Origin of the sequence: Citrobacter youngae, from assembly GCF_003818115.1 — a bacterium.
Classification (GTDB): domain Bacteria; phylum Pseudomonadota; class Gammaproteobacteria; order Enterobacterales; family Enterobacteriaceae; genus Citrobacter; species Citrobacter youngae.
Window position 1 is genome coordinate 1 of record NZ_RPOI01000014.1, and the last position, 57,671, is coordinate 57,671.

50 protein-coding genes (1 of these 50 running past the window's edge) are annotated in these 57,671 nt (G+C 51.3%); 12 read left to right on the top strand and 38 right to left on the bottom strand.

Annotation, left to right across the window (positions count from 1 at the left end; all coding sequences use genetic code 11):
• From EHN13_RS11400 to EHN13_RS11485, 18 genes are all read right to left on the bottom strand, one after another.
• Positions 1 to 554, bottom strand: a 554-nt coding sequence (locus EHN13_RS11400; protein WP_148085785.1) for a formylglycine-generating enzyme family protein, incomplete at its 3' end; no start/stop codon positions are given.
• Entirely contained in the window at positions 554 to 2,884 is a 2,331-nt protein-coding gene (locus EHN13_RS11405) for a hypothetical protein (RefSeq protein ID WP_124021407.1), read from the bottom strand. The genes EHN13_RS11400 and EHN13_RS11405, both read right to left, overlap by 1 nt.
• A 42-nt stretch (positions 2,885 to 2,926) precedes the next feature.
• On the bottom strand, positions 2,927 to 3,895 hold the full coding sequence (locus EHN13_RS11410) for a formylglycine-generating enzyme family protein (RefSeq protein ID WP_115642850.1): 969 nt from the start codon (positions 3,893 to 3,895) through the stop codon (positions 2,927 to 2,929).
• A gap of 11 nt (positions 3,896 to 3,906) precedes the next feature.
• Complete coding sequence (locus EHN13_RS11415; RefSeq protein WP_232034670.1) at positions 3,907 to 4,878, bottom strand: formylglycine-generating enzyme family protein; 972 nt, start codon at positions 4,876 to 4,878, stop codon at positions 3,907 to 3,909.
• An 11-nt stretch (positions 4,879 to 4,889) separates the two neighbouring features.
• On the bottom strand, positions 4,890 to 5,858 hold the full coding sequence (locus EHN13_RS11420) for a formylglycine-generating enzyme family protein (RefSeq protein WP_124021408.1): 969 nt from the start codon (positions 5,856 to 5,858) through the stop codon (positions 4,890 to 4,892).
• A 2-nt stretch (positions 5,859 to 5,860) separates the two neighbouring features.
• Positions 5,861 to 6,325 (bottom strand): hypothetical protein, encoded by a 465-nt coding sequence (locus tag EHN13_RS24335; protein WP_232034669.1) that lies wholly within the window; start codon positions 6,323 to 6,325, stop codon positions 5,861 to 5,863.
• Between the two features lie 100 nt (positions 6,326 to 6,425).
• Positions 6,426 to 8,063, bottom strand: coding sequence for an ATPase (locus EHN13_RS11425; protein ID WP_232034668.1), 1,638 nt, complete (start codon positions 8,061 to 8,063; stop codon positions 6,426 to 6,428).
• Positions 8,064 to 8,078: 15 nt separating this feature from the next.
• Positions 8,079 to 10,586 carry a type VI secretion system Vgr family protein gene (locus EHN13_RS11430; RefSeq protein WP_124021409.1) on the bottom strand — a complete coding sequence of 836 codons (2,508 nt, stop codon included), beginning with the start codon at positions 10,584 to 10,586 and terminating at the stop codon, positions 8,079 to 8,081.
• A gap of 295 nt (positions 10,587 to 10,881) precedes the next feature.
• Positions 10,882 to 11,529 carry a hypothetical protein gene (locus tag EHN13_RS11440; protein ID WP_124021410.1) on the bottom strand — a complete coding sequence of 216 codons (648 nt, stop codon included), beginning with the start codon at positions 11,527 to 11,529 and terminating at the stop codon, positions 10,882 to 10,884.
• Between the two features lie 76 nt (positions 11,530 to 11,605).
• Positions 11,606 to 14,230 (bottom strand): type VI secretion system ATPase TssH, encoded by a 2,625-nt coding sequence (tssH, locus tag EHN13_RS11445; RefSeq protein ID WP_124021411.1) that lies wholly within the window; start codon positions 14,228 to 14,230, stop codon positions 11,606 to 11,608.
• Positions 14,231 to 14,393: 163 nt separating this feature from the next.
• Entirely contained in the window at positions 14,394 to 14,885 is a 492-nt protein-coding gene (gene tssD / locus EHN13_RS11450) for a type VI secretion system tube protein TssD (RefSeq protein ID WP_003024437.1), read from the bottom strand.
• A 16-nt stretch (positions 14,886 to 14,901) separates the two neighbouring features.
• On the bottom strand, positions 14,902 to 16,566 hold the full coding sequence (locus EHN13_RS11455; protein WP_124021412.1) for an OmpA family protein: 1,665 nt from the start codon (positions 16,564 to 16,566) through the stop codon (positions 14,902 to 14,904).
• Between the two features lie 3 nt (positions 16,567 to 16,569).
• The gene (gene tssL, locus EHN13_RS11460; protein ID WP_048213209.1) at positions 16,570 to 17,211 is read right to left on the bottom strand and encodes a type VI secretion system protein TssL, short form; all 642 of its coding nucleotides are present in this window, start codon (positions 17,209 to 17,211) and stop codon (positions 16,570 to 16,572) included.
• 5 nt (positions 17,212 to 17,216) lie between these two features.
• A complete protein-coding gene (gene tssK / locus EHN13_RS11465) occupies positions 17,217 to 18,554 on the bottom strand; it encodes a type VI secretion system baseplate subunit TssK (RefSeq protein ID WP_124021413.1) in 1,338 nt (445 codons plus the stop codon).
• Between the two features lie 23 nt (positions 18,555 to 18,577).
• Positions 18,578 to 20,107 carry a type VI secretion system contractile sheath large subunit gene (gene tssC / locus EHN13_RS11470; RefSeq protein ID WP_003024445.1) on the bottom strand — a complete coding sequence of 510 codons (1,530 nt, stop codon included), beginning with the start codon at positions 20,105 to 20,107 and terminating at the stop codon, positions 18,578 to 18,580.
• A 65-nt stretch (positions 20,108 to 20,172) separates the two neighbouring features.
• Positions 20,173 to 20,670 carry a type VI secretion system contractile sheath small subunit gene (gene tssB / locus EHN13_RS11475; protein ID WP_003024448.1) on the bottom strand — a complete coding sequence of 166 codons (498 nt, stop codon included), beginning with the start codon at positions 20,668 to 20,670 and terminating at the stop codon, positions 20,173 to 20,175.
• A 466-nt stretch (positions 20,671 to 21,136) separates the two neighbouring features.
• Positions 21,137 to 22,999 carry a bifunctional glutathionylspermidine amidase/synthase gene (gss, locus tag EHN13_RS11480; protein ID WP_124021414.1) on the bottom strand — a complete coding sequence of 621 codons (1,863 nt, stop codon included), beginning with the start codon at positions 22,997 to 22,999 and terminating at the stop codon, positions 21,137 to 21,139.
• A 153-nt stretch (positions 23,000 to 23,152) separates the two neighbouring features.
• Complete coding sequence (locus EHN13_RS11485) at positions 23,153 to 25,441, bottom strand: FdhF/YdeP family oxidoreductase (protein ID WP_124021415.1); 2,289 nt, start codon at positions 25,439 to 25,441, stop codon at positions 23,153 to 23,155.
• A 217-nt stretch (positions 25,442 to 25,658) separates the two neighbouring features.
• Between EHN13_RS11485 and yghU the strand changes: the two genes are divergently transcribed.
• On the top strand, positions 25,659 to 26,525 hold the full coding sequence (gene yghU, locus EHN13_RS11490) for a glutathione-dependent disulfide-bond oxidoreductase (protein ID WP_048213215.1): 867 nt from the start codon (positions 25,659 to 25,661) through the stop codon (positions 26,523 to 26,525).
• A 95-nt stretch (positions 26,526 to 26,620) separates the two neighbouring features.
• Here the strand turns inward: yghU and hybG are convergent, their stop codons facing one another.
• The 11 genes from hybG to yghX all read right to left on the bottom strand — a co-directional run bounded on the left by hybG (position 26,621) and on the right by yghX (position 36,489).
• On the bottom strand, positions 26,621 to 26,869 hold the full coding sequence (gene hybG, locus EHN13_RS11495; protein ID WP_048213216.1) for a hydrogenase maturation factor HybG: 249 nt from the start codon (positions 26,867 to 26,869) through the stop codon (positions 26,621 to 26,623).
• 30 nt (positions 26,870 to 26,899) lie between these two features.
• Entirely contained in the window at positions 26,900 to 27,241 is a 342-nt protein-coding gene (hypA, locus tag EHN13_RS11500) for a hydrogenase maturation nickel metallochaperone HypA (protein WP_003828349.1), read from the bottom strand.
• Entirely contained in the window at positions 27,234 to 27,722 is a 489-nt protein-coding gene (hybE, locus tag EHN13_RS11505; protein ID WP_005123148.1) for a hydrogenase-2 assembly chaperone, read from the bottom strand. The genes hypA and hybE overlap by 8 nt, the downstream gene beginning before the upstream one ends.
• Positions 27,715 to 28,209: a HyaD/HybD family hydrogenase maturation endopeptidase gene (locus EHN13_RS11510; protein ID WP_061068591.1), complete on the bottom strand. Its 495-nt coding sequence runs from the start codon at positions 28,207 to 28,209 to the stop codon at positions 27,715 to 27,717. The genes hybE and EHN13_RS11510 overlap by 8 nt, the downstream gene beginning before the upstream one ends.
• Positions 28,209 to 29,912 (bottom strand): hydrogenase 2 large subunit, encoded by a 1,704-nt coding sequence (gene hybC, locus EHN13_RS11515; protein WP_003024476.1) that lies wholly within the window; start codon positions 29,910 to 29,912, stop codon positions 28,209 to 28,211. The genes EHN13_RS11510 and hybC overlap by 1 nt, the downstream gene beginning before the upstream one ends.
• Positions 29,909 to 31,087 (bottom strand): Ni/Fe-hydrogenase cytochrome b subunit, encoded by a 1,179-nt coding sequence (gene hybB / locus EHN13_RS11520; protein ID WP_124021416.1) that lies wholly within the window; start codon positions 31,085 to 31,087, stop codon positions 29,909 to 29,911. The genes hybC and hybB overlap by 4 nt, the downstream gene beginning before the upstream one ends.
• Entirely contained in the window at positions 31,077 to 32,063 is a 987-nt protein-coding gene (gene hybA / locus EHN13_RS11525) for a hydrogenase 2 operon protein HybA (RefSeq protein WP_124021417.1), read from the bottom strand. Before hybA ends, hybB begins: the two co-directional genes overlap by 11 nt.
• Before the next feature lie 2 nt (positions 32,064 to 32,065).
• Positions 32,066 to 33,184, bottom strand: a complete 1,119-nt coding sequence (gene hybO, locus EHN13_RS11530) for a hydrogenase 2 small subunit (RefSeq protein ID WP_016154493.1) — start codon at positions 33,182 to 33,184, stop codon at positions 32,066 to 32,068.
• Between the two features lie 188 nt (positions 33,185 to 33,372).
• Entirely contained in the window at positions 33,373 to 33,660 is a 288-nt protein-coding gene (locus EHN13_RS11535) for a DUF2623 family protein (protein WP_048213218.1), read from the bottom strand.
• Between the two features lie 85 nt (positions 33,661 to 33,745).
• A complete protein-coding gene (locus EHN13_RS11540) occupies positions 33,746 to 35,386 on the bottom strand; it encodes a methyl-accepting chemotaxis protein (protein WP_115642838.1) in 1,641 nt (546 codons plus the stop codon).
• 215 nt (positions 35,387 to 35,601) lie between these two features.
• Positions 35,602 to 36,489: a YghX family hydrolase gene (gene yghX / locus EHN13_RS11545; protein WP_124021418.1), complete on the bottom strand. Its 888-nt coding sequence runs from the start codon at positions 36,487 to 36,489 to the stop codon at positions 35,602 to 35,604.
• Positions 36,490 to 36,644: 155 nt separating this feature from the next.
• Between yghX and EHN13_RS11550 the strand changes: the two genes are divergently transcribed.
• Positions 36,645 to 37,685, top strand: a complete 1,041-nt coding sequence (locus tag EHN13_RS11550) for an aldo/keto reductase (protein ID WP_101742484.1) — start codon at positions 36,645 to 36,647, stop codon at positions 37,683 to 37,685.
• 77 nt (positions 37,686 to 37,762) lie between these two features.
• On the opposite strand, the gene EHN13_RS11555 is transcribed toward EHN13_RS11550, so the two are convergent.
• Entirely contained in the window at positions 37,763 to 38,266 is a 504-nt protein-coding gene (locus EHN13_RS11555) for an ESA_00282 family adhesion-associated protein (RefSeq protein WP_319026329.1), read from the bottom strand.
• Between the two features lie 103 nt (positions 38,267 to 38,369).
• Here EHN13_RS11555 and EHN13_RS11560 point away from each other — a divergent pair, with 103 nt between their 5' ends.
• Both EHN13_RS11560 and EHN13_RS11565 read left to right on the top strand, forming a co-directional pair.
• Entirely contained in the window at positions 38,370 to 38,774 is a 405-nt protein-coding gene (locus EHN13_RS11560; RefSeq protein WP_048213222.1) for a hypothetical protein, read from the top strand.
• A gap of 1 nt (position 38,775) precedes the next feature.
• Positions 38,776 to 39,183, top strand: coding sequence for a hypothetical protein (locus EHN13_RS11565; protein ID WP_048213223.1), 408 nt, complete (start codon positions 38,776 to 38,778; stop codon positions 39,181 to 39,183).
• Between the two features lie 75 nt (positions 39,184 to 39,258).
• Here the strand turns inward: EHN13_RS11565 and exbD are convergent, their stop codons facing one another.
• Positions 39,259 to 39,684 carry a TonB system transport protein ExbD gene (gene exbD / locus EHN13_RS11570; RefSeq protein WP_048213224.1) on the bottom strand — a complete coding sequence of 142 codons (426 nt, stop codon included), beginning with the start codon at positions 39,682 to 39,684 and terminating at the stop codon, positions 39,259 to 39,261.
• Between the two features lie 6 nt (positions 39,685 to 39,690).
• The gene (gene exbB / locus EHN13_RS11575) at positions 39,691 to 40,425 is read right to left on the bottom strand and encodes a tol-pal system-associated acyl-CoA thioesterase (protein ID WP_048213225.1); all 735 of its coding nucleotides are present in this window, start codon (positions 40,423 to 40,425) and stop codon (positions 39,691 to 39,693) included.
• A gap of 251 nt (positions 40,426 to 40,676) precedes the next feature.
• Between exbB and metC the strand changes: the two genes are divergently transcribed.
• Together metC and yghB are read left to right on the top strand one after the other, a co-directional pair.
• The gene (metC, locus tag EHN13_RS11580; protein ID WP_115601460.1) at positions 40,677 to 41,864 is read left to right on the top strand and encodes a cystathionine beta-lyase; all 1,188 of its coding nucleotides are present in this window, start codon (positions 40,677 to 40,679) and stop codon (positions 41,862 to 41,864) included.
• Positions 41,865 to 41,995: 131 nt separating this feature from the next.
• On the top strand, positions 41,996 to 42,655 hold the full coding sequence (gene yghB / locus EHN13_RS11585) for a DedA family general envelope maintenance protein YghB (RefSeq protein ID WP_048213227.1): 660 nt from the start codon (positions 41,996 to 41,998) through the stop codon (positions 42,653 to 42,655).
• Between the two features lie 69 nt (positions 42,656 to 42,724).
• Here the strand turns inward: yghB and EHN13_RS11590 are convergent, their stop codons facing one another.
• Positions 42,725 to 43,624 carry an AraC family transcriptional regulator gene (locus tag EHN13_RS11590; protein WP_048213228.1) on the bottom strand — a complete coding sequence of 300 codons (900 nt, stop codon included), beginning with the start codon at positions 43,622 to 43,624 and terminating at the stop codon, positions 42,725 to 42,727.
• Between the two features lie 193 nt (positions 43,625 to 43,817).
• Here EHN13_RS11590 and yqhD point away from each other — a divergent pair, with 193 nt between their 5' ends.
• From yqhD to EHN13_RS11610, 4 genes are all read left to right on the top strand, one after another.
• On the top strand, positions 43,818 to 44,981 hold the full coding sequence (gene yqhD, locus EHN13_RS11595) for an alcohol dehydrogenase (protein WP_048213229.1): 1,164 nt from the start codon (positions 43,818 to 43,820) through the stop codon (positions 44,979 to 44,981).
• Positions 44,982 to 45,085: 104 nt separating this feature from the next.
• The gene (gene dkgA / locus EHN13_RS11600; protein ID WP_048213230.1) at positions 45,086 to 45,913 is read left to right on the top strand and encodes a 2,5-didehydrogluconate reductase DkgA; all 828 of its coding nucleotides are present in this window, start codon (positions 45,086 to 45,088) and stop codon (positions 45,911 to 45,913) included.
• 188 nt (positions 45,914 to 46,101) lie between these two features.
• Positions 46,102 to 47,556: a DASS family sodium-coupled anion symporter gene (locus EHN13_RS11605; protein WP_048213231.1), complete on the top strand. Its 1,455-nt coding sequence runs from the start codon at positions 46,102 to 46,104 to the stop codon at positions 47,554 to 47,556.
• Positions 47,557 to 47,600: 44 nt separating this feature from the next.
• Complete coding sequence (locus EHN13_RS11610; protein WP_048213232.1) at positions 47,601 to 48,056, top strand: HIT family protein; 456 nt, start codon at positions 47,601 to 47,603, stop codon at positions 48,054 to 48,056.
• 94 nt (positions 48,057 to 48,150) lie between these two features.
• Here EHN13_RS11610 and EHN13_RS11615 read toward each other — a convergent pair whose 3' ends face one another.
• The 5 genes from EHN13_RS11615 to EHN13_RS11635 all read right to left on the bottom strand — a co-directional run bounded on the left by EHN13_RS11615 (position 48,151) and on the right by EHN13_RS11635 (position 55,702).
• A complete protein-coding gene (locus tag EHN13_RS11615; protein ID WP_115642835.1) occupies positions 48,151 to 50,322 on the bottom strand; it encodes a YgiQ family radical SAM protein in 2,172 nt (723 codons plus the stop codon).
• A 189-nt stretch (positions 50,323 to 50,511) separates the two neighbouring features.
• A complete protein-coding gene (gene ftsP / locus EHN13_RS11620) occupies positions 50,512 to 51,924 on the bottom strand; it encodes a cell division protein FtsP (protein ID WP_005123112.1) in 1,413 nt (470 codons plus the stop codon).
• Positions 51,925 to 51,995: 71 nt separating this feature from the next.
• Complete coding sequence (plsC, locus tag EHN13_RS11625; RefSeq protein WP_040233973.1) at positions 51,996 to 52,733, bottom strand: 1-acylglycerol-3-phosphate O-acyltransferase; 738 nt, start codon at positions 52,731 to 52,733, stop codon at positions 51,996 to 51,998.
• Between the two features lie 196 nt (positions 52,734 to 52,929).
• Positions 52,930 to 55,188 (bottom strand): DNA topoisomerase IV subunit A, encoded by a 2,259-nt coding sequence (gene parC / locus EHN13_RS11630; RefSeq protein WP_101742476.1) that lies wholly within the window; start codon positions 55,186 to 55,188, stop codon positions 52,930 to 52,932.
• A gap of 118 nt (positions 55,189 to 55,306) precedes the next feature.
• On the bottom strand, positions 55,307 to 55,702 hold the full coding sequence (locus EHN13_RS11635; protein ID WP_005123105.1) for a YgiW/YdeI family stress tolerance OB fold protein: 396 nt from the start codon (positions 55,700 to 55,702) through the stop codon (positions 55,307 to 55,309).
• Between the two features lie 152 nt (positions 55,703 to 55,854).
• Between EHN13_RS11635 and qseB the strand changes: the two genes are divergently transcribed.
• On the top strand, positions 55,855 to 56,514 hold the full coding sequence (gene qseB / locus EHN13_RS11640; protein ID WP_124021419.1) for a quorum sensing response regulator transcription factor QseB: 660 nt from the start codon (positions 55,855 to 55,857) through the stop codon (positions 56,512 to 56,514).
• Positions 56,511 to 57,671 carry the 5' portion of a quorum sensing histidine kinase QseC gene (gene qseC / locus EHN13_RS11645; RefSeq protein WP_101742474.1) on the top strand. The gene runs 189 nt beyond the window's last position, so the window shows 1,161 of its 1,350 coding nt (coding positions 1-1,161); it begins with the start codon at positions 56,511 to 56,513; its stop codon lies beyond the right edge, outside the window. The genes qseB and qseC overlap by 4 nt, the downstream gene beginning before the upstream one ends.

Consider the following 57,671-nt stretch of genomic DNA (forward strand, 5'->3'; position numbering starts at 1 on the left):
TCATCCTCACGCCAGTCGCCGTCATCCGTTGCCACCAGAATATACTGACCCCGGTCACGCGCCGCGTACTCCCACTGCGCTTCCGTCGGCAGGGAAAACGGCAGCCCCGTCTTCTTTTTCAGCCAGCGGCAGTAATTCTCGGCCTCAGTCCATGACACCACCGCCGGACTGTTATTAAAATGGGTCATGTCCGCCAGGATTTTATTCCGCCATTCTTTATCAAACTGCTGGGCAGGTAATCCCGCCATTTTCAGATAAAAAGCGTAATCCTCATGGGTCACCTTGAAACGACCGATGGAATAGCTGTTCAGCGTCACTTCATGCACGGGTTTGGTATCTTTTTCCGGTGAACAGCGCGCCCCCTCACCGTGCGTGCGGGAGCAAAAATCCCCCATCCAGAACGTGCCGCCCGGAATAAACACCAGATCGCCGGTGATGCGTTGCAGGTAGTGTGCTAATTCAGCGTTATCCTGCGCCGCAGGCTCCGGTTTATCGCAACCGCTCAGCAACAGCAACAACGCCAGGCTATATTTATAAATTCGTTTTTTTTCCATTAATCGTTACTCTCCCATTTTTGCTGATACTGAGGATCAACCGGCACAAAATGGCACAGTGACCTATAAAATGGATTATCATCACAATGTAATTTGTATTGTTTGCTGCAATTTGGCGAAAAAGAATAACCGTAGGTTGGTTTTTCCTTTAAACGCGACACCAGTTCATCGAAATCTCGCAACTCTAGTTTATCGATGATATTATCCAGCTCGTCATCACTATCAATGCCCGTCTGCAGGAATATCCGGATATTCTTTTGCGCCATTTTTACAATCGCGTCCTCATTACCGGGATACACCGTTCCCGTTGCAGTAATACGCGTCAACACCTTTTTCCACTCCCGTTTGGTTTGAATACTGGACAAAATAAACAATACCGCTTTTTTTCGTTCATGGTTGGTATCCGGGATAATACCATCACCCTGGTTATTGATATCAATACGATCGTAGGCGCCGTCTAAGGTCAGGAGATACAGGGTAGCACCTTTTGCCTCAGGCGAATAAAGATATACATTGCCAGGGTTGCTATTAATTTTAAGCGCAAATTTATTGCGCTTTGCCGACTGGTCTCTTGCCGTCATAATTTCTGTAAACGTTGATTTAATAAACCCAGAGAAATCTTTGAGAACATCATCAAAATCAGCCTTCATCTTATCATAATACTCTTTGTATTTTTTCTCCTTATCCATCAATAAAATATACCACAAGGCATTAAACGCCTCCTCCTCAATAATCACCCAGTGCTTATAGTCCATGCCATAGAGTTGATAGATAACCCATACGGCGAATTCCATAAACAGCTCGGGAGTAATCTCACCCTCCACAAGTCCCTTCGCGCCGGGGCCCAAACACAAACTGCCATGCATATGGAACCTGAATCTTCCTTTAACAAAACGAACCCTAAACTCACCGCTGGCCCCAGCGCCTAACTGAACCTCGCCACCGACTTTAAGCGAACCAAAATCCTGGAAATCACCTAAATGCTCTTCTTTCTTTTTATTCTTTTCTTTTTGATTTTGCAGTTGAATTAATTTATCCATTGCCGAGGCGTCAAGCATTAAGTCTGGTTCAAGACCTAATTTTTTTAACATGGCCGGGATTTCCGCCACCAGTGAAGTAAAGGGTTTCAGCCACTGTAATGTTCCACCTAAACTGGCGCCAACTTTAGCACCACCAAAGGCTTCCGCTTTTACTTCCAGTCCTTTTTTTGCTTTGCCTTTATTGCCCTTAACTTTTACGCCTTCTTTTCGTTCAACAAATGTTGAACTTTTGGTGCGATTCCCCATTAGCAACTGTTTTTGGTTGTATGTCACAAACTGCAGATTGGCTTCTATCTTGGCTGATGCGCCAACATACCCGGTCAATTTCCCTTCTATTTTTGCCCTCAGGACACCAATATTGGCTTCTTCCTTATCATTAATCATAAATTTAAGCGGCCAGCCGGTCCGGTCGGGAACAAAAAGTGTGGAGTTTACTTTTCCAGAGAAAACGGTTAATTCAGCTTGAGCCTCACCTTTTATTTTCACTTGTCCGGTATCAGGGTCCCAGCTATTAAGCGTGGAGGCATTCGCTGTCAAACGCATAAATTGAGCACCCGCAGAAACATCAATATATTCACCCGTGTGCTTATACTTTTTATCGTTCCATACCTCGGCCCATTCTGTTAATGTCTTCTCAAATTTGATGTTTGCACCGACAGTCATTGTGCGATCCATCATTTGTTTAATCTTCTCCTTGGCTGTTTTCAACTTCTCTGATAAAGATTTTATATCGATACCAATAATATTATTATCTTCATCTTTGGTGAAAATATTATCACCACTAAAATCATCCACGGAAATCACTGTGAATTTTGTTTCAAACTTCTTATAGTCTTCTTCTTTAACATATGAATAAAATCGACCAAAAGCTCGCTTCTTAATATCTTCAATGGGTATTAGCTCAACTATAGGTTTATACCCACTTTGTTCATTGAAATCCCCCAACTCCTGCTGTAGATTTTTAGTTGCCGTTTGTAGCTCACCTTCAGCCTTTGATATTTCATTTTCCAGTTCGGGCAACCTGTCCTTATTGGCAGTATCCTTTAACTGCACACCATATTTTTCAATAGCCTGAGAGTATTTATTTTTTGCAATATGTTGTTTATTTACCAGGTCGCTCAGTTTGCTCATAGCAACTTCAAACACGCTGGCATCCGCTTCATCAATAAAAATCAATTGTAATTTGTCAATCCTGAAATAGCATTGACAAGATTTGACAATCACAATTTTTACATTTGACTCAACCTTACTCGTTTGATGATCTGCTGCTGGCGTGTTTGAACCGCTCATAATCTTTTCCCTGATTATTCAGATGCATAAATTAATAAATTATCACTTCACCGGACTCGGGTGGTTCACTGCACAGCGCACGGCTTTGTCGCTTGGCCGGTATGATCTGCTTTCAGGGTCCGCTTTATAGCGCACCATGGTCAGCCCGCGCCCCGGCCCTGAGTAGTCCTGGCTGCGCAGCACCCGCGTGTAGTACCCGTCCGGGTCTTTAAATACCGGCTGCTCCGGGCCCTGCGGGTCTTTTACCGGCGAATGGCTGTAGTATTCCGGGTCATACCAGTCCTTCATCCATTCCCAGCCGTTTCCGGCCATGTCGTAAATCCCCAGCGGATTGGGGGGACGAAAATCACGTGGAAGCGGGGATAGCCACTTGAGGGTTGAGCCTGTCTTTTTGGCATACTCTTCAGTATCCAGCTCAGTGGCAATGTTGATGCCCTTGCGGTTTTCTATACGTATCGTGCCGTCATCGGTGGGCGCCACCACATATTTACCCCGGCTACGCGCCGCGTATTCCCACTGCGCCTCCGTCGGCAGCGAGAACGGCAGGCCCGTTACCCCTCCCAGCCACGCACAGTACCGCTCCGCTTCGTTCCAGTCCACGCGGGCTGGCGTATCCGGGATCCGTCTCCTGTCATTCCAGTCCCTCCCGCTCAAACGCCCCTTGACCTCCCGGCCCTTCAGGCCATTCCAGGCCAGATAAAACTGGTACTGCTGGTTGCTGGTTTTAAACTTACTCAGCGAATAGCTGCTTAACTCCACCCTGTGCAAAGGCTTGCTGTCTTTATGCCCGTCGTACTGCAGTTTTTCCACGCCATATTCTTCGCCAAAATCCCCCATCAGATATTCACCGCCTTCCACAAATACCTGCTCTGACTTTATCTGCGCCACAAACTCCTGCAGCCGGGCCTGGTCTTCCGCACTGTGCAGGGGTTTGACTGAGGCGGGGTTTTGATCGCAGCCAGCTGCTGCGACTATCGCAATGGCGCACAGCCACAACCTGTCGTTTTTCATTATCACAGACCTCACTTCACCGGACTCGGGTGGTTAACGGCGCAGCGCACGGTTTTGTCGGTTGGCAGATATGGTCTGCTTTCAGGGTCCGCTTTATAGCGCACCATGGTCAGTCCGCGCCCCGGCCCTGAGAAGTCCTGGCTGCGCAGCACCCGCGTGTAGTACCCGTCCGGGTCTTTGAATACCGGCTGCTCCGGGCCCTGCGGGTCTTTTACCGGCGAATGGCTGTAGTATTCCGGGTCATACCAGTCCTTCATCCACTCCCAGCCGTTTCCGGCCATGTCGTAAATCCCCAGCGGATTGGGGGGACGGAAATCACGTGGAAGCGGGGATAGCCACTTGAGGGTTGAGCCTGTCTTTTTGGCATACTCTTCAGTATCCAGCTCAGTGGCAATGTTGATGCCCTTGCGGTTTTCTATACGTATCGTGCCGTCATCGGTGGGCGCCACCACATATTTACCCCGGCTACGCGCCGCGTATTCCCACTGCGCCTCCGTCGGCAGCGAGAACGGCAGGCCCGTCACCTCTCCCAGCCACGCGCAGTACTGCTCCGCTTCGTGCCAGTCCACATGCGCAGGTGCATCCGGGGTTCGTCCTTTTTCTCTCCATCGTTTTAATAGTCGTTCATCCACTTTTCTCCCGGAGAGGCCATTCCAGGCCAGATAAAACTGGTACTGCTGGTTGCTGGCTTTGAACTTACTCAGCGAATAGCTGCTTAACTCCACCCTGTGCAAAGGCTTGCTGTCTTTACGCCCGTCGTATTGCAGCCTTTCCACACCATATTCTTCGCCAAAATCCCCCATCAGATATTCACCGCCTTCCACAAATACCTGCTCTGACTTTATCTGCGCCACAAATTCCTGCAGCCGGGCCTGGTCTTCCGCGCTGTGCATGGGTTTGACTGAGGCGGGGTTTTGATCGCAGCCAGCCATCGCGCTGACAGCCATCACAATGGCACACGGCCACAACCTGTCGTTTTTCATTATCACAGCCCTCATTTCACCGGACTCGGCTGGTTAACGGCGCAGCGCACGGTTTTGTCGGTTGGTGGATAACCTTTATTTCCCGGATCGGTTTTATAGCGCACCATGGTCAGCCCGAGCCCCGGCCCTGAATAGTTCTGGCTGCGCAGCACCCGCGTGTAGTACCCGTCCGGGTCTTTAAATACCGGCTGCTCCGGGCCCTGCGGGTCTTTTACCGGAGAATGGCTGTAGTATTCCGGGTCATACCAGTCCTTCATCCATTCCCAGCCGTTTCCGGCCATGTCGTAAATCCCCAGCGGATTGGGGGGACGGAAATCACGTGGAAGCGGGGATAGCCACTTGAGGGTTGAGCCTGTCTTTTTGGCATACTCTTCAGTATCCAGCTCAGTGGCAATGTTGATGCCCTTGCGGTTTTCTATACGTATCGTGCCGTCATCGGTGGGCGCCACCACATATTTACCCCGGCTACGCGCCGCGTATTCCCACTGCGCCTCCGTCGGCAGCGAGAACGGCAGGCCCGTCACCTCTCCCAGCCACGCGCAGTACTGCTCCGCTTCGTGCCAGTCCACATGCGCAGGTGCATCCGGGGTTCGTCCTTTTTCTCTCCATAGTTTTAATAGTCGTTCGTCCACTTTTCTTCCGGAGAGGCCATTCCAGGCCAGATAAAACTGGTACTGCTGGTTGCTGGCTTTGAACTTACTCAGCGAATAGCTGCTTAACTCCACCCGGTGCAAAGGCTTGCTGTCTTTATGCCCGTCGTACTGCAGTTTTTCCACGCCATACTCTTCGCCAAAATCCCCCATCAGGTATTCACCGCCTTCCACAAATACCTGCTCTGACTTTATCTGCGCCACAAATTCCTGCAGCCGGGCCTGGTCTTCCGCACTGTGCAAGGGTGTGACTGAGGCAGCTTTATGATCGCAGCCAGCCATCGCGCTGACAGCCAGACTCAGGAGTAATAACGGATATTTTATCTTCATGACTATTCCTCAGGATTTGCGCCAGACAGCGGTGAAAATGCTCCCATACGCGGATAAAAGGGGTTATCCGCCGTCGTTAAGCGATACGCAGTGGTATTGTTCATCGTCAGGGCATATCCCCAGGCAGGCGTCGTTCTTAATCTTTTATAGATAAGATCCATTTCACTGACTCTATCGAAACCTTCCTGGAGAAAACGCCTTACCGCGTTCATTGAATTTTGCGCCACCATATATTTTAAGGCAGCGTTACCCTCTGCCATGTCACTCCCACTGGCATTAAATCGGCTAAATATCTGGAACCACTCCCGCTGCGTCTGAATGGATTGCAACACAACAATAATCGCCTGCTTGCGCTCCTGATAAATATCGATGAGATAATCACCGCGATTATCAAAATCAACATGATCTGCGATGCCGTGGCGGGTAAGTAAGTAGAGTAATATTCCTTTGGCCTCAGGGGTACGCATCAGAAGTAAATCGGGGCTCTTAATAATATTTGCTGCTAACTGATTTCTTCTTTCAGACTCATCAAAGACGGATTCAATACTTTCTACCAGGCTAGTATATTTAACTTGTATTGTATCTAACGTTTCTTGTGAACCCTTTAGCTATTGACTCTTCCATATCCGAAAGCAACAAAACACTAACTTGGGTAAATGCTTCAAAAGCTTTCTGTGCCACTATTTCGAAAAAGGCGTAGTCTAATCCATACAGTTGATAAATGAGCCATTTTGAAAATTCATAAAATTTGTCAAAATCCACTTCTGCTTCAAAACTGCCTTTTGCCCCGAGTCCGACACAGAGGCTGGCGGCGATTTTGAAACAAAACTTACCGTTAACAAAGTCACACTGAAAAGTCCCCCCAATTCCGGCGCCAGCCATTCCTACCAGGCTTTCAGTAAAGGTACAAAAATCGGCGAACTCGTTAGCTTCTTTGGCATCGTCTCCGGTCTTGCCCTGGCGTACGGTAAGTTCCGGCGGCTGCAACCACTGTACTCCACCTGCGAGCTTTAGTTCTGCGCGCGCGCCGCCAAACGCTTCTGCGCTCACTTTGGCGCCATCTTCGTTTTCCTCTCTGGCCTTATGGAAGGTTGCACCGCTCACATGCCGTTCGCTAAATCTCGGTAGACGCCCGGCGCTGTTACCCATAATCATTTGCTTACCGCCATAGGTGGTAATCTGCAACTGCGCTTCTGCCTGGGCAGAGGCTCCCACAAAGCCAATCAGTGAGGTTTTCAGATAGACTCTGAGCATTCCCATTTTTAATGGTTCAGTTCGATTTTCAGGTTGAAATGTCAGGCTCCAGCCAATACGATCCGGAAGATAAAATGTCGTTTCAACAATGCCAGAAGCCAGAGAAAGCGTGGCCTTGAACTCACCTTTGATAGCCAACTCGCCGGTTGCTGGATCCCATTCCGCTGAAGCCGCCAAATTAGACGAGCAGCGCATAAACTGTGCGCCAGCTGAAAAATCGATAAACTGACCAATTTCTTTATGCGAAACCAGACTGTTATTCCAGCTATCTGCCCAGTCCGTTAACGTCTCATCTATTAGCTTTTTATCGATTGGATCAAAAAGATTTATGCCTTTATTTTCAAACTCCAGATCTTTAATTTGTTTTTTTAATTTAGAAACTGAAATCCCTGTTATATTACCATTTTCTCTTTTTAGGATATTATCCGCATCAGATTGTTTAAACTTTACTTTATGTCTGACTCCCGCCCCCAAATTATCAACATATCCTTTCTTTGCAAAAGAATAGCGTTTCTTTGCGCCAGCGCCACCATTTTTTCGAGAGATGGGGATGAGTTCAACAACATCCTCATAACCTGCCCCCTCAGACGAAAATTTTCCCATAATCTTTTGTAAAGCATCTCTTTTCTCACTCAAATCAGCTTCTTTATGAGTGACATTACTCCCTTTGTCAGTAAGAGCGGCACTTTCCTCTATTTTTGAATTTAAAACGCCAAATTCCTCAACAGCTTTAGAGTATTCCTCGTTAGCCTGATGAAATTCATCAACTGCCGTCATTATTTCACTGGCATGCTCATCAAGTACTTTTGCCGCATCAGTAGTTAAAAACAATAGCTCCTGCTCTCCGGTACAATAATAGATATCACATGATTCATGTGATATCTGTACGGTGTTATTTTCTTTTTTACTTAATTGATTCTCTGCTACGGGTAATATGGATGTATCGCTCATGATACCAACCTGGTTTTATTCAAAGAATAACTTCATAGTCTGAGGTTCAAGGCTGTAATGAGATTGGGTATATCCATTCTCATCAGTCACACCACGAATAGTTTCACCACTTTCAGTTTCAATACGATATTTAATGTACGGTTTAGGCTTACCATCCCCTTTATCAACGATCTGAAAAGAACCATTCATAGGGTATTTATATTGCGGGTCAGAAACAGTCATCGGCTTAAGCGCTTTTTCCAGGATACCTACTCCGCCCCACTGGATATCAGGACTTTTTAGCTTAAGACTCCCCGGTGCGCCAAGCTCGATGGATCCATCTTTGATTTTTATATACGCTCCGCCAGTGCTGGTAAGCGTAATTCCCTGTTGGGCGTTTAAAACAATGTCACCATTAACGCTATTAATATTCATCGTTTTATCTGACTGCAATCGCATGGCATCAGTTTGTGCCTGAATATCGACCATTCCTCTGGCGGCAAAAATTTTCATCCCCATTTTTTGGGCAAACAAACTGATTGCCTCGCCAGCGGCAACGGTCAGACGTTTAAACAACGTCAGATCTGCGTTCTCACCTGTCGTTACGGTTAGAGAATGACCCGCTGTTAGCTGAATATTTTTGGGTGTGGCCGCACCTATACCAGCAGGTGCATTCAGTAACAAACCCGCCCCTTTTAGTTGCGCCAGCGTTTTCGTCAGTTCTTGCTGCGAAGCAATATCAGCATCAAGTGAACCTGATACTTTGGCGCTGTTCGCTAAAGCTGTAACCAGCTCGAGTGCATTTTGCAACTCAGCTATTGCAGCACGCATATCCAGCATCTCTCCCTGAGCCTGCGGCTGGTTATAGGCACTAATTAAAACCCCTTTCCCGCCGCGTACCGCCACCCAGTCATCTGTGCGCAGCTCGGCTCCCTCGCCCCGCAGCGCACGCTGTGCATCCACATTATGCCCCAGGTTCAGCTGCGTCTTGCCGCCGTACTCGGTGCTGAGCTTGACGTGCTCCTCACCCCGTTTGTCTTCCATGCGCAGCTTGTTGTTCGCGGGTGTGCGAATGACGTTGCGGGTGTGGTTTGCCTCCGTCACGTGGTCCGGATGCCGGGAGTCGTGCAGCGCATGCGCGATATAGGGCCGGTCCGGGTCACCTTCATGGAACGCCACCGCCACTTCTGTGCCCTGTATCAGCGGGAAGTGAATCCCGTAGGTGTCGCCGCCGTAGGGTCTGGCCAGGCGCAGCAGCATGCTCTCATACCCCTGCTGTTTGCTGTCCTGGTCGGCATCGAACTTCACCCGGTACAGCCCCTCCGCCGTCTGATGCGCGTAGATATCCCCGCTCTTCGGGCTGCTGACCCGTGCCGTCAGCGTGCCGCTAACCTTCGGTCTTGCCTTCAGCGCCGGACGCCAGCACTGCGTCTCACTGTACGGCACCGCCGCCAGCGTCACCCTCAGCGCATCCTTCCTGCTGCCGCTGAACCCGGCCCGGATGACCACCACCGGCTGCTGCAGCACACCCGGCAGCGTCGACGGCACGCTGTTGTCGGTTATCGTCAACACCTGTCCCGGACGTAACCTCGCATCCGTGCTGAAACCCGTTATCAGCGTCTGCTCCGCCAGAAAACGCTCGTGGTCCAGTCGCGCCCAGAAGTTCCCGGTTTCCGCCGCCGGATCGAATGCATCCCCGGTTTCAAGATGGCGCGGTTTGTAGTGATACACCTCGCCATAGCGCATTTCCTCGCCTTCGCCGCCGGTGATATCCGCCCTCGCCGACTGCAGCACTTTCTGCGCTTCGCGGTGGTTATAGTCTTTTGTCGTCACTCCCGCCGGTGCCACCTGGTGCAGGATGTTCAGTCCCCAGACGGAGTCCGCCCCGCTGTCGCTCATTCCTGACGGGCTGTTCAGCGCCAGCCGTTTATCAAACTCATAGGCGCTCTGCTGGTCTGCAAAATGCACCACTTCCGTCCGGGTGTCCGGCTGCAGCGTGAAGAAGTAAAATATCCCCACTTCCGCCAGCAGACGCTCAATAAACGCCAGGTCGCTCTCCTGGTACTGATTTATCTGCTCACGCTTCGGATAACTCTGTGTCAGCGTGAATTCATACTCCCAGCCATGCAGGGCGTGCTCCTGCAGGATTTCACTCACCACTTCCGGGACCGATTTGTTTATGAAGAAGCGGTGCGTGCGGAACTGTTTATCCAGCAGGGAGAGATAAGGCTCAATGATGATTTCATGGCTGACCTGGTCGCGCGACCCCGTCAGACGCCGGAAATGGGTCACCACGCCGTGGACGAATTTCACGGGCAGGGCATGCAGTAATTCCCCGCCTTTCATGGTCAGCAAAGCCGGCTGGTTCAGGAACATACCGGCAGTCAGCTCTGAAGCGCTGCAGGTAAAACGGACTGAATAATGGTAACGGACGCTTAACTGCTCCAGCCCCTCAAAACGTTCCACATCCAGTTCATGCGGGCATGAAGAAACCGATAAACTGTAGCGGTTAAGCGTGGGCCCTGATGCTATTTCCATATTCATAGCGTTAACTCCGTTTAATAAACTATAATTACGCGTTTATAAACCATAATAAAAACTGAATAAAACAGTTTTCCATTAAATAAAAATCACAGATAATCATCCCAATTACTACGTACGTGAGGCCAGCCAAATTTCATCATAAAATACCCAAAAACAATCAATAAAAAACCTCCCGCGCCCCATAAATATCTAAATCCATCGTCAGAAATAAAGAGAAACCAAATAAAAAAGGCAATACCAAACATACATAAGATATTACCAGCCAGATATGAAAAATAATACATTAAATATCTGGCTATTTCTCTAAACTTCCCAATCCGTCCAGAAAACATTGGCAAACCTCATTAAAAAAAACTAAATTTGCATTGTGAAATTCAATTGCTTTTTCAAAAGGTGAAACAAGATCTTCTATCAGAAAATAAAGCAGATCCAGGTCCCCCATATCCTTCAATTTTTGATAATGACCTGGACTCCTTGCAGCCAGATAGCGAGATGTATAGATTGCTCTGGATACTTCCGCTCCCAGCGTAAGAAGCGAGCCTATAGCAGCACCTGAAAAAAATGCCGTGACTAGCCGATTAGAAATAACAGCCCCAATTTTAACGCCAGTTAGCTCTGAGAAAATCATCCTTCCAGCACTATTTCCAGCTATTTTTTCTGCTATTAAAGCAACATCCAGTCGAGAAGAAAAATCATCAATAAAGACTCCAACAACCTGACCTACCAGCTCCTTATTAAACCCCACCTTATTAATAAGTCTGGCAAACCTGTATTTGTCATCTTGATTCGCTCTGCGATGTTCTGTGTCCATAAAATCATAGGCCAAATACCCCATACTAACAGGAAATGATATAAGCCCTTTTACCAAAGCAGCAATAAATCCAGAATCATCAACATTAATAGCTTCGAGCATATCTTTTGCAAGATCTTTAGCACCATCCATATTTAGTCCTTTAGCGCAACGCATATCCCGATACAAAATAAAACCCAGCGCTAGTCTTTTCACTGGGTTTTATTTTTCACTTGCTATCAAATATCAGTTCAATTCCCTCTTCATCACGCCAACTTAAAGTAAGTTGCAGAGGTTTTTGCTGCCGGGAAAGATATGTTAACAACTGCTGACTGAGCACTGGCAAGATTTGTTGGTTCAGCAGACTGTCGATATTCCTCGCCCCCGTATCCGGTAGCAGGCAAGCGGCTGTCAGGGCGTCAGAAAGGCTATCGGATATCGTCGTGGTGATGCCGTAGTGGCGTAATAGACGCTGGCTGACCTGCTCCAGCTTCATCTGAACAATTGTGCGTAGCGCTGGTTCACTGAGCGGGTGATAGATGATGGTCTGGAAGCGTGCCAGCAGCGCCGGCTGGAAATGTTCGCGTAAAAGTGGACGCAGCAATTCATGCAGATCGGACTCTGTCGCTTCTGGCTGTTCTTCCAGCAGCTGCATTACGGAATCGCCGCCAAGATTGGAGGTCATCAAAATAACGGTATTGCGAAAATCAATTTCACGACCTTCGCCGTCACGCATGAAGCCACGGTCAAATACCTGGTAAAACAGGTTCATGACGTCGCGATGCGCTTTTTCGACTTCATCCAGCAGTACCACGCTATAGGGACGTTTTCGCACGGCTTCGGTCAGGATCCCTCCCTGACCATAACCCACGTATCCCGGAGGCGAGCCCTTGAGCTGGCTCACGGTGTGCGGCTCCTGATACTCAGACAGATTAATCGTGATCAGCGATTTTTCACCGCCAAACAGAATCTCGGCCAGCGCCAGCGCCGTCTCCGTTTTCCCGGTACCGCTTGGTCCGGTAAGCAGAAACACACCCTGCGGGCCGTTTTCCGGCGTAAGACCCGTTTTTGATGCGCGCAGTCGTTGCACGATGGCATTAAGCGCATAATCCTGCCCGACAACGCGTTTTCCCATCTGAGTTTCAAGCGTCAGCAAGTCTGCCTGGGAGTCCTTCATTAGTGAAGACAACGGTATACCGGTCCAGTCGGCAATCACCGTTGCGACAGTGCGCGCGTCTACATCCGGAAACAGTAAAGGATGACCCTGCTGAAGCACACTAAGCTGCTGCTGCAATTCAACCGTCTCCGCCTGACGGGAAATATCACGGCGGCTGGCCAGCAGTTGCTCAGTGAGCGCTAATTCCTGGCCATACTGGGTTTCGCGTTCATCCAGCTCGACAAGCAGACGATTTTCTTGCTGTTCAATGCTCGCCAGCCTTTCACCATGCTGACCATTTCCTAGCGCGAGATCTGCAAGCAACGCCTGCTTTTCGATTTCAAGTGCGGTGATCTCCGACCTCAAACGCGTCAGTGGTTCCGGAACGGTATCAAGGCTGATACGTACTCTTGCACCTGCGGTGTCCAACAGGTCGACGGCTTTGTCCGGCAACTGCCGCCCGGTAAGGTAGCGGCGAGAGAGCGTAACAGCGGTTTTAACCGCGTCGTCAGTGATGTGAACGCCATGGTGTTCCGCATAGCGTGATTTCAGACCGCGCAGCATCAAACAAGCAGTGTCATCATCTGGCTCATCCACTTTCACCATCTGAAAACGCCGCTCCAGCGCAGCATCACGCTCAAAATACTGTTTATATTCGCTCCATGTGGTCGCCGCGATGGTTCGTAGTTCACCTCTGGCCAAAGCGGGTTTTAGCAGGTTGGCTGCGTCAGCGCCTCCCGTCTGATTACCAGCCCCAATGATGGTATGTGCTTCATCAATAAAGAGCAGAACGGGGGTTGGCCATTGCTGAACGGCATCAATGATATTTTTTAAACGCTGTTCAAACTCTCCTTTCACCCCAGCCCCCGCTTGAAGCAGCCCAAGATCCAGCGTGCGTAACGTCACCGCTTTCAGGCTATCCGGCACGTTACCTTCCGCAATGCGCAGCGCCAGCCCCTCCACCAGAGCGGTCTTGCCGACGCCGGGTTCCCCGACCAGAATGGGATTGTTTTTTCGCCTACGGGACAGCACATCCACCATTTGACGAATTTCATTATCGCGACCAAATACCGGGTCGATATCGCCGGCACGCGCTTTCGCGGTGACGTCCTGCGTAAATTTATCGAGCACGCCTTGTAATGCTGACGACAACGTCGACTGAGCCAGGCCAGGACGCGATTCATCATCAGGAGAAACCTGCGCCAGAGCGGCTTCCTGCTGTCTTTCGGGACGTTCATCCGACTGGACATTTAATAGCGGCAGGAGTCGTTCCAGTTGAGTATGTCCGGCGCTCAGAAGAGGCCACAGGCCATCACACTTCAGTAGTGAAGGTTTGCCTACCAGTGCCATCAGCAGATGCACACCCCGTATCTGCGAATTTTCATCCGTTGCGGCGCATAGCCACGCTTGTTGCATTAAAGAAAGAAGCGCATCAGACAACTGTGGGCGGCTTTTCACGGAACGAGGCTGAACATCCAGATGCGCCAGCAGCGACTGCCAGAGATTGTCGATATCCCATTCATAGCGACGAGCGATGACGGTAATATCGCCCTCCCCCTGCTCAAGCAACTTCAGTAGCCAGTGTTCAGGCGTGATTTCTGCATGCGCGCGCGTCTGGCATAACGATGCAGCCGCTTCAAGCGCCTGAGCACAGTAGGGATTGAGACGACGTAATAACACTGCTGACTGGTGTTCCATTTGGTTCCTGACTCCCTGTATTCAGGCATGCTACCGCCCGTGGCCGTAATCCAATGCCCATAAGGTAATAAGTGACGTTGATACTCTCTGCTTAACCCCCCACTCCGGACGCTCAGCAGAGGGCATAAAAAAACGGATGAGGAAATCCTCATCCGTTAGTGCATTACGCGGTGGTACGCTCGTTCCAGGCGTCAGAATGGATAATGTTGCCATCCTTATACGTCCAGACGATTTTCTCGTAGCGCAGTTCTATCTGTTCCAGGTGGTTGTGCTTCTCTTTAGCCGGATCCTTGATGTCGTACATAACAGGATTTACTTTCACCACTTTCACGTTGTGCAGAGTGGTGTTGAAGTATTCCACTTCCTGACCCGCATCATTAATGCGATACCATTTGAACTCTGCCTGGCGCAGGGTCTGACCGGTCGTTACAGCCTTGTACAGATACGGGCTGGAGGCATCGATTTCCTTAGTGAAAAGGAATGGGGTATGGATGCGCGTCCCGGTCAACTTACCGGTGTTGTTATCGGTAGGGATGTACAGGTTATGTTCCTGAGCCACTACTTCGATACTGCCCACACGGTCTTTCACGTCAACAGAGCCTTTAATATCCGCACCGCCGTCATCTTTCAGCCAAAGGTAGACTGGAATTGCCATAACTCTTTCTCCATTTTTACTTCGCTAATGCGTCACCATCTTGCGGTGACGGTTCCCTCATGCCCGGCACCCGACAGGCATCAACCTGCGGAACCAGACTGATCTCTACACGGCGGTTGGCAGCCCGACCCTCCAGCGTATCGTTGGTTTTGTAGGGATGTGATTCACCGTAACCCTGAACGGCAAAGCAACTCTCTGCGACGTCACCGGTATCACGCATCCAGTCGCGAACAGATTCCGCACGTTTGAGAGAGAGCTGTTGATTAGATTTATCGTCACCCACATCATCGGTATGCCCGGCGATGACTATCAGCCAACCGGGTCTGGCTTTGATATTGACCAAAGCTCGAATGAGTACTTTTGTTGAACCCGCTTTTAGCGCCCATTTGCCCGTATCAAACAGCGACATGCTGTTGAGACGCACGGTTTGCGGGGAGATCGCTTTTGGTTTTTCAGGTGGCAACCAGTCGCTGATTGCGGCCTGCAAAGGTGGGATCAATCTCATCCCCTGGTACAATCCCATTGAAAGAGAAAGGGGTTCGCCGCGCTGATACCAGCGATCAAGCCGCTGCGCATCCCGACGAAGTTGATCCTGAGCCTGAATCTTTGGCTCGACAGGATTGCCGCTAAGATGGCGGTATAGTGTCAGATGATCGTTTGTGATCCTGATGAGATGCTGGTTATTGATAAAGCTGCATGCCATCGCCAGTCCAACAAAAATGCCGCATAGCAGACCACTTATACCCACAGTTCGTTGAAATGCTGTCAGCGCCCGGCGGCGGGATAAAAAAGGCAATGCTAAATCAGGAAAAGGCAGCAGTTCGGACGCGGCAGAAGCCGCAGGAGAAATCGTTGTTTGATCGGTGATATGCCGCTGCCACAGGTTATTTTCACAGGCCGCTAATGAGGTGAAACACACAACCCGTAAAGCAGAGAAAAGTGGCGGAGCATGGCGCTCGGCGTCGCCTTGTACCTTCTTCAGCCAACCCAGTAAAGTATCTAACCACACTGCATGTGTAAGATGAGAATGGCGAGCCGAGTGCTCTTGCGATGAGAAAGGAACAAAATCATCTAATCCTGTAGCCGACTGCACTTCAGTATCCTGAGGGGTGCGAATAAACCAACGCACAGTCTCATTGCACTGAGGAGAATTCAGCCAACAACACAGCCAAAACGGCGGTATACCTGATAACCAACGCCGACTCTGGGTCACCACCCGCCGCCAACTGAGCAGCATGTGCTTAAGCGCGTCTTCATCATTATGCCGTTCCGGGATCAATGCCAGCATCACGGAAACGCGCATAAGAAGCCCCGGACGCTGCACAGCTATCTGACGAACCAGAGCACTGTAATGCTCTGGGGATTGAACAGATAAATACCAGCCCTGTGAACTCTCGCAGGAATCGCCACGTCCGGCAAACAAGGGAGCAGTATCGCCACATACCAGCACAACAGGTCCACTGAAACTCTCTGGAGGGAGCGGAACGTCATGAGCAGAATGAGCAGACGTCAACCGACCATACTGGCGCCAGCCATAAACGATCCCTGGAATGGAAAACAGTAAAATAAAGACGGTAAGACCACTGCGAACACCTGCACTTAACGGACTGAATCCCCAGACCAGCAACAAAGCCAGCACGGTCGCCAGTACATAGTTCACGATCCCTCGCAACTGAGCCATGTCTTAACCCTGCCCAATAAGCTGAGCAATCTGCCCTTGTAAGACATGAGAAAATGTGAGCCATAAAGCACCCAACGCCAGTGCGCCGACAAGCCATGCCAGCCACCAGCGGCGCTTACCGCCAGAGAATCCGGAAGCCCGCATGATGACTGGCGCATCGTGCTTTAACTTAAAAGGCATTGCCTGAGTCGTCAGCGCTTCAAGAACATCTTCACGACGCTCGTCTCCTTGCTCACGATAACGCCCAACAAAACCGAGCGTGATTGCGCGATAAAAGCAGGTTAATACGGCGGTATCAGGAACGGGCTCGCGCAGTACGGTACGAATGCGCTCCCAAAGTTCTTCCCCGGCATTGGTGGTGTTGAAATAGCGAGCCTGTAAAGGTGTCGCAAGCCAGGTGATATAACCGCTATCCTGGCGGTTGCGGTTCAACACGCTTTCATCCAGTAATGCACATTGCGTATAGAGCATGTGCTCAACGCTGTGTTCGCTGTATCCCATGTCACGTAAGGCCTCACGTGCAGAATCAATCCATTGGCAGGCCCGGCGATAGAAAGCAGCCCCATCGTCGACTTCCGACCCATCGCGTAATTGGCTTACAGCAAGCCAGGTTGGCCAGAACACCTGATCAATATCCTTATTCATTTATTTCAATCCCTTAATACTGCAAATAGCTCAAGTTGAATCTCTCCCAACGTTCCCGGCACATAGAAAGCGCAATTACCGGCGTCCAGCATGGACTGGGCGGCTGGATGATTAATCTCAAGAGCAAAATATTGATTTTCCAGTCGCAGTGGGATGGCTGCGGGTACATGCGTCAGCGGTTTTAATGGAATGCCGCTAAGTGCCACATTGACGACATCCGACACATCAGCCCGACTCCCTGCTTTACACAGCTGTGGAAACTGCGTCAGGAGGACATGCGCTGGAAGAGCCGAACGAACGGACAGATAAAAATCAGCGCCTTCACGCAGTCGGGCATCCGACAGAGCGCCATACCAGAACTGTCGCTCCTGCGTCAGTTCAATCGCGACAACGCGAGATGGCAGGCTGGCTTCCAGTAGTTCCACCAGCAGTGCAAACAGTGGCGGGAATACCTGCTGCGGATTTGCGTGCTGGTATGGAGGTACAACGCTGACATCATTTTCTAATGAAAAGGTCAGCAGGCTGCCGGCTAACCGCGCCAACTCCCGCCACAAAAGCTCGGGGTGACGACCTGGGTTTTGCAGCATTTCTTTCAGAACAGGCTCCGAGCTATTAAGCGCATTCAGCAGCCAAAACAATGAAACGTCTGCTACCGCAAAATCCGCCATTCGTTCATTACTTTCACGGCGCAAGGCCATCAGACGGCGGCAACGGGCCTGGATACGGTGTACCAAATCACCGAGCGAATTGATTAATGAGGGGCTCGCTGAGAGTGAAAGCGAGGGTGGTAAAAAATCGTGCCCTAATTCCCATTGCCCCTGAGCATTACGAATAAGGCAAGCTACCGGACAGGTGAGATAAGCGCTGTTATCGTCGTGGGCATACCGGAGGGTAATAGCATGCCGCAGCACCGCCATATCAGTCTGCTCCTGGCCTGCGAGATCCTGCACTGGCAGCCATTCCTGCTGCCAGCGACACGGGCGGCTAACGCCGTTGCCTGATGAAAGGTTACCGCCATTAGCCGAAAGCAGCGGCAATGCCAGCACGATATCAACGCTGTTGTAACCAGTAAGGTGCGATAAATCACACGCCGGAGGCAGGTTATCTGAAATACCTGTATCCACTAACGTACCGTCAGGGAAGCGCACCACCAGATTAACGGGATTCAAACGGGAAACCGTTAGCGCACTTTCGTCAAACTCCGCGCTGATGACGCCCCACGGTGATGAAAGTGACATGTGAGCCACAACGTCAGCGACATAGGCATCCCAACGAGTCTGTTGCTGAAACTGCTGGGGAGCCAGAAAGGCCCCCTCGCTCCATAACGGACGATAGATCTTCATCGCACCTCCTGTGCGCTGCGTCGTTAAGATTTCGACTTAGGCATTTGTGAAACTAACGACAGACTGACGTCCATACCTTCAACCTGGAAATGCGGAATAGCGTACAGGCGCACGCGGAAGAAACCGGGGTTATCCTCAATATCCTCCACCACGACACGCCCATCACGCAGCGGGTGTGATGCCTGTAAATCATCGCCAGGATCGGTCATTTCGGTTACCAGACTGCGCAGCCAGTTGTTAAGTTCAAGCTCAAGCAGACGGCGATCTTTAGTCGTGCCAATGTTTTCTCGCTGCAGGATTTTCAGGTAGTGAGCGATACGAGAAAGCAGGAAGATATACGGCAGACGTGAGTTAATCCGACTGTTAGCCGTCGCTTCCGGAGTATCAAACTGTGCAGGTTTTTGAGCCGAGTTAGCAGAGAAGAAGCAGGCGTAATCACGATTCTTATAATAAGAAAGCGGAATAAAACCGAGGTTGGCGAATTCAAACTCGCGGGTTTCCGGAATCATTACCTCAGACGGGATTTTCACCTGATTACCTGTACCTAAATCGTACAAATGGATAGGCAAATCTTTAACCGCGCCGCCCGCCTGTGGCCCACGGATCTGGACGCACCAGCCATTCTTGATAAAACTTTTCACCATGTTCACAGCGAAAGAGAAAGAGGCACTGGTCCACAAATATTTTTCGTGATCCGGCCCCTTAACTTCTTCAACATAGTTAAAACTGCGTACCGGCACCGTATCTGGGCCATACGGCAGGCGACCCAGCACACGCGGCATAGTCAGCCCGATGTAGCGTGAATCATCGCTATCACGAAATGCTTTCCACTTGATGTATTCAGCACGTTCGAAATAATCATTGATGTCTTTTATGGCCGCGACTTCTTCCATATTTTCTTTCAGGAAGAATTTCGGCCCCACGGCACCAATAAACGGCATATGGCAAGCAGCCGACACGCCAGAAATATTGCGCAGCAGTGCAATATCCTGCGGACTGTTATCAAATTCGTACGCTGAAATCATTGCCGCAATGGGTTCGCCGCCTGGTTGATCATATTCTTCAATATAAACATGGCGGTATAACCCACTCTGGATAAGCTCCGGCGCGTCGTCAAAATCATCACGCAGCGCATCCTTGCTGATATCCATCATTTCTACACGGACATTTCGGCGAAAATCGATGCCGGTGATCATCGAATGCAAACCACGCCAGAGCGATTCTTGTTTTTGAAATTCAGCATGGTGCATAACTTCATTAACCTGGTCGCTAATTTGCTTATCCAGGCGAGCAATCTGCTCATCGAGCAGCGTTTTATCCAGACGTTCCAGGGGCTGCGCAGCATCCGCCAGACATGAGACCAGAACCTGAATCGCAGCGGTCACGCGTTCAGCCGGAGCGGCATCAGATAGCGCTTCATCGCTCTGCCACGCATCGACGTTTTTTAATGTCGAAACCGGGGCAAGATTAATTTTGTCAAAGAGGGATTGATAAACGCTACGTTCACTGGTCGTGGTGGTGGCGACTGAAGAGGTATGTTCCTGAACAGACATCAACATATTCCTTTTATGATCCTTTACTATTCCTGCCGATTTAGCGGAGGAAACCCTGTATAGCCTTAAATCTCTTCCGGCATCATCGTTGCCAGTTCATCACGCAATTCCTGACTCAAGTCCGGATCTTTAAGGATGATTTCCAGCTCGCGACGAAAAGCGGCGTTATCGAGTAAGTTAGATTTCAGGTCACGCAGTAAGTTACGCATAGCTAACAAAACGCGTAATTGTGGGATATTTCTTGCGACCTGTTCGGGTTCGAAATCGCGGATATTTTTAAAGGTAAGGTTAATATCGTCCTTTCTGTCATCACCAGCCAACGTATTTTTAACACTCAAATTAACTACTGGTGAGAACTTAGCTAACACATCATTAAAATTATTCTTATTAATATCAACCTTTTCGCGCTCCGATAATGGTCGTTGTTCTCTACCATTACTGAAATCCCCCACGGTCAAAAGTTTTAACGGCAATTCAACCTTTTTTTGCACGCCTCCGGTATGTAAATCTAACTTGATATTAACGCGTGCCGTCGGCACTTCATTCTGAAAACTGTCACCCATACGTCCCTCTCAGACCGGCGATTCCTGCCGATATTGTGCATTTCCTGACGGAGCATTTTCTAATCGCTCAACGTGTTTCTTACAACGTCATTTCTGTGGGCAGTCAATAATGACTGTTAATGACAATTAATGATTATAATTAGTACGCAGTCGGAATCCGATATATTCCACGGGAGAAAACATGATCGATATCACTAATCAGCCAAATAACACATTAGTGTTTATTATTTAAAATTAAAATCAATAAAATATTTATCTGATACAAGCGACGAAAATTAATCATTGGTGAATACATTCATTAAACGAATGCATTTAAGTTATAAGACATTAGCCTTAAAAATATTTAAGCCCATATATATACATCACGAAACTTATTTAAAGTTAATCAGCACCAATTTAACTATAAATAAAAAAGCCGGAGATATACTCCAGCTTTTCGTATTTCAATCAAGAACATGCCAAAAGATTACTCTTCCTTCACCACAATCAGCGGCTCGATATCGCTCTCTTTCTTAATCACCAGCGACTCATCGCCGCGCAGGCAGGTACCGCCGTAGTTACCGCCTACGGTGAAGGTACAAACCTGAATATATTTACCGGCAATGTTTGGCAGACACCAAAGCTGCTGATAAATGTTCTTCTGCTCGGCAAACTTACCGCTGGTTTTATCCAGCAGCTCTTCCTGATGACTCACCAGATCGATGTTGCTGCCACAACGTCCTGCAATAGGTTTCACCGCATAACCGGTTTGCGCCAGCTCATCATTAACAGTGAAATCGGTATCAAGCAGATAGCGGTGGTGCGGGAACAATTGCCACAGAATCGGCAAAATCGCTTTGTTGCCAGGGATCACCGTCCACAGAGGCTCGAAGACCAGCACTTCCGGGCGCAGCAACACGTCGATTAAACGCACTTCCTGATTCGTATGCCCGGTACGAATTGGTACCGCGGCGTACTCCGTTTCACTGACCTCTCGCACCTGCTCAATCGCGGTTTCCCACGCCCAGGTTTTCCAGACACAGTTCACCAGGCGACCGTCACCGTCAATCAGTTGACCAGCATCATCCCAACGTAGCTCATCGAGGCCACGCAGAATTTTGCTGTCAAACCCGGCCTGACGCAGCGCCTGCTGCATAAACTGCGCATGATAGTTTTCTTCGATATCCTTATCCTGCATGATGTGGACAAACGGACGTGCGCGGCTGTGCTTCCAGGCACCTGCCAGTTCGTTGATCAACCCTTCAGCCGGGTTGTGTCCCTGCCCTGTGTAGCCCCGCTCGGCCCATCTTTCGAGAATCAAGCCAGCTTCGGTATGGCACGAGGCGGAATCGGCGTTGTACTCATACACCTTCAGTCCACGTTCATCCATACAGAAATCCATACGACCCGTAATCATATGATGCCGACGACGCTGCCAGGAAAGGCGCAGGCGCGGCCAGAGGATTTTCGGGATATCGAACAGCGCCAGCAAGTTGTCGTCTTTCAGCACTTTGTCAGTCGCGTGCAGATACATCAGGTGCAGCTCGTTGGTGGCTTTGATCAGCTCCTGCTCGGCACTCTCGGTAATGGTGAAGTACTGATGCGGATCCTGATTAATCACATGCCCATTCGCCAGCACGTAGGCTTTTTGCAGCGGATCCTGTTCATCCAGCCATTTACCGTCAAACTGTCCGTTATCTTCCAGACGTGCGCCGCCAATTTTCAGCGAGTCATTGGCGATCTCCGGCTGCGGCAGGCTGTAACGGGTATCCTCGGTCTGGATCATCCAGCCAAGTATGGTGGTGTCGTCAAAGGTATCCCGCAGGGTGTAGCAACCGTTTTCAACCACCATCTCCAGTTCACGGGTCCACTGCTGTCCGGGAGGCAGCGGCGTATGGAGCACGTTCTGTTCGGCAATACGGATTTTGTTTTCCAGCAACTGGGTAACGACCGCCACATGCCCGGTATCTTTAAATTCGCCGCCTTTTTGCCAGATAAGCAACGCGCCTGCTACCGGTGCGCGGGGTGAACCATTGGGAAATGCCTGTAACGGCAGGATATTGTCATTTACCACTTCACGCAGGAAGCGTAAGGAGAAAATCTCCCAGGCCATGCCTACATCGGTGAAGACCACGCCATAGTTTAGGAAAAGAAAGCGGCGTGCGAACTCTACGCACTGCCATTTGTGGCCCATGTATTCGTCGTCGATATAGCTGCGAAATGCCGCATCATCGTCGTAGTCCCGTGGGTCAAGGGAGCTGTAATCTGAAGAGTAGATTGCTACGCCGCCTGGGGCGTAGCCCAATAATGTCCCGAATGGGGCATCCTGACTGGTCGTTCCTTTGCTCATGCACCTTACCTCAAAACAATACAGCCTGAGCAGGTTGGCGTGAATTTTTCGCTCTGGTTGCCTGCTCTGCGACACTAACCGGACAGAGGTCGACATCATCATACACCTCAACGCAGCTGCTGGCGCTCAGAGGCGAAAAATTCACAGCAGGAACTACGCTTTGGTCAGGGTGACCGGTACGCTTTTATAGGCCGGAGTCAAACTTTGTGTATCTACCGCGTCCAACGAGAGCAGGACATTCGCTTCAGGTAGATACGCGCCAATTGAGCCCGCCGCCATGTTGTAAATCACCACCGTTAAGCCGTACATGATGCGATCCGCGCAGGGCTGACCGTTGTCGTCCAGCGCCTGAACGTTGACCACATCACCCTGGCTCAGACCGCGGCTCATCGCTTCTTCGGCGCTTAAAAACACCACATCCCGACGACCGGTAATGCCGCGATAGCGATCGTTCAGACCATAAATCGTGGTGTTGTACTGATCGTGGCTACGTAGCGTCGCCAGAACCAGCGCATCAGCAGGCTGATTTTCCCGCTCTACCGCCCGCTGATGGCTGACGATAAAGTTGGCTTTGCCATTTACCGTTCGCCATTCACGGCGCGATGCAGGGGTATCCATACGAAATCCGCCCGGTTCAGCAATACGCGCGTTGTAATCGTGGAACGCCGGGATCACGGCTTCAATGGCGTCACGGATCAACGCGTAGTCCCCGGTTAACGCTTCCCAGTTGATCGGCGAAAGAGGCAACGTGGCGCGTGCTATGCCCGCCACAATCGCGGGCTCTGATTTTAGCCAGCGGGAGGCCGGTTTCAGTGCCCCGCAGGACGCGTGGACCATCGACATCGAGTCTTCGACGGTCACCGACTGAATGCCCGTCGCCTGCAGATCGCGCTCGGTTCTGCCCAGCGCGGGGAGCAGGTAGTTATGTTTTGCCAGCAGCAGGTGCGATCTGTTCAGTTTGGTCGCAACGTGAACCTGCAGATCCAGCTTTTTCATCGCCGCAAAAGTACGCTGCGGCTGTGGCATCGCCACCGCCAGATTGCCGCCCATGCAGATGAGCGCTTTTGCATCGCCCCGCTCGATGGCGCGAATACTTTCCACGCTGGAGCGGCCATGTTTGCGCGGTACACGGATAGAAAAATACGTCTCAAGGCGTTGCAGGAAATCTTCTGATGCTGCCTCGTTGATCCCCACCGAACGGTCACCCTGCACGTTAGAATGACCGCGCAACGGGCAGATCCCCGCCCCAGGCTTACCTATATTGCCTTTCAGCAGCAACAGGTTTACCAGTTGCTGGACGTTCTCAGTGCCGTTTTTATGTTGGGTGATGCCCAGACCATAACAAACAATCGTGGCGCGGGATTTACTGTAACTGTGCGCCAGATCTTCCATCTGACTGCGCGTCAGTCCCGAGTCCTGTTCCAGCTCCGCCCAGCTACGCTGGCGTAAGTCATCATACAGCGCGGCATATCCGGCGGTGTGCTCATCGATAAACGCATGATCGAGCGTTGGCTGCTGATCCAGTAAGATCCGCGCTTCATCCATTTCGATCAGCGCCTTCATGATGCCTTTAAGCAGCGAGGCGTCACCGCCCATTTTGACCTGGTAGTAGTCGTGGCTCAGCGCCGTCGCCTGGCCGGTGAACATCTCTTTCGGACTTTGCGGAAAACTAAAGCGCTCAAGCCCTCTTTCGGTCAGCGGATTGATGGAGATAATCTTAGCCCCGCGTCTGGCAACATCGCGCAGCGTGGTGAGCATACGTGGATGGTTAGTGCCAGGGTTATGCCCGATACAAATCACCAGATCGCAGTGGTCAAAATCATCGAGTTCAACGGTTCCTTTTCCAAGGCCAATGGCCGGCGTTAGCCCTGCGCTGGTCGGTCCGTGGCACATGTTTGAGCAATCAGGGAAGTTGCTGCTGCCATATTCGCGGGCAAACAACTGATACAGGAACGCCGCCTCATTTGACGTTCTGCCAGAAGTGTAAAACTCAACCTGCTGGGCTGAATCATAACTGCGCAGACGCTCGCCGATTTCCTGGAAGGCGATATCCCAATCCACCGCCTGCCAGGTATCGGACGCTGCATCGTATTTCATTGGATGCGTCAAACGACCGATATTTTCCAGTTCATAATCGCTGTAGTGCCAGAGCGTAGAAACCGGATGACGGCTGAAAAATTCCGGTGACGCTTTCTTGCTGGTTGTCTCCCAGGAGACCGCCTTAACGCCATTTTCGCACAGCTCCATCGGTGCCCGATGGCCAGGGTCCGGCCATGCACAGCCCGGACAGTCGAACCCTTTCACCTGGTTCATTTTAAACATCGCGATAATGTCGCGGGCGACAGCCTTTTGCGAAAACAACGAAGCAGTGACGGCTTTTACCGCGCCCCACCCACCCGCCGGGCCCTGATAACCGCTTACTCCTGGAACACCCTTTTTCATTATTACTGCTTATTCACCGCCAATTTTTGATGGTGAATACGGTAGCAATTTCCGTCCAACATTGATTTCCTCTTCATGGAGTACGGGCCAGGTACAATGAACGGGTTAGATTTATCTTCCCCTTTCAGCACAAAACGGCATAAAGTCCCAATCTGTTAAATTGAGTTCTACCTGGCTGCTACACTGCATCAAACAACCACTCAGAAGGCAGGTCACTATGTCAGACAATACCTATCAGCCCGCGAAAGTCTGGACGTGGGAAAAATCGAACGGCGGCGCATTCGCCAATATCAATCGCCCTGTTTCCGGCGCTACACACGAGAAAACGCTGCCAGTTGGCAAGCATCCGCTGCAGCTCTATTCGTTGGGTACGCCAAACGGGCAGAAAGTGACAATTATGCTGGAGGAGCTGCTGGCGCAGGGCGTGAAGGGCGCGGAATACGATGCCTGGATCATCCGCATCGGCGATGGCGATCAGTTTTCCAGCGGCTTTGTGGAGGTGAATCCGAACTCGAAGATCCCGGCGCTACGCGATCACTCGCAAAACCCACCGGTTCGCGTATTCGAATCTGGCGCAATCCTGCTCTATCTGGCGGAAAAGTATGGCTATTTTCTGCCGCAGGATTTACCAAAACGCACCGAAACGCTGAACTGGTTATTCTGGCTACAAGGCGCAGCCCCATTCCTCGGCGGTGGCTTTGGCCACTTCTACAACTATGCGCCAGTGAAGATTGAGTACGCGATCAACCGCTTCACCATGGAAGCCAAACGCTTACTCGACGTGTTGGATAAACAGTTAGCACAGCATCAGTTTGTCGCCGGAGATGAATACACCATTGCCGATATGGCGGTCTGGCCATGGTTTGGCAATGTGGTTCTGGGTAACGTGTACGACGCGGCAGAGTTCCTTGATGCAGCAAGCTACAAGCACGTGCAGCGCTGGGCAAAAGAGATTGCGGCACGTCCGGCAGTAAAGCGGGGCCGTATTGTAAATCGCACTAACGGACCGCTGAACGAGCAGCTTCATGAACGCCATGACGCCAGCGACTTCGATACCAATACTGAAGATAAGCGACAGGCTTAAAATGCCTGATGGCGACGCCGGGGCGTCTTATCAGGCCTACAAAGACGCCCTGGCGTAGGCCGGATAAGGCGTTTGCGCCGCCATCCGGCATAAAATCAAGCGCTGGTGACGTCATACTCCATGCGGCGAAGTGCATCCAATGTGAATTTAGCTTCATCTTCATCAATGATGCTCATGGCGAACCCTACGTGCACCAGCACCCATTGCCCGACCAGTTCGGCAGGCTCGCCTTCACATATCAGGGCAATATTGACATCACGCTTGATGCCGCACACTTCAACCTGCGCAAGCTGGTGAATATCTTCACCAACGGCCAGAACCTGACCAGGGACTCCAATACACATATCTGACTCCGCCCCATAGCAACCTATGGGCTATTCGACTTCAATACTTTTCACTTTCAGTGAATCGCCAGCATCTACCCGCAGACGATCGCCCTGACAGAGAGGACACTGCGCATCATGCTGGGTGATCTCTACGACCTGACTGCAATCCCAGCACCACGCCTGGGCGGGTTTGTAATCAATATGCAGCTCACAACCCTGGGCCAGCGTCCCCTGACAGACGATGTCGAAACTGAAACGCACGGCGCTCTCTTCAACGCAGGAGAGCGCCCCGATTTCCAGCCAAACGCCGGTTACACGTTTGACACCGTGCTGCTCTGCCTGCTGTTGAACAATCTCAACCGCGCTCTGACAAAGGGACAGCTCATGCATTTTCGCAGTTCCGACGACCCAGCAGCAGCGCGCGGCGGTTGAGCTGCGGCGCATTTGGATCGCTTACCGGCAGCGATAACAGCATTCGTGCGCAATCGTCAGTCAGGCGCACACCTTCTTGCGCAGACATGCTGTGCGAAAGCGGCGACATCAGCGAACAGGAGAGGTATTGCGATACACCCTCCAGTTCACCCACGGTAAAGGTCATTTCGCCATACGGCAGACGCAACCCGATTTTTTCGCTGACTTTACGCACCGGCCAGACCTGATCCGGCCCGGGGAAAATCAGCGCGCTGAGCATCCAGGGTGTGATAACACACCCCGTCCACTGTCCTTCAAACAGCGTAAAATCAGAGACATATACCGGCATATTCGGATGCAGGAAAGAAAGATCGTGCATCGAACGCCGGGCAACCTCTTCAAACGCGGCCTGAATTTGCTGCTTCGGGGCTGTCTGAAAGCCTAAGAACTCCTCAGACATGTGCCTTCTCCCGTGGAATAGCTTCAACGCCAGACTCGCGCAGCGCGGCAAGAACCTGCTCAAGCGCAGGTTCAATCATCGCTTCGACCGTTGGCGTTAGCCCGATATGCGGCTCCAGCGATTCCGGAATAACGCCGACTAACGTCAGCTTTTTCGGAAACTCGCCGGTGAAACGCAGGGCCGACAAAACGTCGGCCAGGCCAAGCTGGTGCGGTGAGATTTTGTTGGTAAACAGCGCCGGGATCTCTTCATCCCGCAGAACCATCATCGTTCCTGGCGTGTTTTTCTTCGACACAATGGCGTCAGCAATGATCAGATGATCTCTGTTCGCCATATCGCCGAGAAGCTCCATCCCAGCCGTACCACCGTCCAGAACATCAACAAAGTCTGGCAGGATGTACCGTTGCTCTAATGCCTCAACGATACGTACTCCGATGGCTTCGTCGGTCAGCAAAATATTGCCAACCCCTAAGACTAATATCCGCATTACAGAACCTTAACTGAGACCACTTCGTTCCCGTCAACGTCCACCACATGCACCGCACATGACATACAAGGGTCGAAGGAGTGAATGGTACGAACCACTTCCAGCGGTTTGTTTGGATCGGCAATCGGCGTTCCTACCAGCGAGCGCTCATACGGTCCCACTTCATCATTAAAGTTACGTGGGCCAGAGTTCCAGGTTGACGGAACAACCGCCTGGTAGTTGCTGATAATGCCATCTTTAATCACCATCCAGTGAGACAGCATACCGCGCGGCGCTTCGAGGAAACCGACACCTTTGAATTCGCCCGTTGCCGGGATATCCGGTTTCACGAAGGTGGTGTGGTCGCCTTTACCGATGTTCACGATCAGCGCGTTGTACTGATCCTGCAGAACGTTCTGCAGTTCACAGCAGTGAACGGTACGGCCAATAATACGACCCAGCGTAGAGTGCAGCTGCGACACTTCGATAGTTTTACCGGTCAGCTTGGTGTAAATCGCGATGATTTCATTCAGCTTGGCATGGGTAGACTCGCGTTTGGCCGCCAGTTTACACAGCATGTTAGCCAGCGGACCCACTTCAACCGTTTTCCCGTAGAAGGTCGGCGCTTTAACCCAGGAGTACTTGCCGTCATCTGACCAACCGGTGTAATCAGGAACCGTTGTGCCTTCCCACGGAGCCTGCGGCGCTTCGTCTTTGTACCACGCGTGTTTCGCACTCTCCTGAATCCCTTTGATCAGATACTCATCGGAGTGAGAGGTGATCGGACGATAGGTCGACAGATCTTCATTAGTAATGTAACCACCCGGGAACAGGAAGCTGCCGTTTTTACCGTCAGTCGGAAATTCCGGCGCACTCAGATAGTTAACCGCGCCCTGACCACGCTCCAGCCACTCAGGATAGAATGCAGCAATAACCGCGGTATCTACCTTGTAAACCTGCTCAACGAAGTCGCTCAGCTTATCAATGAAAGACTTGATGTACATCAGGCGTTCAAGGTTCAGCACGCCAAGACCGTCGAGGTTAATCGGGTTAGCAACCCCACCTACCGCCAGGTTCTGGATGTGCGGCGTTTTACCGCCCAACAGCGCCACAACGCGGTTGGCATCACGCTGGCATTCCAGCGCCTGCAGATAGTGAGCGACCGCAATCAGGTTCACTTCCGGCGGCAGCTGCATTGCCGGGTGACCCCAGCAACCGTTAGCAAAAATGCCTAACTGACCGCTGGCAACAAGATCTTTGATCTTGTTCTGAACCTTGGTGAACTCTTCTGCGCTGTTCAGGTGCCAGGAGGACACGCCGTTCAGCATGGCAGATGCTTTCGCTGGATCGGCTTTCAGCGCAGAAGTGATATCCACCCAGTCCAGCGCAGACAGCTGATAGAAGTGAACAATATGGTCATGCGTGGTGTGCGCGGCCAGAATGATGTTACGGATGTACTGTGCGTTTACCGGAACATCAATATTCAGCGCGCTTTCAGCTGCACGAACGGAAGAGATAGCGTGAGTCGTGGTGCAAACACCACAAATACGCTGCACAATCATCCAGGCATCGCGCGGATCGCGATTTTTCACGATCTCTTCCATGCCGCGCCACATGGTACCGGAAGCCCATGCTTTAGATACCACGCCATTTTCGATTTCGCAGTCGATGCGTAAATGACCCTCAATACGGGTTACCGGATCAATAGTAATTCTCTGGCTCATGCTTTGCTCGCCTCATGACGATTTTGATCGTTTTGTTTTAAAGGAGGAAGTATCGGCAGTAGACGAATGAGTACGATGTATGCACAAATCTCAATAGCCACAAAACCAATAGAAATCAACAGTTCTTCCCAGGTCGGGAAGTAGTGGTAGCCACCACCAGGATTGAATGCCACCAGCGAGTAGGACAGACGCCATGTCGCACAACCCAGCAATGCGCTCAGCGCAGACAGATACAGCATGCGCGAGTCATTGCGCAGCTTAGTGACGCGCAGCACCACCAGCGGGAAGACCATCAGCACGACTTCAATCCAGAACATCACGGAGTAAAGATCGCCTGCAAACGCATACGACAGCTTGTCGCGGTAGATCAACTCGCCAAAGCGCAGGACCACGAAAATCGCCAGCAGCACGCTGATGGTATTCGTCAGCTTAATGAACAGACTTTTCTCGTCCGGACCGTTACCTTTCAGACCCGCTTGTACCAGTGAGCCTTCAAAAATGACGATCGAGAAGCCCATTATAAAGGCGGTTAATACCGAGAAAAGCGGCAACATTTCATAAGCTTGCCAGAGCGGATGTACTTTATAGCCCGCAGAAATCATCAATGAACCCATTGAAGACTGGTGCATGGTCGGCAGCAGCGCGCCGAGGGCAATAATAAAGAACATCACTTTATTCAAACGCTTGAGAGAAACTTTCCACCCCAGACGTTCAAACAGAGCTGGCGCAAATTCCAGCGCCATGATGCCGATATAGATGGTCATACAGACCGCCGTTTCGAACAGTACCGAGTTCACGTTGAAGTGACCCGGAATGTAGAAGTACGGCAGGTTCCAGTAACGACCGACGTCAATGGTGATCGACAAACCACCCAGCGAGTAACCAAACAGGCTTGCCAGCAACGCCGGACGTACCAGTGGATGGTATTGTCCTCTGTTGAAAACATACACCGCCCACGCCAGCGCCCAACCGCCGCACGCAAAGCCAGTACCAATCAACAGGTCAAACGCGATCCATACGCCCCACGGGAAACCGCCGTTCAGATCGGAGACTGAACCCAATCCTAAGACCAGACGTTTCACGATCAGGAGCATACACAGGACGATAAGCGGCCCAAAAATAATGACCGGTTTGCTGATTATTTTTCCGCCCAGCGGTTTAGGATCATGACTCATGATCGTCTCCTCCATCGTGATGGTCGTTTTTCGTGTTACGACGAACCAGCACGGTTAAGCCCGCCAGCGCAGCCAGGGGTAAAATCATGCCCTTGTACAGGGAATGTTGAACATGTTCGGAACGCGCACCGGTTGAAAGATCATCCAGTTTTGGCAGATCCAAATCCTCGTAAGGAACACCCGTCAGCACCATAACCTGCGTACCACCGCCTTCCTTTTCACCGTACAGGTGCGGATAGTACTTCGGTATCGTATGCAAATAAGTATCACCAGCGTTCACTGTCTGACGCGGATAGTGGTATTCGCTGCCAGGCTTCAGTGCGAGACGTTTTTTCGCCTCAGCCATCAGCTCTTCACGGGTACCAAAAATCACTGCACCGGCAGGACACACTTCAACACATCCCGGCAAACCGCCTTTGTCCAGACGTTCAACGCCTTTCTGGTTACACAGTTCACATTTATGAAGCGCACCAAACGGGTTGTTGTAGTCGTATTTAGGGACGTTGTACGGACAGGCGACCATGCAGTAACGGCAGCCGGTACAGACATCTTTGTCATAGTGGACGATGCCGGTTTTCGGGTCTTTCTTCAGCGCGGAGACCGGGCAAACGGAGACGCAGTTTGGATCGACACAGTGCATGCACTGTTTCTTAATGTATGCGTAACCATTTTCTTCCTGGTCTTTGTTAACGCCTGTTCCGCTACGCCACACCTGGATGATGTTGTTGGTGTACGGTGACAATTTGTCGTTGTTCGACCAGGTTTGCTCGCCTTCCGGGTTACGCGCCGGGAAGTTGATATCCTGACACTTGGTGACGCAGGCCTGGCAGCCTACGCACAGCGTCGAATCATAAAGCATCCCAAGAGAACCCGGGATCGGCGGACGGTTTTCTGCAGCCGCATGGCTGATGGACGGCGCGGCGCCCAACAGCAATGCCCCGCTGGAGGCTGCTTTAATAAAGTTACGTCTGTTCACGGTTATTCTCCCCGTGAGTCAGCGTTATCTTTCTTCTGCTGACGCCCCAGTTCACGTACCGCCATCACGCTGACGCCGGCAACCAGTCCTACTACGCCGCCAAGCAGCCCAATAGCCCCAGCTGAAATGTTGCCGCCTTCTTTCATGTTGACATCAGGCTTCTCTGAACGCGGGGTTTGGTTTTCCACATGGGCGAGTTGGTGAATGCCTTTATGGAAACCGACGCCTTCTTCGTTACAGCCGTAGCAAGGATGACCAATAGCTACCGGCCACACGCCGCCAACGTCGCAGAATTGCAATGTTGAGCAGTTGCCGTACGTTTCTGGCCCTTTACAGCCCAGATGATAGAGGCACCAACCTTCACGATGGCCTTCATCGCCGAACTCTTTAGCAAAACGACCGGCATCAAAGTGCGGGCGACGTTCGCAGTGTTCGTGAATCAAACGGCCATAGGCGAATGTCGGACGGTTTTTGGTATCCAGCTTCGGCGGCTTACCGTAAGTGATGATATGCGCGACCGTGGCGAGGAAGTTATGCGGGTTAGGCGGACAGCCTGGGATGTTGATGATGGTTTTGCCTGGCAGAACTTCTTGCAAGCCGACTGCACCCGTTGGGTTCACGCCAGCGGCAGCCACACCACCCCATGCGGCACAAGAGCCGATAGCGATGATAGCTGCTGCACCTTCGGCCGCTCTGCGGATGTGATCCACAATTGGCTCACCGGCAACCATGCAATAAATACCATTATCTTTTAGTGGTATAGAACCATCTACCACCAGAACATATTGCCCTTTGTACTTCTCCAGAGCGTTATGTTTGTTCTCTTCGACCTGGTGGCCAAAGGCGGCAGAGAGCACCTCATGATATTCAAGAGAGATAGTCTCCAGAACGAGGTTTTCCACTGTAGGGTGTGTCGCACGAAGCAGCGATTCAGTACAACCCGTACACTCCTGAGCACCAATCCAGATAACCGGCGGGCGCTGAGGACGAGAAACTGATTCGGCCATTTCTGCGGCGGCTTTGCTGCTGAGCCCCATAGTAGCGGCCAGTGCTGCACAAAGCTTCATGAAATCACGGCGATTGATGCCGTTCGAATTGATGAGAGAATTATCTCCAGTCATTTTATTGTTATTCCGTTGCGAAGACCTGGCTTTTATTTTGCACCATTCGCATGTTGCATATTGCGATCGGCGCGCCATTACCACACTTTTTATATGGTTATGTGCATTATAATACTTCGGCGGAGCAACAAAACGAAGGCGTAGGTCAATAGTGTAATTAATTAAAGCAAGATAATACCCCTTTTGGATCAAGCTTCGAGCCGATAGCCGGCCATGAAAAACCGAATTGTTGTACTCGACTGGTTCTCTTTGAAGAAATCCATCACCATCTCTTTATCCAGCCCGTAACGACGCGTCAGGATCCCCGCTTCCCATGCGCTGAGCTGTCGGTCACCCGTTTTTTCAAACATTCGATGTGAAAAACCCAGAACAAAACCGCGTTTATAATCTGAACAAAAATTCGCCACTGAACGAGCACTGTCCGCACTTGAGGCGTTCAATCCGGCCATCAGGCCCTTTCCAAAATGGTTGTCCATGCATAACCTCCAATCGCTATATAACAAATTATATAGCGATTTTTTAAGCAAAGGCCAGAGGTATCACGCACTTTTTTGTGCCAGATTAAAAGGACACCCACTCGTCCGTTTTAGGTGCTGCAGAGGTTCTGCTTTCTGTGGAAGGGGAAGCGGTATTGGCAGCGGCGTATTGCACATCATTCGCAGACAGGCGGAACTGTTGCACCGAGCGTTGTAGCTCTTCCGTTTGCCGTTCCAGCGCCACTGCCGCAGCGGATACTTGTTCTACCAACGCGGCATTCTGTTGCGTCACGCTGTCCATCTGAGTGATCGCAACACTAACCTGCGAGATACCTTTATTCTGCTCTTCAGAAGCAGAGGCAATTTGTTTCATGATAACGGTCACTTCGGTGGCACCGCGCAGAATCGCTTCCATGGTTAATCCCGTCTCTTTAACCAGACGAGCGCCCTGTTCGACACGACGCGACGATTCACCGATTAATGTCTCAATCTCTTTTGCCGCACCGGCGCTACGGCTGGCGAGATTACGTACTTCCCCTGCTACCACGGCAAAACCACGTCCCTGTTCACCAGCCCTGGCCGCTTCAACGGCGGCGTTGAGCGCCAGAATGTTGGTCTGGAAAGCAATGCTATTAATGACAGAGGTAATTTCTGCGATCTGTTTAGAACTGGCAGCAATACCGTCCATGGTGTCGACCACTTCAGAAACCAGGGTGCTTCCTTTACCTGCCGTTTCTGTTGCGGTATCGGCAAGCTGGCTGGCCTCACGCGCATTTTCGGCGTTAAGTTTTACCGTAGCGGTCAGTTGCTCCATGCTGGCAGCGGTCTCTTCCAGCGCCGCGGCCTGCTCCTCAGTACGGGAAGAGAGATCGTTATTGCCGGTAGAAATTTCCGTAGCGCCTCGCCAGATGTTGTCACTGCCTGAACGAATCGTACTTACGGCTTCACGCAGGCTGTCCTGCATTGCGCACAATAAAGGGACCAGTTGGCCCACGCAGTTACGCCCAAAATCTTCAATTGGATGGCTGAGATCGCCCTGGGCAATCTGGCGGAACTGCAAGCGAATGCGACCGAGAGGTTTCACCATCATGGTAACGAGGTAACGATCGGTGAAGAACAGGAGGGCAATCCCGAGGATAACGGCAGTAATAATCAGTGTCCGAATGATCGACGTTTTACCGTCTACCATGATACGCGTCGCATCAAGTCTCTTTCCGGCGGTGGTATTAAACAGCTCAGCGCTGGCACCAAATTCACGGCTCAGTGCGGGCGTAATCGTGCTGGCATGTTCCGAAAACGCCGTAAGCGAGCCCTGCTGCGCCAGCTGCATTTGCGGTATCACGCCTTTATCCAGCAAAGCTTGCCACTTGGCCAGCACTGCTGCTGAAATTTCCGGGTCCATCGGTCCTGGAGACAATGTTTTCATCTCCTGGAGCTTTTGGCTCAGATTATCCAGCGATTGCTGGGCAGGTGCAAAATCAGGCGTTTCACCACCAATTTTGACATCCACAGCACGGCTCAGGCGTGTCACAAAGCGAAAGTACTGATCGTTCCCCTGACTCAGTACCGTCATCTGTTTGACAAGATGACGGTCAATATCGTTGCCTTCTGATATTTTTGATAAAGCATGAAGACTGAATAAACCCACGCCCGACCAGAGCAGGCAAAAAAGTCCCAGTATCGCCAGCATGACAATACGAATAGTGAAGTTTTTCAGCAAATACATAATAATTTCCTTGCCATTGATGAGGAATTCGCCATCAGGCGATACTTCCCCTTGTTATCGGCAGGCAATGAAGAAGATATAATACGTTCTTTATTTTTTTACTTTTTTAAGTCTATCTATTATCCCTGCTGGTCATATCAATATGAATGTTAATGAAATTAGGTAGCATTATTATTCAGATAATTAACCTAAAGCTGTAAGTAATGCGTTGTTTTTCATAACAAATATTTATCAAACCAGGCAAGAGTGCGTTCCCAGGCTAAATCAGCAGCTGCTTTATCATAACGGGGTATCGAATCGTTATGAAAACCATGATTAACACCGGGATAGATATATGCTTGATAGATTTTCTTATTCACTTTGAGTGCAGCTTCATAAGCGGGCCAGCCTTCATTAATTCGTGTGTCTAGTTCTGCATAGTGTAATAATAAAGGCGCATTAATTTTAGGGACATCAGAAGCAGGAACCTGACGACCATAAAAGGGCACCGCACATGCCAGTTCAGGGAAAGCAACAGCCGCTGCATTCGCCACACCACCACCGTAGCAAAATCCGGTGATCCCCACCTTTCCTGTCGCCATCGAATAACGCTGCATAAACTCAATAGCGGCAAAAAAATCATTCATCAGCTTAACGGGATCAACCTGCTGCTGTAATTCCCGGCCTTTATCATCATTGCCGGGATAACCGCCCAGTGAACTTAATCCATCGGGTGCCAGCGCAATATAACCCGCCTTCGCCACCCGCCGTGCTACATCCTCAATATACGGATTCAGCCCACGATTCTCATGTACCACTACCACCGCCGGAACCTTCCCCGTCACCTTCGCGGGTTTCACCAGATAACCTCGCACATCACCATGCCCATCAGGCGATGGATAGGTAATGTATTCTGCCAGAATATCGGGATCGGTAAATTCTACCTGCGTTGCCAGGGCATAGTTCGGTTTCAGCAAATTGAATAGCGCCAGTGCCGTCATGCCACCTACCGCATATTTCGCCGCCAGATTCAGAAACTCGCGTTTCGTAATTTTGCCATGGGCGTAATAGTCATAGTAATCGAGTAACTCCTGCGGAAAGTCTTTAGCAGTCAGACGCGGCATGGTCGCACTCCTGAGTGATGTTTTTTTAAGCAAAGCACAGCGGTCTGTTTTTGCCCAGTTTTTCATCCCAATGTGACCTGGTGAACGGGATATTCACCACGAACCCGCTAGAATAGAAACGTTGTTTTGAAATTCACCTGCACTAAGGAGATCTCATGGCCTGGTTTGCCAATCCTGAACGTTATGAGCAAATGCTCTATCGCTACTGTGGGCGCAGCGGCTTGCGCCTGCCCGCGCTGTCGCTGGGTTTATGGCACAGTTTTGGACACGTTCACGCTCTGGATTCACAACGAGCACTGCTGCGAAAAGCATTTGATTTAGGGATCACTCATTTTGATTTAGCCAATAACTACGGGCCACCTCCGGGCAGTGCTGAAGAGAATTTTGGTCGATTGCTGCGCGAGGATTTTGCACAATATCGTGATGAATTGATCATCTCGACCAAAGCGGGTTACGACATGTGGCCGGGGCCTTACGGTTCTGGCGGCTCACGCAAGTATCTGCTGGCCAGCCTCGACCAGAGCCTCAAGCGCATGGGTCTCGACTACGTCGATATCTTCTATTCGCACCGCGTTGATGAAAATACGCCAATGGAAGAGACCGCTTCCGCGCTGGCCCATGCTGTGCAAAGTGGCAAAGCACTGTATGTCGGTATCTCATCTTATTCGCCAGAGCGCACGCAGAAGATGGCCGAACTGCTGCGGGAATGGAAAATTCCGCTGCTTATCCACCAGCCATCCTACAACCTGCTTAACCGCTGGGTAGACAGCAGCGGATTGCTGGATACGCTGGAATCCAACGGGATGGGCTGTATTGCCTTCACCCCGTTGGCGCAGGGGCTGCTGACAGGGAAATACCTCAACGGTATTCCTGATGGTTCCCGCATGCAGCGTGAAGGGAAAAAAGTCCGTGGGCTGACGGAAAATATGCTGACGGAAGCAAATCTTAACAGTCTGCGTTTGCTCAATGAGATGGCCCAACAACGTGGGCAGTCGATGGCGCAAATGGCGTTAAGCTGGCTACTAAAAGATAACCGGGTCACATCGGTATTAATTGGTGCCAGCCGACCTGAGCAGTTGGACGAGAACGTTCAGGCACTGGCAAACCTGACATTCAGCGCCGAAGAACTGGCACAGATTGATAAACATGTCGCGGACGGCAAGCTCAATCTGTGGCAGGCCTCATCAGACAAATAACGATCTGAACATTACGCCGGGTGTAGTCCTACCCGGCCTTAATGGCCTGCTGATGAGAGTGGCAAGTAAATCTCGCCTCACACCTCGTCCTCTTTAATCAACGGACGCTGGTATTCCGGCCATACCAGTGCGACAAGTGCAGGATAGGCTTCAAGGCTGAACTCCCTGAAGCACTGCCGCAAGTTAAGCACATCCAGATCGGCGTGCGGGACTTTCTCCCCGCTGAGGCAGCGCTTTTTAATATTGTCATAATACTTATAAACCGCAGAGTTAAGATCGCTACAGCGCCGCTGCGCGTCAAAGAGCCCGGGCGTTTCATTCAGCTCCACCATTGTCATCCTCTTGACTGTGGAGTGGATAAAATCAATATATTCGTGATTGACTCGCCAATACCATACCGGAGTAATCGAATTCATCAGGGCAGAAAAATGATCTTCTCCCTCTTCTTTACTTAGCATTTCCGGCTGGCGCTGTGCGTTAACATCTTCTGCATAACGGTTTTTATTTGCACTACGCATTAGCAAAAGTACCCCGCAGGTAAGCAATAGCAGGGTAATAACAGAATAAAATATACTGTTCATAGCGGGCTCCATTTTTTTTGATTTTAAAATTACCCCATGCTATTGTCAACGCGGCCTACCTTATTAAAAACATCATATTATTGGCAGCAAAGGATATTTCAACATGCTTCCCGAGCATCTTGTTCCCTCTCGTTTTCATTTATCCGCAACCCCGAACAATACAAATACCACAGAAAATAGTGAAAATTTGACTCAGGGAAAGATAAAACTAAGTGATTACGAATCAGAAATTTTGATTAGCTCCGCAGCTACCGGCCAGTCCCGGAATATGTTATTTGAAGAGTGCGATCGTCATTTAAAAGAGCGCCTTTTCCGCGCCGCAAAAATTGAGTCATTTACTCGTCTGCTCAATTCATTACAGGCGGAAGGCGACATTAATGCCCAGGAATTAAGTAAAATTTTGGCCAAAAAAACCACCATGATAAATGAACAAGGCAACAAAATTTGGCTTAATTTAATTACTCGCGAAACCAACGATCCTATTTTTTATTCTCTGGAAGAGAAATAAAATGAAAGATGTTGAAGATAATAATGTTTATTTGGCTTTAGATAACCACAAAAGCGATGAGTTTGTCTTAAAACAAAATCTGTCTGTGTTGATAGCCAATAAAAACACGACGCTGGAAAGCCTTGCTCAAGAGATGGTTTCTATACCCGCCGCACTGGTGCGGATGAAATGGCAAAATCGTCATGAAATCTACGCACTGCAAGCCAAAGAAGAGATTTACGGTGCCACTATCGAGGCCATCATCGCTCAGCAACCAGAATTGCGGGACAAAATAATGGCCCGTCTGGAAAGCACATACCAGCATCTGCTTGCACGTGAAACTGCCACACTGCGCCTGACCCGTAAGCTATCCGATGGGAACTACGAGCCCACAAAAATCACTACGGTGGCGTTGGACGAGAACAGATAAGGCAAAAGACTTGCGGAGGAGTGATATCAGGAGAAGCTTGCCGGGTAAGGTCAAACCTGTACCCGGCAACAAGGATTATTTGGCTTTCACGGTCTCTTCACCGACCAAACCAATCTTCAGATAGCCCGCCTGGTGCAACGTATCCATAACCTTCATCATAGTTTCGTAGTCGACGGTTTTATCTGCCCGGAAGAAGATGGTGGTGTCTTTCTTACCTTCAGTTAGCGCGTTTAACTCGTTAATCATCGTCTCATCGGTGACCTGATCGTTACCAATAAACATGGTGTTATCGGCTTTTACTGACAGGTAAACCGGTTTTTCCGGACGCGGTTGCGGCGTACTGGTGGATGCAGGGAGATTGACCTTCACATCCACGGTTGCCAGTGGCGCTGCCACCATAAAGATGATCAACAATACCAGCATGACGTCGATAAACGGCGTCACGTTGATGTCATGCATTTCACCGTTATCGTCCAGGTTTTCATTAAAGCTCATTGCCATGGAACATTATCCTACACGTAATTTCTGCGCAGCACGTACCGGGTGTGCAGACGCGCTTGCACTCAGGTCCAGGTCACGACTTTGCAGCAACAGTACCTGCGCCGCGACATCGCCCAGCATCGCTTTATAGCTGCCGATCTGACGAGCAAAAATGTTGTAGATAACAACAGCAGGGATTGCCGCGACCAGACCGATCGCGGTTGCTAACAGTGCTTCTGCAATACCTGGAGCAACAACAGCCAGGTTGGTGGTTTGGGTTTGTGCGATACCGATGAAGCTATTCATGATGCCCCATACTGTACCAAACAACCCGACAAATGGAGAGATAGCCCCGATGGTTGCCAGGTATCCATTACCCCGCCCCATCTGACGGCCAACGGCGGCAACGCGACGTTCCAGACGGAAACCGGTACGCTCTTTGATCCCTTCGTTGTCATCACTGCCTGCTGACAGTTCCAGCTCGTTCTGTGCTTCGTTAATCAACAGAGCGCCCAGGCTTTTGCCATCGAATCCAGCGGCAATCTCACTTGCCTGATCTAAAGAGCGGGCATCTGCCAGCATTTGCTGTTCACGCTTAAGACGGCGCTTCTGCGTAAAGAACTCAAGGCTCTTACTAAAGAAGATAGCCCAGGTGACCACTGACGCCAAAATCAGCCCAATCATCACGCACTTAACCACGATATCGGCGTGCTGATACATACCCCAGACGGAAAGGTCCGTCTGCATCAAATTATTACCCACTCTGTATCTCCAGGACGCAAATCACAAAATCTGAGCGTAATCATATCAAAACGACGTCGAATTGATAGTCGTTCTCATTACTATTTACATAGTGCCGCACCTTTGGTTTCTTTTCCTTGCGCTCACGCAGTAAAAAAGTCACCAGAAATCGATTTGAGAATATTTTGTACTTTATGGCTGTTCTGCAGGACGCGGCAGATGAGATTCATGCTAGTTTAGACATCCAGACGTATAAAAATAGGTAATACAACATGGCAGATAAGCAGCTTGAGACCAAACTCGTTCACGCCGGGCGTAGTAAAAAATACACGCTGGGTTCGGTAAATAGCGTGATCCAGCGCGCGTCTTCACTGGTATTCGACACCGTTGAGGCGAAAAAACAGGCGACGCATAACCGCGCAAACGGTGCCCTTTTCTATGGCCGTCGCGGCACGCTGACGCATTTCTCACTGCAGGAAGCGATGTGTGAACTGGAAGGCGGGGCCGGTTGCGCCCTGTTCCCCTGCGGTGCAGCAGCCGTTGCCAACACCATCCTTGCCTTTGTTGAACAAGGCGATCATGTGCTGATGACCAACACCGCCTATGAACCCAGCCAGGATTTTTGCACTAAGGTGCTGGGCAAGCTTGGCGTGACAACCGGCTGGTTCGATCCGCTGATTGGCGCGGATATTGTGAAGCATATACAGCCGAACACTAAAGTCGTTTTTCTTGAATCTCCAGGTTCTGTCACCATGGAAGTTCATGATGTTCCAGCCATTGTTGCCGCCGTCAGAAGCGTAGTGCCTGACGCGATCATCATGATTGATAACACCTGGGCTGCGGGCGTGTTGTTCAACGCGCTGGATTTCGGTATCGATATCTCAATTCAGGCAGGGACGAAATATCTGATTGGTCATTCCGACGGCATGGCTGGGACAGCGGTATCCAATGCCCGTTGCTGGGATCAACTGCGTGAAAACGCCTATCTGATGGGACAAATGCTGGACGCCGATACCGCCTATATGACCAGCCGTGGATTGCGGACGTTAAGCGTTCGCCTGCGCCAACACCATGAAAGCAGCTTAAAAGTCGCCGAGTGGCTGGCTGACCATCCGCAGGTTGCCCGCGTGAATCACCCGGCACTGCCCGGCAGCAAGGGACACGAGTTCTGGAAACGCGACTTTACCGGTAGCAGCGGTCTGTTCTCATTTGTTCTGAATAAGAAGCTAAATAATGAAGAACTGTCTGCGTACCTGGATCACTTCAGCCTGTTCAGCATGGCCTATTCCTGGGGCGGTTTTGAATCACTGATTCTGGCTAACCAACCGGAACATATCGCGGCAATCCGTCCGCAAGGCAAAGTGGACTTCAGCGGAACGCTCATCCGTTTGCATATCGGTTTAGAGAATGTTGACGATCTGATTGCCGATTTAGCCGCAGGATTTGCCCGAATCGAGTAACATTGCCGCAGATGGACATATATGCAGACACTTCTGGTGGAAAAGTCTGCAATTGTTGCGTCCGGGATCAAGGCATCCCGGACAATTCAGGAGTACAATCCACTTATAAACGCTGTTCCACAGGAAAGTCCATGGTAGTCATTCAAGATATTATCTCCGCGCTTTGGCAACACGATTTTGCCGCGCTGGCGGACCCACACGTCGTGAGCGTGGTGTACTTCGTGATGTTCGCCACACTGTTTTTAGAAAATGGCCTGCTGCCCGCCTCCTTTTTGCCCGGTGACAGCCTGCTATTACTGGCAGGAGCGCTGATTGCTCAGGACGTGATGAGTTTTTTACCTACCATAGCGATTCTGACTGCCGCTGCCAGTCTCGGTTGCTGGCTGAGCTACATTCAGGGGCGCTGGCTGGGCAACACGCGGACGGTAAAAGGCTGGCTGGCACAATTACCTGAAAAATATCATCAGCGTGCTACCTGTATGTTTGACCAACACGGGTTGATGGCACTACTCGCCGGACGTTTCCTGGCGTTTGTACGTACCTTACTGCCAACCATGGCGGGGATTTCAGGGCTGCCTAACCGTCGCTTCCAGTTTTTTAACTGGCTGAGCGGGCTGCTGTGGGTCACTGTGGTCACCAGTTTCGGCTATGCGCTCAGCATGATCCCGTTTGTTAAACGCCACGAAGATCAGGTGATGACCTTTTTAATGATCCTGCCTGTTGCCCTGTTAACCGCAGGTCTGCTGGGAACGCTGTTCGTGGTGATTAAAAAAAAATACTGTAGCGCCTGAGTATTAGCCGTATGCCGGAGTCACTCCGGCATTTCGTTGATGGCGCGCAGCGTTAAGGCCGACAAGAAATCACCCCCCCTGCATCATCCGAATTCTGGCTGCATCTTCTCCTGGCGTGACGCCAAAGTAACGTTTGAACTCCCGACTAAACTGCGATGCACTCTCATAACCTACGCGCATGGCCGCCGCGCTGGCTTTCATCCCGTCATGAATCATCATCATCCGCGCTTTATGCAATCGATAGCTCTTCAGATACTGCAACGGTGAAGTACTGGTCACCGATTTAAAATTATGATGGAACGCCGACACGCTCATATTGGCCTCTGCCGCCAATTGCTCAACATTGAGATTTTCGGTGTACTTGGTTTCAATTCGCTTCAGCACACGGCTTATCAAACTGAAATGCGTCTGGCGACTGACCAGCGCCAATAACGCGCCACCACGCGGCCCGGTCAGTACGTGGTAGAGGATCTCACGAATAATCTGTTTTCCCAGAATACGTGCATCCAATGGCCGCTCCATCACATCCAGCAGGCGTTCCGCAGCACAGAGAATTTCATCGGATAGCGTCGCCGAATTGATCCCGCTTGCCGCCATTGCAGGCTGGAACAGCTCATCCTCACCAATATCCATCAGCAATTCCTGCAATTGCAGGATATCGACGTTCAGGCGGATACCAGCCAACGGAACGTCCGGTGTCGCATACGTTTCACATTCAAAGGGTAAAGGTACTGTGAGCAGTAAGTATTCGTTGGCATCATAGCGAAAGACACGCTCGTTGATATAACCAATTTTATATCCTGAAAAGAGAAATATAATGCCAGGCTGATACATCACTGGTGTGCGCACCCCAGGTTCAGAGCCGTACAGTAAGCGAATATCAGGCAGCAGATCATTTAATTTATTTTCATTATTTTTCAGCTGTTTAATTTTATCTGTCAGCAGGAGACAGATCTCATCACGGTTCATAGGGCACCATTTCATCATTGATTTGCAACCCTGATATAGTGCGGACTTTTATCCATTTTCTCCAGTAGTCTGTAGAAATGGGCAAGACATTGGCAGAAATGAGCATTGAGAGGAACGCTTCTGACGACCACAATGTTCACCATCAGGCAGGCACTCGCCTACCCTCTTTTTTACCCACACAAGGTAACGAGCAATGAACAACTTTAATCTCCATACCCCAACCCGCATTCTGTTTGGTAAAGGCGCGATTGCAGAACTGCGCGACCAAATCCCACAGGATGCTCGCGTACTGATTACCTACGGCGGTGGTAGCGTGAAAAAAACCGGCGTTCTGGCACAGGTTCAGGATGCACTGAAAGGCCTGGACGTGCTGGAATTTGGCGGTATTGAGCCGAACCCGTCTTATGAAACGCTGATGAACGCGGTAAAAATCGTGCGTGATGAGAAGGTGACATTCCTGCTGGCGGTAGGCGGCGGTTCTGTTCTGGATGGCACAAAATTCATCGCCGCAGCAGCACATTACGCTGACGGTGTTGACCCATGGCGCATTCTGGAAACACGCGGTAACGACGTACAAAGCGCCGTTCCAATGGGCTCCGTATTAACTCTGCCGGCAACTGGCTCCGAATCTAACTCTGGCGCGGTAATTTCGCGCAAAACGACTGGCGACAAACTGGCCTTCATGACCCCGTTTGTCCAGCCGGTATTTGCTGTACTCGATCCGGTTTACACCTATACTCTGCCGCCACGTCAGGTTGCCAACGGCGTGGTAGATGCTTTTGTTCATACTGTAGAACAATACGTGACTTATCCGGTAGACGGGAAAATTCAGGATCGCTTCGCCGAAGGCATTCTGCTGACGCTGATAGAAGACGGTCCGAAAGCATTGCAGGAGCCGGAAAACTACAATGTGCGTGCGAACGTCATGTGGGCAGCCACTCAGGCGCTGAACGGACTGATCGGCGCAGGCGTACCGCAGGACTGGGCAACCCATATGCTGGGTCACGAACTGACGGCAATGCACGGACTTGACCACGCTCAGACACTGGCAATCGTCCTGCCTGCATTGTGGAATGAAAAACGCGATACCAAGCGTGCCAAACTGCTGCAATACGCAGAACGCATCTGGAATATCACCGAAGGCTCCGAAGACCAGCGCATTGATGCCGCGATTGCCGCCACCCGTCAATTCTTCGAACAAATGGGTGTACCGACTCGCCTGTCTGACTACGGTCTGGATGGCAGTTCCATCCCGGCACTGCTGGAAAAACTGCAAGCGCATGGCGGCACGAAACTGGGTGAACATCAGGACATTACGCTGGACGTCAGCCGCCGGATTTACGAAGCTGCCCGCTAAGGTTTTTTAACCTCCGACTTTCGTTTTTGGCTATTTATACCAGGCTTAAGTCACACCTATGTCACCGGAGTATGTTCCGGTGACAGTCATTAAGGGGAGGAATTATGACCACTCCAACCATTATCAAACTACAGGATGGTAACGTCATGCCGCAACTGGGCCTGGGGGTCTGGAAGGCAAGCAACGAAGAAGTCATCACCGCCATTCATAAAGCGCTGGAAGTAGGGTATCGCTCAATTGATACCGCTGCGGCGTACAAAAACGAAGAAGGTGTCGGCAAAGCAATACGCGATGCTGGCGTACCGCGCGAAGAGTTATTCATTACCACCAAGCTGTGGAATGATGATCAGAAACGCCCACGGGAAGCGTTGCTCGAAAGCATGGAGAAACTCCAGCTCGATTACCTCGATCTCTACCTGATGCACTGGCCTGTTCCGGCGATCGATCACTACGTTGAAGCGTGGGAAAACATGATCGACCTGCAAAAAGAGGGGCTGATTAAGAGCATCGGCGTGTGCAACTTTCAGATCAATCATCTCCAGCGCCTGATGGATGAAACAGGTGTCCCGCCGGTGATTAACCAGATAGAACTGCATCCACTGATGCAACAGCGCCAGTTGCACGCCTGGAACGCCACACATAAAATCCAGACCGAATCCTGGAGCCCGCTGGCGCAGGGCGGCAAAGACGTATTTGATCAAAAGATCATTCGCGACCTCGCTGAAAAATATGGCAAATCACCGGCGCAGGTCGTCATTCGCTGGCATCTGGATAGCGGCCTGGTAGTGATCCCGAAATCCGTCACCCCTGCCCGTATCGCCGAGAACTTCAATGTCTGGGACTTCCGCCTGGACAAAGATGAACTCGGTGAAATAGCAAAACTCGATCAAGGTAAACGCCTTGGCCCTGACCCGGATCAGTTCGGCGGTTAATCTCTCCTCTCCAGCCCGGCATTCCCGTCGGGCTTTTCTCCTGTCGAAATATTAAGAAACAATAAACGCGCAACTATTGATGTATTTATGGCACATCCACGTGCAGCATTACGCAATATAACTTACTAATTATTCAGTAATAATATTGATTTAATGAACACATCACAAATATCTATAGGTGCGTGACCATGGCGGAAAAAACACAGCAAGGCGTCAAATGGCTCCCATTGATTCTTATACTATTTATTTCTGCCGGGCTCTGGCAGCTTACCCCACCCAGTGGGTTAAGTGCGCCAGCCTGGCATTCAGCCATTATCTTCGTTGCTACCATTGCTTCTATCGTGGCAAAAGTTCTGCCTATTGGCGCAGTCGGCATTATCGGTATTACCGTTTTTGCCCTCGCTTATGCTGCCGGGGATAAAACCGCCAGCGGCGCTATTACCACCGCACTGAGCGAACTGAACAGTTCTCTGATCTGGCTGATTGTCGTCGCCTTTATGATTGCCCGCGGGTTTATCAAAACGGGCCTCGGACGACGTATTGCGCTGCAGATGATCCGCCTGCTCGGCAAGCGCACGCTGGGACTCGCCTACGGACTGGCGTTTGCGGACCTGATACTTTCCCCCGCAATGCCAAGCAACACGGCCCGCTGCGGCGGCGTCATCTATCCCATTGCCGACTCCCTGGCGCGCAGTTTCCACTCGAACCCGGAAGATGAATCCCGCAGTAAAATCGGCACCTTTCTTATCACCTGTATTGGCAACGTCAACGACGTCACCGCCGCGCTCTTTATGACCGGATATACCGGCAACCTGTTGGCAGTGAAGCTGGCGGCCAATGCGGGGGTCACTCTGACCTGGGGCAGCTGGTTTATGGCGGCATTGCTGCCTTGCCTGGTTTCCTTACTGCTGGTTCCATTACTGGTCTACTGGATTGTGCGCCCGGAAATTAAACACACGCCGGATGCCCCTAATCTGGCGCGTAAAGAACTGGCGGAAATGGGCCGTATGTCACGCGGGGAATGGCTGATGCTGGCGACCGTCGGCGTCCTGCTGGTACTGTGGATTTTTGGTGATACGCTGGGCGTCGACGCCACCACCGCCTCATTTGTTGGTTTATCCATCTTGCTGCTCAGCGGCGTTCTGAGCTGGGAAGATGTCAAAAGCGAGAAAGGTGCGTGGGATACACTGATCTGGTTTGCCGCACTATTGATGATGGCAAATCAGTTGAAAAAACTGGGTTTTACCACCTGGTTTGGCAACCTGATTGGCGATAGCCTGAGCAGTACTATGCATGGAACCAGTTGGGTGGTTGTCCTGCTGCTGCTCAACGCCGCGTACTTTTATACCCACTACTTTTTTGCCAGCGGTAATGCGCAGATTGCGGCGCTGTATGCCGTTTTCCTCGGCGTCGGCCTGCATTTGAACATTCCCGCTGCCCCTACGGCGTTGATGCTGGCCTTCACCAGCAGCCTGTACTGTTCCCTCACTCAGTACACTCACGCTCGCGGGCCGATTCTGTTTGGTGCCGGGTACGTACCGACGGGAGTCTGGTGGCGAACGGGATTCATCATCAGCCTGTTCAATCAAGCCGTCTTTATCACTGTAGGGCTGATGTGGTGGAAGATGCTGGGTCTGTACTAAACTCACTGCGTCCTGACGAAACGTCTTATCTACGGAGAAAAGGAATGACCTGTATTTTCTGTCAAATTGTTGAAGGTAAAGCGCCCTGCCATAAAGTCTGGGAAGACGAGCATCACCTGGCCTTTCTGTCGATTTTCCCAAACACCGACGGTTTTACCGTGGTGATCCCGAAAAAGCACTACCCAAGCTATGCATTTGATATGCCGCCACAGGCGCTGGCAGACCTGATGCTGGCGACCCAAAAGGTGGCGAAAAAACTGGATAAGGCTTTCCCGGATGTCAGTCGTACGGGGATGTTTTTCGAAGGGTTTGGCGTGGATCATGTGCACAGTAAGCTCAGCCCTATGCATGGCACAGGTGATTTGACGCACTGGAAACCGATTGAGTCCCGGCAGACTAAATTTTTCGAGCAGTATGAAGGGTATCTGTCGTCACATGACCACGAACGGGCTGACGATGAAAAACTGGCCGCATTAGCGGCCAGAATTCGCGAAGCATAAATACTGAGCATGTCTGCCGGATGGCGGTGCGAGCACCTTATCCGGCCTACGGTCTGTCTGGCCCGGTAAGCATTTCACTACCGGGCAAGACAGATTAGCGCCCCGCGACTTTCCCGCGTTTTTTATTCGCCGCAGGTGTCTGACGCTGGTGCGCGACTGGCGTATGCTTGGTCAGTGCCGGACGTGTATGGCGGTTCTGACGACGTGCTTCACGCATCTCTTCCAGCGTCGGGGCCGGAACCAGACATTCGCGACGACCGCCAATCAGATGCTTTTTCCCCATATCTTCCAGCGCCTGACGGATTAACGGCCAGTTAGCAGGATCATGGTAACGCAGCAGTGCTTTATGCAGACGGCGCTGTTTATCACCTCTTGGCACTACCACATCTTCACTCTTATAACCAATTTTGCCCAACGGGTTTTTCCCGGTGTAATACATGGTTGTAGAGTTTGCCAGCGGTGATGGGTAGAAGTTCTGCACTTGATCCAGACGGAAACGACGCTGTTTCAGCCACAGAGCCAGATTCACCATATCCTCATCACGCGTACCCGGGTGCGCAGAGATAAAATAGGGGATCAGGTACTGCTCTTTACCGGCCTGTTTAGAGTAGGTATCGAATAACTCTTTAAAGCGGTCGTAGCTGCCCATACCCGGCTTCATCATCTTCGACAATGGGCCTTCTTCTGTATGCTCCGGCGCAATCTTCAGGTAGCCACCCACATGGTGAGTTGCCAACTCTTTAATATAGCGCGGGTCCTCCACGGCGATGTCATAACGCACCCCGGATGCGATAAGGATCTTTTTAATGCCTTTCAGATCACGCGCGCGGCGGTAGAGATTAATCGTCGGTTCGTGGTTAGTATCCATATGCGGGCAGATATCCGGGTAAACGCAGGACAGACGACGACAGGTCTGTTCTGCACGCGGAGACTTACAGCGCAGCATATACATGTTTGCAGTTGGACCGCCGAGATCGGAAATCACGCCGGTAAAGCCCGGAACGGTATCGCGAATGGCTTCGATCTCATTGATGATCGAATCTTCGGAACGGCTCTGGATAATGCGCCCTTCGTGCTCGGTGATCGAACAGAACGAGCAACCACCAAAACAGCCACGCATGATATTGATCGAGAAACGGATCATCTCATAGGCGGGAATACGGCTGTTACCGTACGCCGGATGCGGTACGCGCTTGTACGGCAGAGCAAAGACGCTGTCCATTTCTTCAGTCGACAACGGGATCGCTGGCGGGTTAACCCAAATATAGCGATCGCCATGCTTTTGCATCAGCGCACGCGCGCATCCTGGGTTCGTTTCGTGATGCAGAATACGCGACGCATGGGCGTACAGAACTTTGTCGCCCTTCACTTTCTCGAAAGACGGTAACAGTACGTAAGTTTTTTCCCACGGCTTCGGACGCGGCGGCTGTACGGTTACCGCTTTCGCTTCTTGTTTTTTCGGTGCGACCGGTTTGTTATCAGCACACGGTAAGTCTTCGCCATACGGATGGGGGATGGGGTCAATTTTCCCGGGCATATCCAGACGTGTGGAATCCACTCCACTCCAGCCCGGCAGCGCTTCTTTAACCATAATCGCGGTATTACGCACGTCGCGGATCTGATCAATGGTTTCGCCCATCGCCAGACGGTGCGCGACTTCCACCAATGGACGTTCGCCGTTACCAAACATCAGCATGTCAGCTTTTGAATCCACCAGCACGGAACGGCGTACGGTATCTGACCAGTAATCGTAATGCGCAGTACGGCGCAGGCTGGCTTCAATACCGCCGAGAATAACCGGCACATCTTTCCAGGCTTCTTTACAGCGCTGGGTATAAACCAACGTCGCACGGTCCGGGCGTTTACCCGCCACGTTGTCCGGCGTATAGGCATCGTCATGGCGCAGTCGGCGATCGGCGGTATAACGGTTGATCATCGAGTCCATGTTACCGGCGGTTACGCCGAAGAACAGGTTAGGTTTGCCCAGACGCATAAAGTCATCTTTGCTGTTCCACTCCGGTTGGGCGATGATCCCCACGCGAAAGCCCTGCGCTTCCAGCATACGGCCGCAAATAGCCATGCCGAAGCTCGGGTGATCGACGTACGCATCGCCGGTAACCAGAATGATGTCGCAGCTATCCCAGCCAAGTTGATCCATTTCGTCGCGTGACATCGGCAAAAATGGTGCCGGCCCAAAGCAGGCGGCCCAGTACTGCGGCCAGGAGAAAAGGTCTCTGTCCGGTTGGATCAGGGATATTGCGCTCATAATGCTTCCAAAAAAATGGTAAAAAAATAATCAAAGGCCGGGGATTATACGCTGGATCAACAGGGGAAATGAAGGAGTATTGTAAGGATGTTAAATTTCATCTCTGCTGGTGCTACGCTGACCGTTCCTGTGCTTTCGCACGGTCCAGGCCGGGTTAGGCGAAGCCGCCACCCGGCACAGGAATATCTATTACGGTGCCGGATTCACCAGCATCTGGCCAATAGAACCACGGTCTGCCATTTCCAGCGTCTGGCTGTTGAAGTAGAACGGGAAATGCGCCCAGGAAGGCTGCCCATAATAGACCAGCAACTCCACTTGCCCATCAACCCAGACGGTATCTTTCCAGCCACGGTCTTCCGGGAACGGCATCGCGCCATTCACATTACGGATCAGGAAAGAGACGCCTTCAATATGGAACGACTGCGGCATATCTGCACGCACCGTCCAGCGCTCCCAGGATCCCTGCTGCGCCGTGATATCCATGCGATTGACATCCCACAGTTGGCCATTGATTCCGGGATCGTCATCAAGGCTAATATCACGGCTGCGAATCGGCGAGCCGCTCAAAATTTCGGTGGGTAACAGACGCATTGGCAGGCTATCCGTTACCAGCGGCAGAAGGCCGGTTGGTCGCAGAGTCAGTACCAGCGTGGAGATCAGGATACTGGAAGGTTCAAAGAAACCACGGATCCTGTCGACAATACTGGCCGCCTCGCCGCAGGTAATCGAAACTTCATCACCGTTGGTCATATCGACCAGAATCTCACGACGCTCGCCTGGCGCCAACGATAGCTGCTTCACCGAAACCGGCGCGGGTAAAAACCCCTGATCGCCTGAGATAACATGCAGCGCACGACCATCGCTCATTTTCAGCAAATAACGACGCGAATTTGAGGCATTCAGCAAACGCAAACGCACCCAGCCGCGGGAGACTTCGACATACGGACTTTGCGCCCCGTTGACCAGAAGAGTATCCCCCACAAACCCCCCACTGCCCGGTTCGCTATATTCTGGCGTACCGAAGTTATCCAGACGCTTATCCTGAATAATGACTGGAAAATCATCCACGCCGTAGTGGTTAGGGATCGGCAGTGATTTACTCACTTCATCTTCAACCAGCCACATCCCGGCAAGGCCGTTATAGACCTGCTGGGCAGTGCGATTTGGCGTGTTGGCGTGATACCACAAGGTTGCAGCACTCTGGCGAATCGGCAGCACGGGCGCCCAGTCCGCGTTAGGCGACATCATACGCGCCGGCCCCCCCATAAGAGGACCCGGGACCTGTAATCCGGCAACGGTCATTGAGACATTTTCTGTCAGACGGTTGCTGTAGATAAGCTTGACGTCATCACCTTTCCAGACGCGGATTGTCGGCCCCAGGTAGCGCCCGTTAACACCCCAGACGGGTGCGCGCGTGCCCGGCGTAAACGACCAGTGCGCACGTTGCAGCGTCATAAATAGCGGCTGTCCCCGACGGGACTCCAGCAGGGGGGGAACAGGTAGCGGTTGTTGCTGACCGGCAGCATTAGCCTTCAGCGGAACAGCACCTGCACACAGTGCGATCCCCGATGCCTGAATGAACTGACGCCGACTGAATGACATATAAGCTCCATGAAAAACTGGCGATTAACACGCAGGAAATCATTTCCTGTAACAAACCCGAAATGAGCGAATCAAACCTTACCGGCAGCTTCCCGCTCAGCAACTTCTTTATCGAGTTCTGCGATTTTTTGTTCCATCAGCGTGCGGCAATGCGCTGCCAGTTCACGAACCTGATCTTTACCAAAATGACTGATATCCACTGGCGGCAGCATCTCTACAATCGCCAGCCCATTATTGAGTCGGTTCAATTTGATCTTATTAGAGGTCGTTGAAACGCAAACAGGGATAACCGGGACACCCGCAGCAATTGCCGCATGGAACGCACCTGTTTTAAACGGCAGCAGACCGCGACCGCGGCTACGCGTTCCTTCAGGGAACATCCAGATAGAGATACGACGCTTTTTAAAGTGGTTCACCACCGCCGCAATGGTGCTGTGCGCTTTGGCGCGGTTATTTCTGTCGATCAACAGATTACCGGTGAGCCAGTACAGTTGTCCGAAGAAAGGGATCCACAACAGGCTTTTTTTACCTACTGTGACCGTCGGTGGCTGAACGATATTCGCTGCGGTAACCATGTCATAGTTATTCTGGTGGTTACAAATATAGATAGCATTACCATAGTTCTTCGCGTCAGGCGGCATGCGACACTCGACCTTCAGGCCATACAGGGGAGCCAGGCGACCAAACATATGGCCGAACGTCGCAACGTGTTTTGGATTTCTTGGGCTGAACAGACAGTATATGCAACCGAAAATACAGACCAAAATGCAGTAAATAACAGTAATAATTAAACGAAAAATATATAGCATAACAACCTCTAAAGGCCTAAGAGCCTGGCATTCTACGTCACCTGATTCCGAATACTGCATCAGGTTAGGGCATTGTTAAGAGTGGCTCTCTGGAAAAGCGTATTGTTAATCGCAACGCACGAATAAACAACGGTTTCACGGGAATTTTTAAAACAAGCTCTCCCTGTGCGAAAACAGGGAGAGCCAGACGCTGGCGTTATTCTTCACTGTCGCCGTGACTGGCGCGTCGAGGCGAGTCAATCTCAACACGGTCGATGCGTTGCAGACCGCGCATGAGCGTACCGCGACGACCACGCTCGCCGGTTACCTTCTGTAGCTCTTCAGGGCGCAGTTTAATTTTGCGTTTCCCGACGTGGATAGTCAGCGTGCTTTGCGGCGGCAGCACGTAGAGTTGTGCCAGACCATCTTCGCCTTTCGCAGCTTCCGCAGAAGGAATATTGATTATCTTGTTCCCTTTGCCTTTCGACAACTGCGGCAAATCGCTCACCGGGAACATCAACATGCGGCCCGCATGGGTAATCGCCAGCAGCATATCGGTTTCATCTTCAATCACCACCGGCGGCATAACATGTGCGTTTTCCGGTAGCGTAATCAATGCCTTGCCCGCACGGTTACGCGCGACCAGGTCATTGAAGGTGCAGACAAAACCGTAACCGGCATCAGATGCCATCAGCAGCTTCTGATCGTCGCCTTCCATCAGCATATGCTCAACCGTCGCGCCCGGTGGTAGCGTGAGCTTCCCGGTCAACGGCTCACCCTGACCACGCGCCGACGGCAGCGTAATCGGGTCGATAGCATAGCTACGCCCGGTTGAGTCAACGAACACCACCGGTTGGTTGCTCTTACCCTTCACCGCCGACTTAAAGCTGTCGCCCGCTTTATAGCTTAAGCCTGGCGCATCGATGTCGTGGCCTTTCGCGCTACGCACCCAGCCACTCTGGGACAGCACAATAGTCACCGGCTCAGACGGCAGCATGTCATGCTCGCTCATCGCCTTCGCTTCTTCACGCTCGCGCAGTGGAGAACGGCGATCGTCGCCATAGGCATCCGCATCAGCCTGCAGTTCTTTCTTCAGCAGGTTACTCATTTTGCGTTCAGAGGCCAGAATGCCCTGCAGTTGATCGCGCTCTTTCGCCAGTTCGTCCTGCTCACCGCGGATTTTCATCTCTTCGAGTTTGGCAAGGTGGCGTAATTTCAGCTCAAGAATGGCCTCCGCCTGAGTTTCTGAAATACCAAACCGCGACATCAGCTCGGGTTTAGGTTCATCTTCATGACGAATAATTTCGATTACTTCGTCAATATTGAGGAACGCTATCAGCAAACCTTCAAGAATGTGCAGGCGTTTGAGTACTTTCTCCAGGCGATAGTTCAGGCGACGGCGCACGGTATCGCGACGGAACGTCAGCCATTCGGTGAGGATCTCCAGCAGGTTTTTAACTGCCGGACGACCGTCGAGGCCAATCATGTTCAGGTTAATGCGATAGCTTTTTTCCAGATCGGTAGTGGCAAACAGATGGTTCATCACCTGTTCCATATCTACGCGATTCGACCGCGGGACAATCACCAGACGAGTCGGGTTTTCGTGATCCGATTCGTCGCGCAGGTCATCGACCATCGGCAGCTTTTTATTGCGCATCTGAGCGGCGATCTGCTCCAGCACTTTAGCCCCGGAAACCTGATGCGGCAGCGCGGAAATCACCACCGCGCCGTCTTCTTTCGTCCATACCGCACGCATACGTACGGAACCGCGTCCGTTTTCGTAAATCTTACGAATCTCCGCACGCGACGTAATAATCTCCGCTTCGGTCGGGTAATCCGGCCCCTGTACGATATCCAGCAGTTGATCCAGCGTCGTTTTCGGCTGCTCAATCAGCGTAATTGCCGCTTTGGCCACTTCACGCAGGTTATGCGGTGGAATATCCGTCGCCATACCCACGGCAATCCCGGTCGTGCCGTTTAGCAGGATATTCGGCAGACGCGCAGGCAGCATTTTCGGCTCCTGCATGGTGCCGTCGAAGTTCGGCACCCAGTCCGACGTGCCCTGACCGAGTTCACCCAGCAGGACTTCCGCATATTTAGACAGGCGGGATTCCGTGTAACGCATCGCGGCGAAGGATTTCGGATCGTCTGGTGCCCCCCAGTTCCCCTGCCCGTCAACCAGCGGATAACGGTAAGAGAAGGGCTGGGCCATCAGCACCATCGCTTCATAGCAGGCGCTGTCGCCGTGCGGATGGTATTTACCCAATACGTCACCGACGGTACGGGCGGATTTTTTAAATTTGGCGCTGGCATTCAGCCCCAGTTCGGACATCGCGTAAACGATGCGACGCTGAACAGGTTTCAGACCATCACCAATAAACGGTAACGCCCTGTCCATGATGACGTACATGGAATAGTTCAGATAGGCGTTTTCCGTGAATTCATGCAGCGCCAGGCGCTCTGCCATATCGCTCATTAATCGTGGTTCCTCAACTTTGTACCCCTCTATTGAAGGGCAATATTGCCGCAGATACTACCCCATCTGGCGTGTTGAGTCACAAAGAAAAGGGCCGCGACTGCGGCCCTGATGAGGATTATTTGGCAACTTTGGTAATCTGTTTCACGTCGATTTCAACGGAGTTCCAGTCTTTATCCACTTCACCCTGGATTTCAACCACATCCTGCGGCGTGACGGTCACGCCGTTCCAGCGTTTGTGGTCGATATCTACGTTCACTGTGCCGGTTGCATCTTTAAACACATACAGGTCGTCGGAAATACGCTCAACGATGTTCCCGCGCAGGGTAACCCAGGTGTCATCACGCAGCGATTTGGCGCTTTCTACCGTCGTGCTGCTACCGTTTGGGCCAACAAAGCCGCCATTTTGGCTTTGTGTTGTCGTCGTCGGTCCAGAGAAGCCGCCCTGCTGCGCTGCCAGAACAGGTGCGGAACACAGTGCCATTACGGCAACCATTGCAGCTAATTTTTTCATCGTCATGTCTCCCTTTCATGTTGGTTTACGACTATTAAATAAGTTAATCCTTAACAAGTTCTTAAGGCAAAAAAAGATACTTTTTTTACTGTACAGAGGCTGTAGCCACAGGTTTACTTGACGGTAATGAGAGCGACCGCAGGGAAGAACATATGCGTATTTTACTGGTAGAAGATGACACGCTGATTGGCGACGGCCTGAAAACAGGTCTGAGTAAAATGGGTTTCAGCATCGACTGGTTTACCGAGGGTCGCCAGGGGAAAGAAGCACTGTACAGCGCCCCTTATGATGCGGTGATCCTCGACCTGACGCTGCCAGGCATAGACGGGCGCGATATCCTGCGCGAATGGCGAGCCAACGGGAAGCAGGAGCCGGTGCTGATTCTTACCGCTCGTGACGCGCTGACAGAACGCGTGGAAGGTCTGCGCCTGGGCGCGGATGACTATCTGTGTAAACCCTTTGCGCTGATCGAAGTTGCCGCCCGACTGGAAGCATTGGTACGCCGCGCCAGCGGCCAGACCACCAGCGAACTGCGCCATGGTCAGGTAACGCTTAATCCTGGCGCGCTGGTCGCCACGTTCGCGGGTGAGCTGTTATCGCTTAAGCCAAAAGAGTTCGCGCTGCTGGAACTGCTGATGCGTAACAAAGGGCGCGTCCTGCCCCGCAAGCTGATTGAAGAAAAACTGTATAACTGGGATGAAAACGTCTCCAGTAATGCGGTGGAGGTCCACGTCCATCACTTGCGCCGTAAGCTCGGCAGCGACTTTATCCGCACGGTACATGGCATTGGCTACACCCTGGGTGACGCATGAAACTCACACAACGCCTGAGTCTACGCATCAGACTTACGCTTATATTTATCATTTTGGTTTTGGTAACCTGGTTGATTTCCAGTTTTGTCGCCTGGAAACAAACCACCGATAACGTTGACGAGATGTTTGACACGCAGCTGATGCTGTTTGCCAAACGGCTGGTCACGCTGGATCTTGATGAACTAAAAGCTTCTGAGCGCATCGCGCAGACACCGAAAAAGTTCAAACATGGCCATATTGACGACGATGTACTGACCTTTGCGGTCTACACGCCGGATGGAAAAATGGTTCTTCATGATGGTGACAATGGTCAGTACATTCCCTATAGCTATCGTCGGGAAGGGTTTGACGATGGTTATCTGAACGGTGATAACGATAAATGGCGCTTTATCTGGCTAACTTCAGCGGATAAAAAGTACCGGATCGTGGTCGGTCAGGAGTGGGAATATCGCGAAGATATGGCCCTGGCGATCGTGACGGCCCAATTGGTGCCGTGGCTGGTCGCCCTGCCGCTGATGCTGCTGATCCTGATTGTCCTGTTAAGCCTTGAACTTAAGCCGCTAAAAAAGCTGGCGCAGGCTTTACGTGTGCGGGATCCGGAATCTGAAGAACCACTGAGCCTGAAAGGTATTCCTGGCGAGGTTCGCCCACTGGTTGAGTCGCTCAATCAACTGTTTATCCGCACACATTCGATGATGGTTCGCGAACGGCGCTTTACCTCTGATGCCGCCCACGAACTGCGCAGTCCGTTGACGGCACTGAAGGTACAGACCGAAGTCGCGCAGTTGTCCGACGATGATCCGCAGGCACGACAAAAAGCGTTAATGCAGATGCAGACGGGAATTGACCGCGCTACCCGACTGGTTGATCAGCTCCTGACGCTTTCGCGCCTCGACTCCCTCGACAATCTTCAGGATGTGGCGGAAATCTCGCTGGAGGAGCTTCTGCAATCCGCGGTGATGGATATCTACCATCCGGCACAGCAGGCGCACATCGATGTGCGGTTGCAGATTAACGCGCACCACATCACGCACACGGGACAACCGCTGTTACTCAGCCTGATGGTCCGTAATCTGCTGGATAATGCGATTCGCTACAGCCCACAGGGAAGCATTGTGGAAGTGACGCTCAATGCCCGCAATTTCAGCGTCAAGGAT

Bases quoted from the DNA above. Each gene is read 5' to 3' on its own strand.
- hybO (WP_016154493.1), bottom strand. From the start codon at position 33,184: ATGACTGGAGATAATTCTCTCATCAATTCGAACGGCATCAATCGCCGT.
- parC (WP_101742476.1), bottom strand. From the start codon at position 55,188: ATGAGCGATATGGCAGAGCGCCTGGCGCTGCATGAATTCACGGAAAAC.
- EHN13_RS11415 (WP_232034670.1), bottom strand. From the start codon at position 4,878: ATGAAAAACGACAGGTTGTGGCCGTGTGCCATTGTGATGGCTGTCAGC.
- hypA (WP_003828349.1), bottom strand. From the start codon at position 27,241: ATGCATGAGCTGTCCCTTTGTCAGAGCGCGGTTGAGATTGTTCAACAG.
- yghB (WP_048213227.1), top strand. From the start codon at position 41,996: ATGGTAGTCATTCAAGATATTATCTCCGCGCTTTGGCAACACGATTTT.
- hybB (WP_124021416.1), bottom strand. From the start codon at position 31,087: ATGAGTCATGATCCTAAACCGCTGGGCGGAAAAATAATCAGCAAACCG.
- EHN13_RS11555 (WP_319026329.1), bottom strand. From the start codon at position 38,266: ATGAACAGTATATTTTATTCTGTTATTACCCTGCTATTGCTTACCTGC.
- tssL (WP_048213209.1), bottom strand. From the start codon at position 17,211: ATGAATAAGGATATTGATCAGGTGTTCTGGCCAACCTGGCTTGCTGTA.
- qseB (WP_124021419.1), top strand. From the start codon at position 55,855: ATGCGTATTTTACTGGTAGAAGATGACACGCTGATTGGCGACGGCCTG.
- EHN13_RS11540 (WP_115642838.1), bottom strand. From the start codon at position 35,386: ATGTATTTGCTGAAAAACTTCACTATTCGTATTGTCATGCTGGCGATA.
- gss (WP_124021414.1), bottom strand. From the start codon at position 22,999: ATGAGCAAAGGAACGACCAGTCAGGATGCCCCATTCGGGACATTATTG.
- exbD (WP_048213224.1), bottom strand. From the start codon at position 39,684: ATGGCAATGAGCTTTAATGAAAACCTGGACGATAACGGTGAAATGCAT.
- yghU (WP_048213215.1), top strand. From the start codon at position 25,659: ATGTCAGACAATACCTATCAGCCCGCGAAAGTCTGGACGTGGGAAAAA.
- ftsP (WP_005123112.1), bottom strand. From the start codon at position 51,924: ATGTCATTCAGTCGGCGTCAGTTCATTCAGGCATCGGGGATCGCACTG.
- EHN13_RS24335 (WP_232034669.1), bottom strand. From the start codon at position 6,325: ATGCGTACCCCTGAGGCCAAAGGAATATTACTCTACTTACTTACCCGC.
- EHN13_RS11550 (WP_101742484.1), top strand. From the start codon at position 36,645: ATGGCCTGGTTTGCCAATCCTGAACGTTATGAGCAAATGCTCTATCGC.
- EHN13_RS11440 (WP_124021410.1), bottom strand. From the start codon at position 11,529: ATGGATGGTGCTAAAGATCTTGCAAAAGATATGCTCGAAGCTATTAAT.
- tssK (WP_124021413.1), bottom strand. From the start codon at position 18,554: ATGAAGATCTATCGTCCGTTATGGAGCGAGGGGGCCTTTCTGGCTCCC.
- EHN13_RS11605 (WP_048213231.1), top strand. From the start codon at position 46,102: ATGGCGGAAAAAACACAGCAAGGCGTCAAATGGCTCCCATTGATTCTT.
- tssH (WP_124021411.1), bottom strand. From the start codon at position 14,230: ATGGAACACCAGTCAGCAGTGTTATTACGTCGTCTCAATCCCTACTGT.
- EHN13_RS11410 (WP_115642850.1), bottom strand. From the start codon at position 3,895: ATGAAAAACGACAGGTTGTGGCTGTGCGCCATTGCGATAGTCGCAGCA.
- EHN13_RS11615 (WP_115642835.1), bottom strand. From the start codon at position 50,322: ATGAGCGCAATATCCCTGATCCAACCGGACAGAGACCTTTTCTCCTGG.
- EHN13_RS11430 (WP_124021409.1), bottom strand. From the start codon at position 10,586: ATGAATATGGAAATAGCATCAGGGCCCACGCTTAACCGCTACAGTTTA.
- EHN13_RS11610 (WP_048213232.1), top strand. From the start codon at position 47,601: ATGACCTGTATTTTCTGTCAAATTGTTGAAGGTAAAGCGCCCTGCCAT.
- dkgA (WP_048213230.1), top strand. From the start codon at position 45,086: ATGACCACTCCAACCATTATCAAACTACAGGATGGTAACGTCATGCCG.
- hybC (WP_003024476.1), bottom strand. From the start codon at position 29,912: ATGAGCCAGAGAATTACTATTGATCCGGTAACCCGTATTGAGGGTCAT.
- EHN13_RS11560 (WP_048213222.1), top strand. From the start codon at position 38,370: ATGCTTCCCGAGCATCTTGTTCCCTCTCGTTTTCATTTATCCGCAACC.
- tssD (WP_003024437.1), bottom strand. From the start codon at position 14,885: ATGGCAATTCCAGTCTACCTTTGGCTGAAAGATGACGGCGGTGCGGAT.
- EHN13_RS11420 (WP_124021408.1), bottom strand. From the start codon at position 5,858: ATGAAGATAAAATATCCGTTATTACTCCTGAGTCTGGCTGTCAGCGCG.
- EHN13_RS11535 (WP_048213218.1), bottom strand. From the start codon at position 33,660: ATGGACAACCATTTTGGAAAGGGCCTGATGGCCGGATTGAACGCCTCA.
- EHN13_RS11565 (WP_048213223.1), top strand. From the start codon at position 38,776: ATGAAAGATGTTGAAGATAATAATGTTTATTTGGCTTTAGATAACCAC.
- tssB (WP_003024448.1), bottom strand. From the start codon at position 20,670: ATGGGTGACAGTTTTCAGAATGAAGTGCCGACGGCACGCGTTAATATC.
- EHN13_RS11590 (WP_048213228.1), bottom strand. From the start codon at position 43,624: ATGAACCGTGATGAGATCTGTCTCCTGCTGACAGATAAAATTAAACAG.
- yqhD (WP_048213229.1), top strand. From the start codon at position 43,818: ATGAACAACTTTAATCTCCATACCCCAACCCGCATTCTGTTTGGTAAA.
- EHN13_RS11425 (WP_232034668.1), bottom strand. From the start codon at position 8,063: ATGAGCGATACATCCATATTACCCGTAGCAGAGAATCAATTAAGTAAA.
- hybG (WP_048213216.1), bottom strand. From the start codon at position 26,869: ATGTGTATTGGAGTCCCTGGTCAGGTTCTGGCCGTTGGTGAAGATATT.
- EHN13_RS11405 (WP_124021407.1), bottom strand. From the start codon at position 2,884: ATGAGCGGTTCAAACACGCCAGCAGCAGATCATCAAACGAGTAAGGTT.
- hybE (WP_005123148.1), bottom strand. From the start codon at position 27,722: ATGTCTGAGGAGTTCTTAGGCTTTCAGACAGCCCCGAAGCAGCAAATT.
- EHN13_RS11635 (WP_005123105.1), bottom strand. From the start codon at position 55,702: ATGAAAAAATTAGCTGCAATGGTTGCCGTAATGGCACTGTGTTCCGCA.
- EHN13_RS11510 (WP_061068591.1), bottom strand. From the start codon at position 28,209: ATGCGGATATTAGTCTTAGGGGTTGGCAATATTTTGCTGACCGACGAA.
- plsC (WP_040233973.1), bottom strand. From the start codon at position 52,733: ATGCTATATATTTTTCGTTTAATTATTACTGTTATTTACTGCATTTTG.
- yghX (WP_124021418.1), bottom strand. From the start codon at position 36,489: ATGCCGCGTCTGACTGCTAAAGACTTTCCGCAGGAGTTACTCGATTAC.
- EHN13_RS11455 (WP_124021412.1), bottom strand. From the start codon at position 16,566: ATGGCTCAGTTGCGAGGGATCGTGAACTATGTACTGGCGACCGTGCTG.
- EHN13_RS11485 (WP_124021415.1), bottom strand. From the start codon at position 25,441: ATGAAAAAGGGTGTTCCAGGAGTAAGCGGTTATCAGGGCCCGGCGGGT.
- tssC (WP_003024445.1), bottom strand. From the start codon at position 20,107: ATGTCTGTTCAGGAACATACCTCTTCAGTCGCCACCACCACGACCAGT.
- metC (WP_115601460.1), top strand. From the start codon at position 40,677: ATGGCAGATAAGCAGCTTGAGACCAAACTCGTTCACGCCGGGCGTAGT.